This is a genomic window from Agromyces sp. P2_B3, from assembly GCF_056404815.1.
This window is the reverse complement of sequence record NZ_JBFUDH010000006.1, coordinates 1-57,671: the sequence shown is the minus strand read 5'-3', so window position 1 is coordinate 57,671 and position 57,671 is coordinate 1. Positions and strand designations below refer to the sequence as shown.

General features: G+C 70.6%; 49 protein-coding genes and 1 tRNA gene (1 of these 50 running past the window's edge). 35 read left to right on the top strand and 15 right to left on the bottom strand.

Going from position 1 to position 57,671, the window contains the following annotated elements:
• The 6 genes from AC1DZA_RS10895 to pulA all read left to right on the top strand — a co-directional run.
• Positions 1-179 carry the end of a cytochrome c biogenesis CcdA family protein gene (locus AC1DZA_RS10895; protein WP_476772771.1) on the top strand. It extends 577 nt beyond the left edge of the window, so the window shows 179 of its 756 coding nt (coding positions 578-756); its start codon lies off the left edge, out of view; its stop codon occupies positions 177-179.
• Between the two features lie 10 nt (positions 180-189).
• Complete coding sequence (resB, locus tag AC1DZA_RS10890) at positions 190-1,947, top strand: cytochrome c biogenesis protein ResB (protein ID WP_476772864.1); 1,758 nt, start codon at positions 190-192, stop codon at positions 1,945-1,947.
• 51 nt (positions 1,948-1,998) lie between these two features.
• Positions 1,999-3,006, top strand: coding sequence for a c-type cytochrome biogenesis protein CcsB (ccsB, locus tag AC1DZA_RS10885; RefSeq protein WP_476772863.1), 1,008 nt, complete (start codon positions 1,999-2,001; stop codon positions 3,004-3,006).
• Positions 3,007-3,085: 79 nt separating this feature from the next.
• The gene (locus AC1DZA_RS10880) at positions 3,086-5,677 is read left to right on the top strand and encodes an ATP-binding protein (RefSeq protein WP_476772770.1); all 2,592 of its coding nucleotides are present in this window, start codon (positions 3,086-3,088) and stop codon (positions 5,675-5,677) included.
• Between the two features lie 138 nt (positions 5,678-5,815).
• The gene (locus tag AC1DZA_RS10875; protein WP_476772769.1) at positions 5,816-6,052 is read left to right on the top strand and encodes a hypothetical protein; all 237 of its coding nucleotides are present in this window, start codon (positions 5,816-5,818) and stop codon (positions 6,050-6,052) included.
• A 231-nt stretch (positions 6,053-6,283) separates the two neighbouring features.
• Positions 6,284-12,325: a pullulanase-type alpha-1,6-glucosidase gene (pulA, locus tag AC1DZA_RS10870; RefSeq protein WP_476772768.1), complete on the top strand. Its 6,042-nt coding sequence runs from the start codon at positions 6,284-6,286 to the stop codon at positions 12,323-12,325.
• Between the two features lie 193 nt (positions 12,326-12,518).
• On the opposite strand, the gene AC1DZA_RS10865 is transcribed toward pulA, so the two are convergent.
• The gene (locus AC1DZA_RS10865) at positions 12,519-13,535 is read right to left on the bottom strand and encodes an o-succinylbenzoate synthase (RefSeq protein ID WP_476772767.1); all 1,017 of its coding nucleotides are present in this window, start codon (positions 13,533-13,535) and stop codon (positions 12,519-12,521) included.
• A 55-nt stretch (positions 13,536-13,590) separates the two neighbouring features.
• Here AC1DZA_RS10865 and AC1DZA_RS10860 point away from each other — a divergent pair, with 55 nt between their 5' ends.
• The 3 genes from AC1DZA_RS10860 to AC1DZA_RS10850 are packed head-to-tail and all read left to right on the top strand — an operon-like array spanning position 13,591 to position 15,971.
• Positions 13,591-13,794 (top strand): hypothetical protein, encoded by a 204-nt coding sequence (locus AC1DZA_RS10860; RefSeq protein ID WP_309974863.1) that lies wholly within the window; start codon positions 13,591-13,593, stop codon positions 13,792-13,794.
• Between the two features lie 55 nt (positions 13,795-13,849).
• Positions 13,850-14,785, top strand: a complete 936-nt coding sequence (locus tag AC1DZA_RS10855) for a 1,4-dihydroxy-2-naphthoyl-CoA synthase (RefSeq protein ID WP_476763559.1) — start codon at positions 13,850-13,852, stop codon at positions 14,783-14,785.
• Positions 14,786-14,801: 16 nt separating this feature from the next.
• A complete protein-coding gene (locus AC1DZA_RS10850; RefSeq protein ID WP_476772766.1) occupies positions 14,802-15,971 on the top strand; it encodes an AMP-binding protein in 1,170 nt (389 codons plus the stop codon).
• Between the two features lie 4 nt (positions 15,972-15,975).
• Here the strand turns inward: AC1DZA_RS10850 and AC1DZA_RS10845 are convergent, their stop codons facing one another.
• The gene (locus tag AC1DZA_RS10845; RefSeq protein ID WP_476772765.1) at positions 15,976-17,460 is read right to left on the bottom strand and encodes an MFS transporter; all 1,485 of its coding nucleotides are present in this window, start codon (positions 17,458-17,460) and stop codon (positions 15,976-15,978) included.
• A 97-nt stretch (positions 17,461-17,557) separates the two neighbouring features.
• Here AC1DZA_RS10845 and AC1DZA_RS10840 point away from each other — a divergent pair, with 97 nt between their 5' ends.
• Positions 17,558-18,004, top strand: a complete 447-nt coding sequence (locus AC1DZA_RS10840; RefSeq protein WP_476772764.1) for a MarR family winged helix-turn-helix transcriptional regulator — start codon at positions 17,558-17,560, stop codon at positions 18,002-18,004.
• Between the two features lie 123 nt (positions 18,005-18,127).
• Complete coding sequence (locus AC1DZA_RS10835; protein WP_476772862.1) at positions 18,128-19,096, top strand: 1,4-dihydroxy-2-naphthoate polyprenyltransferase; 969 nt, start codon at positions 18,128-18,130, stop codon at positions 19,094-19,096.
• Here the strand turns inward: AC1DZA_RS10835 and AC1DZA_RS10830 are convergent.
• Entirely contained in the window at positions 19,060-19,353 is a 294-nt protein-coding gene (locus tag AC1DZA_RS10830; protein ID WP_476772763.1) for a DUF4229 domain-containing protein, read from the bottom strand. The two genes, AC1DZA_RS10835 and AC1DZA_RS10830, sit on opposite strands and share 37 nt — an antisense overlap.
• 73 nt (positions 19,354-19,426) lie before the next feature.
• On the opposite strand from AC1DZA_RS10830, the gene AC1DZA_RS10825 reads away from it, so the two are divergent.
• The 3 genes from AC1DZA_RS10825 to AC1DZA_RS10815 all read left to right on the top strand — a co-directional run bounded on the left by AC1DZA_RS10825 (position 19,427) and on the right by AC1DZA_RS10815 (position 22,664).
• Complete coding sequence (locus AC1DZA_RS10825; RefSeq protein WP_476772762.1) at positions 19,427-19,888, top strand: PLDc N-terminal domain-containing protein; 462 nt, start codon at positions 19,427-19,429, stop codon at positions 19,886-19,888.
• Entirely contained in the window at positions 19,881-21,680 is a 1,800-nt protein-coding gene (gene menD / locus AC1DZA_RS10820; protein WP_476772761.1) for a 2-succinyl-5-enolpyruvyl-6-hydroxy-3-cyclohexene-1-carboxylic-acid synthase, read from the top strand. Before AC1DZA_RS10825 ends, menD begins: the two co-directional genes overlap by 8 nt.
• A 126-nt stretch (positions 21,681-21,806) precedes the next feature.
• Complete coding sequence (locus AC1DZA_RS10815; protein ID WP_476772760.1) at positions 21,807-22,664, top strand: PPK2 family polyphosphate kinase; 858 nt, start codon at positions 21,807-21,809, stop codon at positions 22,662-22,664.
• Between the two features lie 10 nt (positions 22,665-22,674).
• Here AC1DZA_RS10815 and AC1DZA_RS10810 read toward each other — a convergent pair whose 3' ends face one another.
• Together AC1DZA_RS10810 and AC1DZA_RS10805 are read right to left on the bottom strand one after the other, a co-directional pair.
• Positions 22,675-23,943 carry an isochorismate synthase gene (locus AC1DZA_RS10810; RefSeq protein WP_476772861.1) on the bottom strand — a complete coding sequence of 423 codons (1,269 nt, stop codon included), beginning with the start codon at positions 23,941-23,943 and terminating at the stop codon, positions 22,675-22,677.
• Positions 23,944-24,092: 149 nt separating this feature from the next.
• Positions 24,093-24,377 carry a DUF427 domain-containing protein gene (locus AC1DZA_RS10805; RefSeq protein WP_476760799.1) on the bottom strand — a complete coding sequence of 95 codons (285 nt, stop codon included), beginning with the start codon at positions 24,375-24,377 and terminating at the stop codon, positions 24,093-24,095.
• 154 nt (positions 24,378-24,531) lie between these two features.
• Here AC1DZA_RS10805 and AC1DZA_RS10800 point away from each other — a divergent pair, with 154 nt between their 5' ends.
• The 4 genes from AC1DZA_RS10800 to AC1DZA_RS10785 all read left to right on the top strand — a co-directional run bounded on the left by AC1DZA_RS10800 (position 24,532) and on the right by AC1DZA_RS10785 (position 29,705).
• Positions 24,532-25,239 (top strand): class I SAM-dependent methyltransferase, encoded by a 708-nt coding sequence (locus AC1DZA_RS10800; protein WP_476760798.1) that lies wholly within the window; start codon positions 24,532-24,534, stop codon positions 25,237-25,239.
• Positions 25,240-25,312: 73 nt separating this feature from the next.
• Positions 25,313-26,437, top strand: coding sequence for a polyprenyl synthetase family protein (locus AC1DZA_RS10795; protein ID WP_476772759.1), 1,125 nt, complete (start codon positions 25,313-25,315; stop codon positions 26,435-26,437).
• Between the two features lie 17 nt (positions 26,438-26,454).
• A complete protein-coding gene (locus AC1DZA_RS10790; RefSeq protein ID WP_476772860.1) occupies positions 26,455-27,828 on the top strand; it encodes an FAD-dependent oxidoreductase in 1,374 nt (457 codons plus the stop codon).
• Between the two features lie 83 nt (positions 27,829-27,911).
• Positions 27,912-29,705 (top strand): thiamine pyrophosphate-requiring protein, encoded by a 1,794-nt coding sequence (locus tag AC1DZA_RS10785; RefSeq protein ID WP_476772758.1) that lies wholly within the window; start codon positions 27,912-27,914, stop codon positions 29,703-29,705.
• Between the two features lie 28 nt (positions 29,706-29,733).
• Here the strand turns inward: AC1DZA_RS10785 and AC1DZA_RS10780 are convergent, their stop codons facing one another.
• Complete coding sequence (locus AC1DZA_RS10780; protein WP_476772757.1) at positions 29,734-30,057, bottom strand: hypothetical protein; 324 nt, start codon at positions 30,055-30,057, stop codon at positions 29,734-29,736.
• A gap of 133 nt (positions 30,058-30,190) precedes the next feature.
• Here AC1DZA_RS10780 and AC1DZA_RS10775 point away from each other — a divergent pair, with 133 nt between their 5' ends.
• The 10 genes from AC1DZA_RS10775 (at position 30,191) to AC1DZA_RS10730 (ending at position 39,402) form a co-directional block, all read left to right on the top strand.
• The gene (locus AC1DZA_RS10775) at positions 30,191-30,853 is read left to right on the top strand and encodes a prepilin peptidase (protein WP_476772756.1); all 663 of its coding nucleotides are present in this window, start codon (positions 30,191-30,193) and stop codon (positions 30,851-30,853) included.
• A gap of 236 nt (positions 30,854-31,089) precedes the next feature.
• The gene (locus AC1DZA_RS10770) at positions 31,090-31,275 is read left to right on the top strand and encodes a Flp family type IVb pilin (RefSeq protein WP_476772755.1); all 186 of its coding nucleotides are present in this window, start codon (positions 31,090-31,092) and stop codon (positions 31,273-31,275) included.
• A gap of 72 nt (positions 31,276-31,347) precedes the next feature.
• Positions 31,348-31,746, top strand: coding sequence for a TadE family protein (locus tag AC1DZA_RS10765; protein ID WP_476772754.1), 399 nt, complete (start codon positions 31,348-31,350; stop codon positions 31,744-31,746).
• On the top strand, positions 31,734-32,756 hold the full coding sequence (locus AC1DZA_RS10760; protein ID WP_476772753.1) for a TadE/TadG family type IV pilus assembly protein: 1,023 nt from the start codon (positions 31,734-31,736) through the stop codon (positions 32,754-32,756). Before AC1DZA_RS10765 ends, AC1DZA_RS10760 begins: the two co-directional genes overlap by 13 nt.
• A gap of 29 nt (positions 32,757-32,785) precedes the next feature.
• The gene (gene cpaB, locus AC1DZA_RS10755) at positions 32,786-33,565 is read left to right on the top strand and encodes a Flp pilus assembly protein CpaB (protein WP_476772752.1); all 780 of its coding nucleotides are present in this window, start codon (positions 32,786-32,788) and stop codon (positions 33,563-33,565) included.
• Positions 33,562-34,896, top strand: coding sequence for a CpaE/TadZ family protein (locus AC1DZA_RS10750; protein ID WP_476772751.1), 1,335 nt, complete (start codon positions 33,562-33,564; stop codon positions 34,894-34,896). Before cpaB ends, AC1DZA_RS10750 begins: the two co-directional genes overlap by 4 nt.
• Position 34,897: 1 nt before the next feature.
• Positions 34,898-36,406 carry a CpaF family protein gene (locus AC1DZA_RS10745; RefSeq protein WP_476772750.1) on the top strand — a complete coding sequence of 503 codons (1,509 nt, stop codon included), beginning with the start codon at positions 34,898-34,900 and terminating at the stop codon, positions 36,404-36,406.
• A 5-nt stretch (positions 36,407-36,411) separates the two neighbouring features.
• Positions 36,412-37,362, top strand: coding sequence for a type II secretion system F family protein (locus tag AC1DZA_RS10740; protein WP_476772749.1), 951 nt, complete (start codon positions 36,412-36,414; stop codon positions 37,360-37,362).
• A gap of 14 nt (positions 37,363-37,376) precedes the next feature.
• Entirely contained in the window at positions 37,377-38,243 is an 867-nt protein-coding gene (locus AC1DZA_RS10735) for a type II secretion system F family protein (protein WP_476772748.1), read from the top strand.
• A gap of 106 nt (positions 38,244-38,349) precedes the next feature.
• On the top strand, positions 38,350-39,402 hold the full coding sequence (locus AC1DZA_RS10730) for an alpha/beta hydrolase (RefSeq protein ID WP_476772747.1): 1,053 nt from the start codon (positions 38,350-38,352) through the stop codon (positions 39,400-39,402).
• Between the two features lie 41 nt (positions 39,403-39,443).
• On the opposite strand, the gene AC1DZA_RS10725 is transcribed toward AC1DZA_RS10730, so the two are convergent.
• The 8 genes from AC1DZA_RS10725 to AC1DZA_RS10690 form a co-directional block, all read right to left on the bottom strand.
• Complete coding sequence (locus AC1DZA_RS10725; protein ID WP_476772746.1) at positions 39,444-40,136, bottom strand: NUDIX domain-containing protein; 693 nt, start codon at positions 40,134-40,136, stop codon at positions 39,444-39,446.
• 10 nt (positions 40,137-40,146) lie between these two features.
• Positions 40,147-40,635, bottom strand: a complete 489-nt coding sequence (locus AC1DZA_RS10720; RefSeq protein WP_159600749.1) for a YajQ family cyclic di-GMP-binding protein — start codon at positions 40,633-40,635, stop codon at positions 40,147-40,149.
• A 199-nt stretch (positions 40,636-40,834) separates the two neighbouring features.
• Positions 40,835-42,292 carry a hypothetical protein gene (locus AC1DZA_RS10715; RefSeq protein ID WP_476772745.1) on the bottom strand — a complete coding sequence of 486 codons (1,458 nt, stop codon included), beginning with the start codon at positions 42,290-42,292 and terminating at the stop codon, positions 40,835-40,837.
• A gap of 128 nt (positions 42,293-42,420) precedes the next feature.
• Complete coding sequence (locus tag AC1DZA_RS10710) at positions 42,421-44,118, bottom strand: glycoside hydrolase family 13 protein (protein ID WP_476772744.1); 1,698 nt, start codon at positions 44,116-44,118, stop codon at positions 42,421-42,423.
• 133 nt (positions 44,119-44,251) lie between these two features.
• Positions 44,252-45,178: a carbohydrate ABC transporter permease gene (locus AC1DZA_RS10705; protein WP_476772743.1), complete on the bottom strand. Its 927-nt coding sequence runs from the start codon at positions 45,176-45,178 to the stop codon at positions 44,252-44,254.
• The gene (locus AC1DZA_RS10700; RefSeq protein WP_476772742.1) at positions 45,178-46,116 is read right to left on the bottom strand and encodes a carbohydrate ABC transporter permease; all 939 of its coding nucleotides are present in this window, start codon (positions 46,114-46,116) and stop codon (positions 45,178-45,180) included. Before AC1DZA_RS10700 ends, AC1DZA_RS10705 begins: the two co-directional genes overlap by 1 nt.
• A gap of 1 nt (position 46,117) precedes the next feature.
• Positions 46,118-47,437 (bottom strand): ABC transporter substrate-binding protein, encoded by a 1,320-nt coding sequence (locus AC1DZA_RS10695; RefSeq protein WP_476772741.1) that lies wholly within the window; start codon positions 47,435-47,437, stop codon positions 46,118-46,120.
• A gap of 32 nt (positions 47,438-47,469) precedes the next feature.
• The gene (locus AC1DZA_RS10690; RefSeq protein WP_476772740.1) at positions 47,470-49,632 is read right to left on the bottom strand and encodes an alpha-galactosidase; all 2,163 of its coding nucleotides are present in this window, start codon (positions 49,630-49,632) and stop codon (positions 47,470-47,472) included.
• Between the two features lie 123 nt (positions 49,633-49,755).
• Here AC1DZA_RS10690 and AC1DZA_RS10685 point away from each other — a divergent pair, with 123 nt between their 5' ends.
• Positions 49,756-50,904 carry an ROK family protein gene (locus tag AC1DZA_RS10685; protein ID WP_476772739.1) on the top strand — a complete coding sequence of 383 codons (1,149 nt, stop codon included), beginning with the start codon at positions 49,756-49,758 and terminating at the stop codon, positions 50,902-50,904.
• 16 nt (positions 50,905-50,920) lie between these two features.
• Here the strand turns inward: AC1DZA_RS10685 and AC1DZA_RS10680 are convergent, their stop codons facing one another.
• A complete protein-coding gene (locus AC1DZA_RS10680; RefSeq protein WP_476762824.1) occupies positions 50,921-51,940 on the bottom strand; it encodes a LacI family DNA-binding transcriptional regulator in 1,020 nt (339 codons plus the stop codon).
• A gap of 191 nt (positions 51,941-52,131) precedes the next feature.
• Between AC1DZA_RS10680 and AC1DZA_RS10675 the strand changes: the two genes are divergently transcribed.
• The 6 genes from AC1DZA_RS10675 (at position 52,132) to AC1DZA_RS10650 (ending at position 57,542) form a co-directional block, all read left to right on the top strand.
• A complete protein-coding gene (locus AC1DZA_RS10675) occupies positions 52,132-52,296 on the top strand; it encodes a hypothetical protein (protein WP_309974772.1) in 165 nt (54 codons plus the stop codon).
• 18 nt (positions 52,297-52,314) lie between these two features.
• Complete coding sequence (locus AC1DZA_RS10670) at positions 52,315-52,971, top strand: PH domain-containing protein (protein WP_476772738.1); 657 nt, start codon at positions 52,315-52,317, stop codon at positions 52,969-52,971.
• Between the two features lie 94 nt (positions 52,972-53,065).
• Positions 53,066-53,147 (top strand) — tRNA-Tyr (locus tag AC1DZA_RS10665).
• 101 nt (positions 53,148-53,248) lie between these two features.
• A complete protein-coding gene (locus AC1DZA_RS10660) occupies positions 53,249-54,079 on the top strand; it encodes an inositol monophosphatase family protein (protein ID WP_476772737.1) in 831 nt (276 codons plus the stop codon).
• A gap of 570 nt (positions 54,080-54,649) precedes the next feature.
• Positions 54,650-56,419: a M23 family metallopeptidase gene (locus AC1DZA_RS10655; RefSeq protein ID WP_476772736.1), complete on the top strand. Its 1,770-nt coding sequence runs from the start codon at positions 54,650-54,652 to the stop codon at positions 56,417-56,419.
• 196 nt (positions 56,420-56,615) lie between these two features.
• Positions 56,616-57,542, top strand: a complete 927-nt coding sequence (locus tag AC1DZA_RS10650) for an endonuclease domain-containing protein (RefSeq protein ID WP_476772735.1) — start codon at positions 56,616-56,618, stop codon at positions 57,540-57,542.
• The last annotated feature ends 129 nt before the right edge of the window (positions 57,543-57,671 follow it).

Here is a 57,671-nt window from a genome sequence, read left to right as displayed (position 1 = left end):
CGCTCGGCTTCGGCTGGGTGACGGGCTCGCTCGCGTTCTTCCGCCGCCACATCCGCACCATCAACATCATCGGCGGATCGCTGCTCATCGCGATCGGCCTGCTCATGGTGTCGGGCCTCTGGACCATCTGGATGTACGAACTGCAGGCGGTGATCACCGGCTTTGTCCCCGCGATCTGACCCCGACGCGCTGTCGCGGCCCGACGACCACATCGACGCCCCCCAGCGCGATGCCGAATCGTCGGACGCGGCATCCGTCACCCAGCCGAAACTGGGCTTCGTCGGCTGGCTGCGCTTCGCGTGGCGGCAGCTCACGAGCATGCGCACGGCCCTGCTGCTGCTCCTGCTGCTCGCGATCGCCGCGGTGCCCGGCTCGCTCGTGCCGCAGCGCTCGAGCGACCCGAACGGCGTGACCCAGTACTTCGCCGACAACCCGGGCCTCGCGCCAGTGCTCGACCGGTTCCAGATGTTCGACGTGTACACGTCGGCGTGGTTCTCGGCCGTGTACCTGCTGCTCTTCGTGTCGCTCATCGGCTGCGTCATCCCGCGCACGAAGCACCACTTCGACGCGCTGCGCGCCCGCCCGCCGCGCACGCCCGTGCGACTCTCGCGGCTCGCGGGCTTCACCGAGCGGCCGCTGCCGACGGGTGAGACGCCGGATGCCGCGGTCGACCGCGCGGCGGCCGAGCTGAAGCGCGCCGGCTACCGGGTCGAGCGCTACGACCTGCGCGGCGAGGCATCCGTGTCGGCCGAACGCGGGTACCTGCGCGAGACCGGCAACCTCGTCTTCCACACCGCGCTGCTCGGCGTGCTGGTGGCCGTCGGCATCGGCGGCGGCTTCGGCTTCTCGGGACAGCGCGTGGTCGTCGAAGGCCAGTCGTTCGTGAACACGCTCGCGGCGTACGACTCGTTCAACCCGGGCCGCTTCTTCGACGACGGCACCCTCGACCCGTACAAGCTCTCGCTCGAGGAGCTCGACGCCGTGTACGAGACGCGCAACCAGGACGCGATCGGACAGCCGATCGACTTCACCGCGCACGTGTCGGTGCAGGCCCAGGGCGGCGAGTCGACGCCGGGCGTCGTCAAGGTGAACCAGCCGCTGCGTGTGCACGGCACCGACGTCTACCTGCTCGGCAACGGATATGCCCCCACCATCACGGTGCGCGACCCGCAGGGCGAGGTCGTGTTCACCGACGCGGTGCCGTTCCTGCCGCAGGACGCCAACCTCACGTCGATCGGCGTCGTCAAGGTGCCCGACGGCCTCGAGGAGCAGCTCGGCATGGTCGGCTTCTTCTACCCGACGCAGGAGACGCTCGCCTCTGGGGCGTTCACGTCGAACTACCCCGACCTCATCTACCCGGTGCTGACGCTGAACGTCTACCAGGGCGACCTCGGCATCGACGGCGGCGAGCCGACCTCCGTGTACACGCTCGACCCGTCGAGCATGGAGCAGCTCACGGGCGGCGCGACCGGCGTCGAGTCGATCGAGCTCATGCCGGGCGAGACCGTGGAGCTGCCGAACGGCCTCGGGTCCGTCACCTTCGAGGATGTGTCTGCCGAAGCAGGTGGCGACCCCGATGCCGCCGAGGGCGACTACTCGCACAGCGTCAGCCGGTTCGCGAGCTTCGACATCCACGACGACCCGTCGCAGGGCTGGGTGCTCGTGTTCGCGGTGCTCATCATCGCGGGCCTGCTCGTGTCGCTCTTCGTGCCGCGTCGCCGCATGTGGGTCAAGGCCGTGCGCCGCCGCGACGGCGCGGTGGTGCTCGAGTACGCCGGCCTCGCGCGCGGCGAGGACCCGGGCCTCGAGGAGGCGGTGGCCTCGTTCGCGAACGCGCACGCGGGTGCGACGACGGATGCCGCGGCGGCGACGCCCGTGGTCGAGGCAGGGCCCGAGTCGGCGCCAGACGGCGAATCCGCCGATGACCGCGCCAATCCTTCGACGTAAGGTAGAACAGTGACGCTCGACGAGATCTCCATCATCCTCGTGTACTCGGCCATGGCCGTGTACGCGATCGCGTTCATCGCCTACGCGATCGACCTCGCGCGTCGGTCCGCGGCCGCGACGAAGGCGGCGGATGACGCGAAGGCGGCCGTCGTGGCATCGGCGCCTGTGGCCGAGGCGGCTGCCGAAGCCGGCACCGCCGGCGCGGCAGCGACCGTCGGCACCGCAGCGACCGGCGGAGGCGCGGACACGCTCGTGGCCGCACCGCCCGCGCGCGGGGCATCCGTCGCCTGGGGCCGTTCGCCCGCGCTGCGGGTTGCCGTCGCCATGACGGTGGTGGCATGGCTGCTGCACCTCGCGGCCGACGTGACCCGTGGCCTTGCCGCGGGCCGGGTGCCCTGGGCGAACATGTACGAGTTCGCGCTCACCGGCACGCTCGTCATCACCACGGTCTACCTGCTCGTGCTCGTCGTCGCGAAGCACGACCTGCGCTTCCTCGGCACCTTCGTGACCGGCCTCGTGCTCGTGCTGCTCGGCATCGCGACCGTGAACTTCTACGTCAGCGTCGTGCCCCTGCCGCCGGCACTGCAGTCGGCCTGGCTCGTGATCCACGTGTTCGTGGCGACGTCGGCGGTCGGATTCCTCGCGCTGGGCTTCGCGCTCTCGGTCGTGCAGCTCATGCAGGCGCGACGCGAGTCGTTCGCGGCATCCGCCAAGGCCGTCAAGCAGAACTTCCTCGCGACGCTGCCCGACTCGGCGACCCTCGAGAACCTCGCCTACCGCGTCATCATCATCGGCTTCATCCTGTGGACGTTCACGCTGATGGCCGGCGCGATCTGGGCCGAGGCGGCGTGGGGCCGGTACTGGGGCTGGGACACCAAGGAGGTGTGGACCTTCATCATCTGGGTGGTCTACGCCGGGTACATCCACGCGCGGGCGACCCGCGGCTGGCGTGGCTCGCGATCGGCGTGGCTCGCGATCATCGGCTTCTCGACGGTGCTGTTCAACTTCACCGTGGTGAACCTGTTCTTCAAGGGACTGCACGCATACTCGGGCCTCTGATCCGATCGCGGCGCTGAGTCACGTGCGTCTCAGGGCGCGTCCGGTTGCAGCGCGCGCCCGCGGCGGGCATGCTCGCCCTGTGCGCAGTTCCCTGCTCGAACGCGAGACCGAGCTCGATGAGCTGCGCGCGGCCGTGCGGGAGGCGACGGCCGGGCGCGGCCGCGTCGTGCTGCTCCACGGCGAGGCCGGGATCGGGAAGTCGACGCTCGTGGCCGCGCTTCGGGCCGATCCCCCTGGCGGCGCCCGGGTCCTCGTCGGGTCGTGCGACGCGATGTCCACGCCACGCACGCTCGGTCCGCTGCGGGATCTCGCGCCGTCGGTGGGACCGCGCCTCGGGGAGGCCCTGCGCGCCGGCGACCGCGAGGAGGTCTATGCCGCGCTGCGCGACGAGCTCGCCGCCCCCGGCGGCACGGCGCTCATCGTCGAGGACGTGCACTGGGCCGACGAGGCCACCCTCGACGTGCTGCGGTTCCTCGCCCGCCGCATCGACGACCTGCCGGCGGTGCTCGTGCTCACGTACCGCGACGAGCTCGACCGCGACCACCCCCTGAGCCGCCTCCTCGGCGACCTCGGGCACGGCGACCGCGTCGACCGCATCGCGCTCGCCCACCTGTCGGCCGCCGCCGTGGGCGCGCTCACCGCCGACAGCGGACTCGACGCCCAGCGGGTCTACCGGATGACCGAGGGCAACCCCTACTTCGTGACCGAGCTCATCGCCTCCGCCGACGAGGCGCGCGTGCCCCCGACGGTGGTCGACGCCGTGACGGGCCGCCTGCGGCGCCTCGATGCCGCGACGCAGGACCACGTGGAGCAGCTCGCCGTCGTGCCCTTCGCGGTCGACCGAGACCTGCTCGCGCGGCTCGTGCCGGGGTCCGAGGGGGCGCTCCGGGCCGCCGAGGAGGGCGGACTCCTCGCGGTGAGCGCCGACGGGGTGCGGTTCCGCCACGAGCTGACCCGACGCGCGGTCGTCGACGCGCTGCCGGCCTCACGCCGCATCGAGCTCGAGCGTCGGGTGCTCGCCGCGCTCGTGGCCTCGGGGGTCGCCGACCCCGCCCGGCTCGTGCACCACGCGATGGCCGCGGGCGACGTCGGGGCGGTCGTCGAATGGGCGCCGCGGGCGGCCAGGGACGCCGCCGCGTCGGGCGCGCACCGCCAGGCCACGGCGCACTACCGCGCCGCCCTCGACCACGCCGACCGCTTCGACCCGGCCGAACGCGCCGACCTCTCGGAGGAGTACGCGATCGAGGCGTACACCGTCGGAGCGGCGGACGACGCGATGACAACGCAATCCCAGGTCATCGCGTTGCGACGCCGGCTCGGCGATCCCCGGCGGCTCGGGGCGAGCCTGCGCTGGCTCTCGCGCTTCCAGTGGTTCGCCGGCCGTCGAGCCGACGCCGAGCAGTCGGCTCGCGAGGCATCCGCCGTGCTGGCCGACGCCGGCGACCCGGGCCTGCTCGCCATGGCGCTCAGCAACGAGTCGCAGCTCGCGCTGCTCATGCACGACTCCGAGCGCGCCATGGAGCTCGCCGATCGGGCGATCGCGATCGCTCGCGAGACCGGCGATCGCGCCGTGCTCTCGCACGCGCTGAACAACCACGGCACCGCGCTGATGTTCCGCGCCGACGAGCGGGGCATCGATGAGCTCGTCGAGGCCGCCGATGTCGCGCAGGCGGTCGACGACATGGAGGATGCGGCACGCGCCTACGTGAACCTCGTCTGGGGCCTGCTCGACCACTACCGGCTCGACCTCGCCGAGCTGCACCTCGCGCGTGCGATGGAGCTCACCGAGCGGGCGGAGTTCATCGGCTTCGTCACCTACCAGCGCATGGAGCAGGGGCGGCTCGACCTGGCGCGGGCCCGATGGGATGACGCCCTGGCGTCGGTCGAACCGGTTCCGGATGCCCCGCACGCCCGTTGCGTCGCGCTGACCGTCGCCGGCACGGCCCGCCTGCGGCGCGGCGCCGACGGCGACGAGGGCGCCGACGTGGCACTCGACGAGGCGCGGCGGCTCGCCGACGAACTGGCCGAGCTGCAGCGTCGCGGCCCCGTCGCGGCCGCGCGGGCCGAGGCGGCCCTGCTCCGCGGTGATGCGGCGGCCGCCCGCGCGATCGCCCGTCCCGAGTTCGACGAGGCCGACCGCCGGAACGCCAGCGCGCTCCGGGCCGAGCTGGCGTATCTGCTGCGGCGCGCGGGCGACGAGGTGGAGGTGTCGCCCGACGACGGACACCCGTTCGCCGTGCAGGCACGCGGCGACTGGCGCCGCGCGGCCGACCTGTGGCACGAGGCCGGCGCCCCGTACCACGAGGCCGCGGCGCTCGCCGAGAGCCCCGACGAGGCCGACCTCCTCGACGCGCTCGTGATCCTCGACCGTCTGGGCGCGGCGCCGCTCGCGCGCCGGGTGCGCGCCGACCTCCGAGCCCGCGGCGTGCGGAGCATTCCGCGTGGACCCTCGAGCGTGACCCGGCGCAACCCCGAGGGACTGACCGATCGCCAGGTCGGGGTGCTCGAGCTCCTCGCCGAAGGCCTCACGAACGCGGAGATCGCCGACCGGCTCGTCGTCTCGGTGCGCACGGTGGACAGCCACGTCGCCGCGGTGCTGGCGAAGCTCGGCGTGCAGAGCCGGCAGGACGCCGTGCGCGCGGCCCGCGAACTCGGCCTCCTCTCGGCTTGATCGCAGCACGCGCCGGAAGATCTCGGTAGCCGCCGCAGCCGATCTCGGTAGTCGTCGCCGACGAGCCGGCCCACCTCCTCGCCGTAGAACTGGAATGTGCCCGGGATCGGGCCGCGACCAACGGATCGAGGGGTCATCATGAACACCGCAGTCATCGGCACCGCAGGCATCGTCCGCCCCGCCGGACCCGACACGCTGCTCCGGCGCATCTCGCGTCGCAGTGGCCTCGCGCTCCTCGCGTGGAGCCGCAGCGCCGAGCAGCGCCACGCCGCACCCACCCGCGACGAGCTCGCCGAACTGCACGAGCGGCGGCTCGTGGCTGCCCAGCTGCGCGAGGAGCGGTTCCGGGCAGTGGCGCTCGGGCGCCTGCTGTGACGGCTGCGCTCCACCGGTAGGCCCGCGCCGACGCGTCCCGCGAACGAGGGCCACCGGTTGAGAGCGTTTCCACCGGCAGGCCCGCGAAGACACCTGAGATGGCGGGCGTGCGGCTGCCAGTGACATCCGGCGCCTCGCAATAATGCAAGCGCTTGCATTAACTCGCCTCGCGCTGCTACGGTCGGCTCCAAGTCGGTGGCACGCGGTCGTGCCGGGAATCGGGAGTCAAGGATGACGCAACGGGTGCGCGCCCGCGGTTGGTTCGCTGCAGCAGTCACGGGGGCCCTCGCGGCATCCGCCATCGTCTTCGTACCGGGCCTCGCGGCCGCGGCCGAGGAGCCCCGCACGTTCGCCCTCGTGGGCAGCCTGCAGTCGGAGCTCGGCTGCGCCGACGACTGGAAGCCCGACTGCGCCGAGACGGAGCTCATCCCGACCGGCACGCCCGGGGTGTACGCCGCCGAGTTCACGATCCCGGCCGGCTCCTACGAGTACAAGGTCGCCGTGAACGACGCCTGGGACGAGTCCTACGGCCTGAACGGCGGCAACGACAACATCCCGCTGACGGTCGAGGGCGACACCCCGGTGCGGGTGGTGTTCGACGACACCCTGAAGCGCGTGGGCCTCGAGGCCACCGGCCTGCGCGGCGCCTACGACGAGGCAGCCGACGCCGATCTGGTCGCCGCCCCCGTGCGCCAGCCCGGCAGCGACGAGCAGTTCTACTTCGTCATGACCGACCGCTTCCAGAACGGCGACGCCGCGAACGACCAGGGCGGCCTCACGGGCGACCGGCTCACCACCGGATACGACCCGACCGCGAAGGGCTTCTACAACGGCGGCGATCTCGCCGGCCTGCGGTCGCAGCTCGACTACATCGACGGACTCGGCACGACGGCCCTCTGGCTCACGCCGAGCTTCAAGAACCGCCCGGTGCAGGGCGAGGGCGCCGACGCGAGCGCCGGCTACCACGGCTACTGGGTCACCGACTTCACCCAGATCGACCCGCACCTCGGCACGAACGCCGAGCTCGAGGCGCTCATCGCTGAGGCGCACGCCAAGGGCATCAAGGTCTACTTCGACATCATCACGAACCACACGGCCGACGTCATCGACTACGAGGAGGGCGAGCACTCCTACATCGACCAGGCGACGAGCCCCTACCGCGACGCCGACGGCAACGCCTTCGTCCCGGGCGACTACGCCGGCGCGGGCGATCCGGCCTTCCCGGCCCTCGACGCCGACACGAGCTTCCCGTACACGCCGACGGTCGCCCCCGCAGACGCCGACCTCAAGGTGCCGGCCTGGCTCAACGACCCGACGCTGTACCACAACCGCGGCGACTCCACGTGGGAGGGCGAGTCGGTCACGTTCGGCGACTTCGTCGGCCTCGACGACCTGATGACCGAGCACCCCACCGTCGTCAACGGCTTCGTCGACGTGTACGACGACTGGATCGACCTCGGCATCGACGGCTTCCGCATCGACACCGCCAAGCACGTGAACTTCGAGTTCTGGGAGCAGTGGTCGACGCAGGTGCTCGACTACGCGCACGACCACGGCAAGCCCGACTTCTTCATGTTCGGCGAGGTCTACGACGCCGACCCGCAGAAGCTCAGCCCCTACGTGCGCAAGACCGACATGAACTCGGTGCTCGACTTCACCTTCCAGTCGCAGGCCGTGAGCTTCGCGGCCGGCAACTCGGCCAAGAACCTGCAGTCCCTCTTCGCGGGCGACGACTACTACACGACGCCCGACTCGTCGGCCACGGCCCTGCCGACCTTCCTCGGCAACCACGACATGGGGCGCGTCGGCTACTTCCTGCAGTCGTCGGATGCCCCGCTGCAGCGTGACGAGCTCGCCCACGAGCTGCTCTTCCTCACGCGCGGCCAGCCCGTCGTCTACTACGGGGACGAGCAGGGCTTCGCGGGCACCGGCGGCGACCAGAGCGCACGCCAGACCCTCTTCCCGACCCAGGTCGCCGAGTACCAGAACCAGCCGCTCGTCACGGGCGAGACGTTCGGCGCGGGAGCGCACCTCGCGACCGACGCGCCGATGTACGAGCACATCGCGGCGCTCGCCAACCTGCGCGCGACCAACCCGGCGCTGTCGACCGGCGCCCAGATCGAGCGCTACGTCGACAACGGCGCGGGCGTCTACGCGTTCTCGCGGGTCGACCGCACCGAGAAGGTCGAGTACCTGGTCGCGTCGAACAACTCGAACGTCGCGAAGACGGTCGACGTGCCCACCCTGACGAAGGACGGCGCGTTCGAGGTGCTCTACGGCGACGCCTCGCCCGTCACCGCGAACGCCGACGGCGTGGCATCCGTCACCGTGCCGGCGCTCGGCACCGTGGTGCTGAAGGCCGACCGCACGGTCAGCGCGCCCGACGCGGCATCCGCCATCTCGGTCTCGACCCCCGCTGCGGGCGCCGGGGTCTCGGGCATCGCCCCGGTCGTCGCCGACGTCGACGACGCGACCTGGCAGGAGACGAGCTTCGCCTGGCGCGTGGCCGGCTCCGACGACTGGCACGCGCTCGGCACCGCCGAGGACACGAGCCCCCGCGTCTTCCACGACACGGCCGGCCTCGCGAACGGCACGCTGCTCGAGTACCGCGCGGTGTCGACGGATGCCGCGGGCCACCGCTCGGCGGCGAGCACGTACGCCTCGGTCGGCAACGCCGTCAACCTCGTCGAGGAGGAGCAGCCCGAGCAGCCGATCGACCTGGTCACGGTGCCCGGTTCGCACAACTCGGAGATGGGCTGCCCCGGCGACTGGACCCCCGGCTGCGAGGCCGCGAAGCTCACGCTCCGCGCCGACGGCATCTACGCCGGCACCTTCGACCTGCCCGCGGGCGACTACGAGTACAAGGTCGCGCTCAACGGCAGCTGGGACCTCAACTACGGGGCGAACGGCGAGCCGAACGGCGGCAACGTCACCTACACGCACGCCGGCGGACCGATCACGTTCTTCTGGAACCCCGACACGAAGGTCGTCTCCTCGACGGCCGAAGGCCCTGTCGTGACCCTGCCGGGCAACTTCCAGTCGCAGATCGGATGCCCCGGCGACTGGCAGCCCGACTGCCTCGCCTCGCTCATGCAGGACGGCGACAAGGACGGCGTCTACACCTTCGCGACCGATGACCTCGACGACGGGTCCTACGAGGTGAAGGTCGCGCACAACCGCAGCTGGGACGAGAACTACGGCGTCGGCGGCGCACCGGGCGGCGCGAACTACACGTTCACGGCGACGGCGGGCAAGCTCGTCGAGTTCCGCTACACGCTCGCGACGCACGTGCTCGAGATCGTCGTCACCGACCCGCCGCTCGCGGGAACGGGCGAGTCGCGCGCGCACTGGGTGAGCGAGGACACGCTCGCGTGGCCGGCGGAGTTCCTCGGCGGGGCATCCGCTGCGGACGCGACGTGGACGCTCGAGCACTCGGCCGACGCCGCGCTCGCGGTCGCGGAGGGTGCGGTCACGGGCGGCGGTGAGCCGATCGAGCTCACGGTCGACCCGGCGGGCCTCTCCGACGCGCAGCTGGCGAAGTTCCCAGCGCTCGAGGGCTACGTGGCCCTGCACCCCGAGGGCCTCGACCGCGTCGACGTGCAGCAGCTCCTCACCGAGCAGCTCGCGGTGGCCCAGGTGACGGATGACGCGCTCAGCGCGTTCACCGGCGTGCAGGTGCCCGGCGTGCTCGACGACCTCTACGCTGACGCCCTGGCGTCCACGCCGCTCGGCGCGACCGTCGCGGGCGACGAGGCGGAGCTCACGCTGTGGGCCCCGACCGCACAGTCGGTGTCGGCGCAGGTCTGGGAGTCGGGCGCCACCGGCGACCCGGTGCTCGTGCCGGCCGAGTTCGACCCGGCCGACGGCACGTGGAGCGTCGACGGCGTCGACGTGGGCGACGAGTACCGCTGGTCGGTCGACGTGTACGCGCCGACGACCGGTGCCATCGAGACGAACTCGGTCACCGACCCCTACTCCGTGGCGCTCACCACCAACTCGGCGCGCACGGTGGTCGTCGACCTCGACGACGCCGCGCTGGCGCCGAAGCAGTGGGCCGAGACGCCCGCGCCGGTCGTGGAGCGGCCCGTCGACCGTGCGATCTACGAGCTGCACGTGCGCGACTTCTCCATCACCGACGAGACGGTGCCGGCGGAGGAGCGCGGCACGTACCGCGCCTTCACCCGCGACTCGGCGGGGACCGCGCAGCTCAAGCAGCTCGCTGACGCGGGCATCAACACCGTGCACCTGCTGCCGACGTTCGACATCGCCACGATCGAGGAGAACCGGGCCGCGCAGGCGACCCCCGCGTGCGACCTCGCGTCGTACGGTCCGGCGTCGACCGAGCAGCAGGCGTGCCTCGAGTCGATCCGCGACCTCGACGGCTTCAACTGGGGCTACGACCCGTTCCACTTCCAGGCGCCCGAGGGCTCCTACGCGGTGGACGCGAACGGTGGCGCCCGCGTCGAGGAGTTCCGCGAGATGGTCGGCGCGCTGCACGCCACCGGCCTGCAGGTCGTGCTCGACGAGGTGTACAACCACGCCGCGGCATCCGGCCAAGGCGAGAAGTCGGTGCTCGACAAGATCGTGCCCGGCTACTACCAGCGGCTCAACAAGGTGGGCAACGTCGAGACCTCGACCTGCTGCCAGAACATCGCCACCGAGCACGAGGTCGCCGAGAAGCTCATGGTCGACTCCGTGGTGCTGTGGGCCAAGGAGTACAAGGTCGACGGCTTCCGCTTCGACCTCATGGGTCACCACTCGAAGGAGAACATGCTCGCGATCCGCGCCGCGCTCGACGAGCTCACGCTCGCCGCAGACGGCGTCGACGGCAAGGCGATCTACCTCTACGGCGAGGGCTGGAACTTCGGCGAGGTCGCCAACAACGCGCTGTTCGAGCAGGCCACGCAGGGCCAGCTCGGGGGCACCGGCATCGGCACGTTCAACGACCGGCTGCGCGACGCCGTGCACGGCGGCAGCCCGGTCGACGGCTCGTCGACGTTCATCCAGGGCTACGGCACGGGCCTCGGCACCGACCCGAACGGGCAGCCGGGCACGCCGTCGCAGGCCGACCAGCTCGCCGACCTCGGGCACCAGACCGACCTCGTGAAGCTGGGCCTCGCCGGCAACCTCCGCGGCTACGAGCTGACGGATGCCGCGGGTGAGACCGTGCGCGGTGACGAGCTCGACTACCGGGGTTCGCCGGCCGGCTACGCCGACCAGCCCGACGAGGTCATCAACTACGTCGACGCGCACGACAACGAGACGCTCTACGACCTCTCGGTGTTCAAGCTGCCGACGGACACGTCGATGGCCGACCGAGTGCGCATGAACACCCTCGAGCTCGCCACGGTCACCCTGTCGCAGTCGCCGTCGTTCTGGCACGCCGGCACCGAGCTGCTGCGCTCGAAGTCTCTCGACCGCAACAGCTACAACTCGGGCGACTGGTTCAACCGCATCGACTGGACCGGCCAGGAGTCGACCTTCGGGTCGGGCCTGCCGAACGAGGCCGACAACGGTGAGAAGTGGCCCATCATGGAGCCGCTGCTCGCGAACCCGGCGCTCAAGCCGGCCGCGGCCGACATCGCGACGGCCGAGGCATCCGCCCTCGACCTGCTGCGGGTGCGTGACGAGGTCGACCTGCTGCAGCTCGGCTCGGCGGAGCTCATCGACGAGAAGGTGAGCTTCCCGAACAGCGGCCCCGGCGCCACGCCCGGCCTCATCGTGATGAAGATCGACGACCTGGTGGGCGACGACGTCGACCCCGAGCTCGACGGCGCCCTCGTGGTGTTCAACTCGTCGCCCGAGGCGATCACCGAGCAGGTCGACGGACTCGCAGGCCGCGACTTCGCCCTCACCGAGGCGCAGGCGAACGGCTCCGACGCGGTCGTGAAGAGCACGACGTGGGATGCCGCGAGCGGCGCGGTCACCGTGCCGGCCCGTTCGGTCGCGGTGCTGGTCGACGAGCAGGCTCCGCCCGCGGTCGCCACGTTCACGGTCGGCGCGCCGAACAAGCTGCTCGCGAAGGCGGGCTCGGCGGTGCACTACGTCGGCGCGGTGCTCGCCGCCGACGGGTCGAAGCCCGCGGGCACGGTCACCATCACCGACGGCTCGAAGGTGCTCGCCACCCTGGAGCTCACGGCGAAGGACCGCGGCCGCTTCTCGGTGAAGCTGCCGAAGCTGTCGGCAGGCGTGCACGTCATCCGGGCGTCGTTCGACGGCGGCGAGGGCTTCGCGGACTCGGGCTCGTTCCCGGTGCCGCTGATCCTCTGGTAGCCGGCTGACGCGCCGAGGGGCGTCGCTGCGGATCTCCGCGGCGGCGCCCTTCGCAGTTCGACCCGCCGCCGGCGTGACACGAGTGGTCACGATTCGCGGCCTCCCGGGATGGGATGCGGCGAATCGTGACCGCTCGGCGCCTGGGGGCGGCGTGTCGTGCGCGGCGCGTCGGGCGCGGCGGGGCGCCAGGGCGTCAGCGGGCCGCGGCGGCCGCGTCGGCGAGCACGGCGTGGGCGCGGCCGAGCCGCTCGATCCACCAGTCGGTGCGCTCGGGCCCCGCGTCGTAGCGCTGCAGCAGCGCCGGGTCGGGCAGCACCCGCCGCACCTCGATGGCCCCGTCGACCGGCAGCAGCGGGTCGCGCGTGACGTCGGCGGCGAGCAGCGAGGCGGTGCCGAGACCGCAGTCGTAGTCGAGCGAGGGCACGGATGCCGCGAGCCTGGCGCCCATCGCGAGGCCCACGCTTGTGTCGAGCGCACTCGACACCACCACGGGGAGCCCTGCCGCCTCGATGATGCGCAGCGCCCGCCGGATGCCGCCGAGCGGCTGGGCCTTGATCACGAGCAGGTCGGCCGCGCCGGCCTCGGCCACGGCGAGCGGGTCGTCGGCCCGGCGCACGCTCTCGTCGGCGGCGATGGGGATGCCCATGTACTTCACGCGGACGCCGATCTCGGCGAGTTCCGCGACGGTCGCGCAGGGCTGCTCGACGTACTCGAGGTCGAACGGGGCGAGCGCGTGGATCGCGTGCTCGGCCTCGTCGACGTTCCAGCCGCCGTTCGCGTCGACGCGGATGCGTCCCTCGGGGCCGAGCGCATGCCGCACGGCGCGCACACGCGCGACATCCGCCGACAGTGGCTCGTCGCCGCCCGCGACCTTCACCTTCGCGGTGCGGCAGCCGGGGAACCGCGCGAGCACGGCGCCGACGCTGTCAGGGTCCACCGCGGGCACGGTCGCGTTGACCGGGATGCGGTCCCGCAGGGCGGGCGGCGGCGAGGTCCAGCCGAAGTCGACGGCGGCGGCCAGCCAGGCGGATGCCTCGTCGTCGTCGTACTCGGCGAACGGCGAGAACTCCGTCCACCCCTCGGGCCCCTCGAAGAGCATGGCCTCGCGCACGTCGATGCCGCGGAACCGGGTGACGAGGGGGAGGGCCACCACCCTCGCCGTCGCCAGCAGGTCATCGAGGGTCGGCAGGGGTGCGGCGTCATCGGTCACCGTCCCATCGTGGCACCGATGGGGGTCTGTTAGTGTGGCCGCCTTGGAGGTGCGCATGTCCGACGAACTCGACACCCTCGGCGTGGAAGCCAGTGAGGTGCGACGTGACTCGCCGGGGCGCAACGTCCTGATCGCCGTGATCGGCCTGGTGCTCATGGTCGCGGCGCTCATCCCGCTCACCTGGGGCGCGATCTGGGTCGGCTCGATCGCGTACGCCGGCATCGTGGCGTTCTTCAGCGGGGAGCCCGCGACCCTCTGAGGTCGTCTCGTCGCCCGCCACCGAGCCGATCGCGGCCCGGTCGTAGGCTGGAGGCATGGCGCACGAGGTCTCCGAACTGTTCGACGCGAGCGAGTGGACGGATGCCGCCCCCGCCGCGCCCGCGGCATCCGTCGGATTCACCGACATCACGTACCACCACTCGCACGACGGCCGCATCGCACGCATCGCGTTCCACCGGCCCGAGGTGCGCAACGCGTTCCGGCCGCACACGGTCGACGAGCTGTACCGCGCGCTCGAGGACGCCCGCACCAACCCGCGCATCGGCGTGGTGCTGCTCACGGGCAACGGGCCGAGCGCGAAGGACGGCGGCTGGGCGTTCTGCTCGGGCGGTGACCAGCGCATCCGCGGGCGCGACGGGTACCAGTACTCCGACGCCGAGGCCGAGGTGGTGCGCGATCCGGCGGCCGCGGCGGCGACCGGGCGCCTGCACATCCTCGAGGTGCAGCGGCTCATCCGTTTCATGCCGAAGGTCGTCATCGCGGTCGTGCCGGGCTGGGCGGCCGGTGGCGGGCATTCGCTGCACGTCGTCTGCGACCTCACCATCGCGAGCCGCGAGCACGGCCGGTTCAAGCAGACGGATGCCGACGTCGGCAGCTTCGACGCGGGCTACGGCAGCGCCTACTTCGCCCGTCAGATCGGGCAGAAGTTCGCCCGCGAGGTGTTCTTCCTCGCCGAGGAGTACTCGGCCGACCGCGCCTACGAGATGGGCGCCGTGAACCGGGTCGTGCCGCACGCCGAGCTCGAGCGCGAGGCGATCGCCATGGCCCGCACCATCCTCACGAAATCGCCCACCGCCATCCGCATGCTGAAGTTCGCGTTCAACGCGGTCGACGACGGCATGGTCGGCCAGCAGGTGTTCGCAGGCGAGGCGACCCGGCTCGCGTACGGCACCGACGAGGCCGTCGAGGGTCGCGACGCGTTCCTCGAGAAGCGCGACCCCGACTGGGGCCCCTACCCGTGGCACTACTAGTCGGGCGGATGCCGCGATGAAGCCGCTCGTGCGACTGCCGGCGACCGACGTGGCGGGCCTCACGTTCGCGCTGCGGCGGGCGCTCTCGGGCGGCCCCGCGGTGTGGCCCGTGCCCGGTCCCCGCGACACGGTCGCGCTCGAGGATGCCGGGGAGGTCGACGACGGCATCGCCCTCGTCGTCGAGACGAGCGGGTCGACGGATGCCCCGAAGCGCGTGCTGCTCTCCGCGGCGGCCCTGCGCACGAGCGCCGTCGCGACCGAGGCCGCGCTCGGCGGACCCGGGCAGTGGCTGCTCGCCCTCCCGGGCCACTACATCGCCGGTGCGCAGGTGCTCGTGCGATCGATCGTGGCGGGCACGGAGCCGGTCGTGCTCGAGGGCGACGGGTTCGACCCCGCGGCGTTCGCCGCGGCATCCGCTCGGCTCGACCGGCTGCGACCGCGTTACACGTCGCTCGTGCCGGTGCAGCTGAGCCGGCTGGTCGAGGCGGCCCGCACCGACCGCGCCGTCGCCGACGCGCTCCACCGGTTCGACCGGATCCTCCTCGGCGGCCAGGCGGCGTCGCCCTCGCTGATCGTCGCGGCCGATGCGCTGGGCCTCCGGGTCACCCGCACGTACGGGTCGAGCGAGACGGCGGGCGGCTGCGTCTACGACGGTCGCGCGCTCGACGGCGTGCGTGTGCGCATCGTCGACGGTCGCGTGGAGGTGTCGGGACCCATGCTCGCCGACGGCTATCTCGGCGACCCGGCGCGCACCGCCGACGCCTTCGCGACCGACGCCGACGGCACGAGGTGGTATCGCACGGGCGACCTCGGCGATGTGGCGCACGACGGCATCCTGCGGATCCGGGGCCGGGCCGACGACGTGATCATCTCGGGCGGCGTGAAGGTCGCGCTCGGCGAGATCGAGCGCGCCGTGCGGTCGGTGCCGGGGTTCGGCGACGCGGTCGTGGTGCGGGTGCCCGACGCCGAGTGGGGGGAGCGGGCGGCGGTGGTGACGATGCGCACGGATGCCGCCGCGGCATCCGATGCCCTCGTGACCCTCGTCGCGGCGACCGACGCCGCCGGGCTGACGCCCGCCGCCCGGCCCGTTCGCCTCGAGCTCGTCGACGGGTTGCCGCTGCTCGCCTCGGGCAAGCCCGACCGCCGCGCCCTCGAGGCGAGGATGCGCGGCGGTCGGGAGGGATAGCCCGTCAGGCGCTCGGCGCGCCGGCGCCTGCGGGCACCGGCTCGACGTCGGCCTCCGCGAGCCGCTTGGCCTCGTCGAGGTGCGCCTGCACCTGGGCGCGGCCGGGCAGGAAGAGGCTGGCGAGCGCCGCGATCGCGAACCCGGCCACCGCCACCCAGACCGAGGCCTGCAGGGCGGTGAGCAGGTGCTCCCGGCTCCAGTCCTCGCCGACGACGGTGAAGAACACGGTCGTCGAGACCGCGACGCCGGCCGCCGCGCCGAGCTGCTGGAAGGTGCTGTACGCGCCCGAGGCTGCGCCCGCATCGGCGACCGGCACGGTGGCGAGGGCCACGTCGACGAGCGGGATGACCACGAGCGCGAGGCCCACGCCCGACAGCAGCATCGGCCACACCGCCGCCCAGCCGGTGAAGTCGGCGCCGGTGGCGACGACGACCGCGAACACCCACAGGAGGCCGGCTCCGAGCAGCACGGCGCCCGCGGTGACGAGCACCTTGCCGAGGCGCGCCACGAGCGGGATGACGATGCCCGTGCCGACCAGCGCGCCGAGGCTGAACGCGAGCAGGTTGAGGCCGGCGGTCAGCGCGTCGAAGCCGAGCCCGACCTGCAGGTAGATGATGAACGGCAGCGTGAACGCGTTGAGCGACCCCTGGAACGCCGCCTGGGTGACGATGCCCGCCGAGAAGCCGCGGTCCGCGAAGAGCGGCATCGGCAGCAGCGCCGAGCCGTCGCGGCGCATGCGCCGGCGCGAGTAGGCGATGAACACGACGAGCAGCACCGCGCCGAACGCGACGGGGATCCACAGCCAGGCCGGCCACTCGAGCGACTGGCCCTCGACGAGCGGCACCATGAACGCGAGCACGATGGCGCTGAGCAGCGCCACGCCCACCAGGTCGAGCCGCATGGGTCGCTCGGAGCGCGTGTCGGGCACGAAACGGGCCGCGAGGATGAAGATCGCGATGCCGACCGGGATGTTGATGAGGAACACCGTGCGCCAGCCGAGGCCCCAGAGGTCGGCGTCGATGAGCCAGCCGCCGAGCACCGGGCCGAGCACCGCGGCGAGGCCGCTGACGCCGCCGATGAGCCCGTACATCGGGGCGCGCTCGCGCGGGCTGAACAGTGCCTGCACCGACGCCAGGAGCTGCGGCACCATGAGCGCGGCGAACAGGCCCTGCGCGATGCGCGTGACGACGAGCGCTTCGCCCGACCAGGCCGCCGCGGCGACTCCGGAGGCGATCGTGAACCCGGCGATGCCGATGAGGAAGATCCTGCGGCGCCCGAAGAGGTCGCCGAGGCGCCCGCCCGTGATCAGCCCGACCGCGAAGGCGAGCATGTATCCGCTGACGATCCATTCGAGCTGGGCCTCGGATGCCCCGAGGTCGGCGCCGATCGACGGCAGGGCGACCTGCACGATGGTGACGTCGAGCAGGTCCATGAACGAGGCGAACAGGAGGATGCCGATGGCGAGCCCTCGGCGTGTGGTGGTGGCCATGGCCGTCATCCCTTCGTATGCTGAGATTGGTACCGGATCGGGATTGTCCCGATACGGAATAATCCCACTTCGGGAAGAATAGGAGGCGGACGAGCCGATGTCAAGCAGGGCCGAGGTCACCGCTCGCATCGTCGAACTCGTGCAGCTCGTCATCGCCTCCTCGGTGATGACGAACGAGCGCATCGCCCGATCGCTCGGCATGAACGTGGTCGACATGCAGGCGTTCGGCTTCATCCAGCGCCACGGCGGCCCGATGACCGCGGGCGAGGTGAGCCAGCAGACCGAGCTGCCCACGAGCACCACCACACGCGTGCTCGACCGGCTCGAGAAGCACGGCCTCATCGAGCGCACGACCGACCCCGCTGATCGCCGCCGGGTCGTGGTGCGGGCCCTGCCCGACGCGTTCGCCGAAGCCGGCCGGGGCGGCCCCGACGACCCCTACGGCGACATCCTCGCGGGCATGCTGCGCCTGCACGACCAGTTCACCGTCGAGGAGCTCGAGATCGTCGCCCGCTACCTCGACGCGCTGAAGGACGTGCGCTGACGCGCGATGGCCCATGCGCTGAGGTGCCGTGGCGCCTGCGACGCCGCATGCCCGCCCACGCCGCCAGCGGGTCATAGGGTCGCGAATTAGCATGTCGGTGTGGCACGCCCCAAGCAGCAGCGCATGAACCCCCAAGACGTCCGCAACCGGAGCGCCCGCGGTCGCTCGGGCAACCCGGCCAAGGCCGGCTCCGGCCCGGCCGCGGCACGTGGTCCGGCCACCGCCGCCGACTGGGTGGCCGGCGCCCGGCTGCGCACCCTGCCGCTCGCGGTCGCCCCGGTGGCGCTCGGCACGGGAGCGGGCGTCGTGGCCATCGCCGACGGCCCGTGGCATCCGGCCCGCGCGCTGCTCGCGCTCGTCGTCGCCCTCGCGCTGCAGATCGCCGTGAACTACGCCAACGACTACTCCGACGGCGTGCGCGGCACCGACGACCACCGCGTCGGCCCGGCGCGACTCACCGGGTCGGGTGCGGCGAAGCCCCGGCACGTGCTCGCGGTGGCGCTCAGCTTCTTCGCGCTGGCCGCACTGGCGGGTCTCGCACTCGTCATCGTGACGCAGCAGTGGTGGCTGCTCGCCGTCGGGGCCGTCGCCATCGTGGCGGCCTGGTTCTACACCGGCGGCAAGCGCCCCTACGGGTACTACGGCCTGGGCGAGCTGTTCGTGTTCGTGTTCTTCGGCCTCGTGGCGACGGCCGGATCGGCGTACGTGCAGGCGCTCGACGTGAACCTCGAGGCGTGGCTCGGCGGCGTCGGCGCCGGCCTCATCGCCTGCGCGGTGCTCATGGCCAACAACCTCCGCGACGTCGCGCAGGACAAGGCCGCGGGCAAGCGCACCCTCGCGGTGCTCGTGGGTCCGCTCGCGGGCCGCATCCTGTTCGCCGTGTTCATGCTCGTGCCGTTCGCGATCGTGGTGTTCTTCGCGCTCTTCTACCCCACGGCGTGGCTCGTGCTGTTCGGCCTGCTGCTCGCGCTGCCGGCGTCGGCGATCGTGCTGTGGTCGAAGACGCCGCGCGAGCTGCTCCTCGCACTCCAGCTGGCGAGCTTCACCGCGCTCGTCTACGGGGTGGGCTTGGGTCTCGCGTTCGGGCTCTGACCGTCGATCGCGGCGTCCTCCTCCTCGTCGTCGGCCCGGGCGACCGGCGCCTCGCGGTGCCGCGCGCTGTAGAGGTCGGTCGACATCGACTCCCGGGCCCGGCGCAGGAAGATGAGCGACGCGCTCAGCCCGAACAGGGCGGCGACGGCCGCGGAGATCCACGGGTTCACGCCCACGGCGAGCAGCACGGCGAGCGGCACCGCGAAGAGCAGGATGCGCAGCGCGGTGTACCAGATCCAGACGGGCACGGATTTCACCTTGACAGTGTAGGTCGCCGCCGCTGAGCGCTCTCACAGCCGCAGCGGCCCCGGACGCGCCTACACTGAGGGAATGGCCCGGCTGCTCTTCGGACTCGGCGTCGCCGCCGTGATCTTCACGATCTACGCCGTCGCCGACTGCGCGTTCTTCGATCGCTCGCGCATCCGAGGCCTGCGCCGCGGCTGGTGGATCGTCGTGATCCTCATCGTGCCGATCATCGGCGGGCTGCTGTGGTTCATCATCGGCCGTGGGCGGGCGAACCGCGTCGGCCCGTCGCGAGGCGGTGCGATCGCCCCCGACGACGACGCCGACTTCCTGCGCCGCCTCCGCACCGACGCCGAGCAGGACGAGCGCATCCGCCGCCTCGAGCAGGAACTGGCCGAACTCGACGCCGACGACACCAAGGGCTCCGGGCCGGGTCGCGCCCCCGGCGCCGCCACGCCGCCCGACGGCACGCGCGGCTCAGATCGCAAGCGTCCCGACGCACCCGACGCCCCCGGTGAGGTCGGCCCCTCCGGGCGACCGAATGGCTGATCCGGCGCCCCACCCGGTGCAGGCCGGGCGGAGCCCCGCGAGCGACGCCGCGATGGCGCTCCTCAGCGCCTTCGTGCGCGAGGGCGTGCGCGACGTCGTGGTCGCGCCGGGCTCCCGTTCGCAGGCGCTCGCGCTCGCCGCGGCCGAGCTCGAGCGCGTCGGCGCCATCCGCCTGCACGTGCGCATCGACGAGCGCGGCGCGGCGTTCCTGGCCCTCGGCACGGCGGTCGAGTCGGGGCGTCCGGCACTGATCGTCACCACGTCGGGCACCGCGGTCGCGAACCTGCACCCTGCGGTGCTCGAGGCGCATCACTCGGGCGTCCCGCTGATCGTCTGCTCGGCCGACCGACCGGCCGAGCTCCGCGGCATCCGCTCGAACCAGACGACCATGCAGCCGGGCATCTTCGCCGGCGCGGTGCGACTCGAACGCGACGTGCCGGCACCCGAGGGCGCGCCGGGCGAAGCGGATGCCGCGGCCGCCGTCGCGCGCGAGGCCGTCGCCGCGGCACTCGGCCGCGACGCGTCGGGCGACCCGGTGCCGCACCCCGGACCCGGACCGGTGCACGTGAACCTGCAGTACCGGGAGCCGCTCTCGGCCGTGCTGACCCTCGACGTCGCGCCGCGCGCCGAGGAGCCCTGGACGACACCCGCCGAGGCGCCCCGGCCGGGCGGCGCCGTCATCGAGCACGGCCCCCGCACGATCGTCGTGGCCGGGGCGGGCGCCGGTCCGGCCGCCGAGGAGTTCGCGCGCGATGGCGGCTGGCCGCTCATCGCCGAGGTCACGAGTGGCGCACACTTCGGGCCGAACCTCGTCGTGGCCTATCGCGAACTCCTGCGCGAGCCGGGATTCGGCGACGTCGTCGAGCGGGTCGTCGTCTTCGGGCATCCGACCCTCTCGCGCGAAGTTCCCGCGCTCGTGCAGCGCGACGGGGTCGAGGCCATCGTCGTCGCGCCGACCGGCATCGAGTGGTACGACCCGGGCCGGCGGGTGCGGCGATTCGAGCGAGCGGTGCGCGCGGCCGCGCACGAACCCGACGCCGACGAGCGCGCGTGGACGGGCCGGTGGGTGCGGGCGAGCCGCATGCTGCTCGACGAGGCCGCGGCATCCGTGCGCAGCGGGGTCGACGAGACCGGCCACGTCTCCGACTTCTCGGCGCAGCGCGAGTACATGCGCGCGCAGCTCGCCGCCGTGCGCGCCCCGGTCACGCGGCGGATGCTCGTCGACGCGGTCTGGGCCGCGACCTGGCCGCACGACCGCCTCGTGTTCGGCGCGTCCCGACTCATCCGCGACGCCGACCGCGCGGTGCCCGGCCGACGCATCCCGGTGCACGCGAACCGCGGCCTCGCCGGCATCGACGGCACCGTCGCGACGTCGCTCGGCATCGCGATCGCCAGCCAGGCGCCGGCACCGGGCGAGTCGCAGGCTCCGGATGCCGCGGCGCCGGCCGTCCCCGCCCGCACGGGCGTGACCCGCGCCCTCATCGGCGACCTCACCCTGCTGCACGACGTGGGGTCGCTGCTGCTCGGACAGGGCGAGCCGCGCCCGCGCCTGCAGCTCATCGTGGGCAACGACGGCGGCGGCACGATCTTCGACGCGCTCGAGGTGGCCGGGTCGGCCGCGCCCGAGGCGTTCGACCGGGTGCAGTTCACGCCGCACGCGGTCGACCTCGCGGCGCTCGCGGGCGCCTACGGGTGGGCCTACGCCCGCGCGACGACCCGTGGCGAGCTCGATGAGGCGCTCACCGGCCGGGTCGACGGTCCGCAGGTCGTCGAGGTGCCGCTGCCGCGCTGAGCTCGGGTCGCGCACCGTATCAGACTCCACCGCACATCCGTCGACCCGCGTCGAGCCCTTGCCGCGGCATCCGCTCTGTCGACAGGATGGACCCGGGCGACACGGCGTCGCACGAAGGAGTGTGACATGAGCCACGAGTCGTACTGGCGCGAGGACCCGACCGGACTGCTGCGAGTGGACCCGGGATTCATCCTCCTCGAGTCGCCGACCGACGCGACCCCGGGGTTCGACGGCAACAAGAAGGCAGGGCGCGCCGCCCTGAAGGAGGGCGCACTGGTGCTCACCGACCTGCAGGAGAAGCTGTTCGCGCACCACCAGACCGGCGACGACGGCCGGCGCATCCTGCTCGTGCTCCAGGCCATGGACACCGCCGGCAAGGGCGGCATCGTGAAGCACGTCATCGGCAACGTCGACCCGCAGGGCGTGCAGCTCGCCTCCTTCAAGGCCCCCTCCGAGGAGGAGCAGAAGCACGACTTCCTCTGGCGCATCCGCAAGCAGGTGCCCGAGGCCGGCATGATCGGCGTGTTCGACCGGTCGCACTACGAGGACGTGCTCATCGCGCTCGTGCGCGAGCTCGCGTCACCCGAGGAGATCGAGCGCCGCTACGGCGCCATCAACGAGTTCGAGGCCGAGCTGGTGGCCGAGGGCACGACGATCATCAAGGTCATGCTGCACATCTCGCCCGACGAGCAGAAGAGGCGCCTGATGGACCGACTCGAGCGGCCCGAGAAGCAGTGGAAGTACAGCCCCAACGACGTCGAGGAGCGGATGCTCGGGCCGAAGTACCAGGAGGCCTACCAGGCGGCATTCGATCGCACCGCGACGCCGATCGCGCCCTGGTACGTCGTGCCGGCCGACCACAAGTGGTACGCGCGCCTGGCGGTGCAGCACCTGCTCATCCAGGCGCTCGAGGCGCTCGAGCTCGAGTGGCCGCTCCCCGACTACGACGTCGAGACCGAGAAGCTGCGGCTGCTCGCGAGCTGAGCGCGGTGCGTCAGCCGCCGAACGCCTCGACGATCGGCCGGAACTTCATGACGGTCTCGGCGAGCTCGTCGGCGGGCCGGGAGTCGTGGACGATGCCGCAACCGGCATATGCTGCCACGGTGCCGTCGGGCTCCACCTGTGCACAGCGGAGCGCGATGGCCCATTCGCCGTCGCCGTCGCCGTCGATCCAGCCGACCGGACCGGCGTAGCGGCCCCGGTCGAAGCCCTCGAGCTCGGCGAGTACGCGTAGCGCGACCCGGCGTGGGGTGCCGGCGACCGCTGCGGTCGGATGCACGGCCTGCACGAGGTCGAGCGAGCTCGAGCCGTCGCCGAGCGTGCCCTTGAGGTCGGTCGCGAGGTGCCAGAGGTTCGGCAGCTGCAGGGTGAACGGCTCGGGGCTCGCGTCGAGCCGGGCGGTGTGCGGGGCGAGCCGCTTCACCGCGCTCGCCACGGCGAGGGCGTGCTCGGCGAGGTCCTTGGGCGAGGCGGCGAGGGCGGTGGCGCGTTCGCGGTCGGATGCCTCGCCGGCGCCCCGCGACGTCGTGCCGGCGAGGACGCGTGCCGAGACCGTGCCGTGGTCGACGCGCACGAGCGTCTCGGGGCTCGCCCCGATGAGCCCGTCGACGGCGTAGACCCAGGTGTCGGGGTAGTCCTCGGCGAGGCGGGTGATGGTGGCGCGGAGGCCATCCTCCTCGTGCAGCTCGCCGAGCAGCTGCCGGGCGAGCACCACCTTCTCGAGCTCGCCGGCGTCGATGCGGCGCACGGCCTCGGCGACGGCGGACTCGTATGCCTCGGGCGGCACGGCTCCGGGGGCGAATGCCACGCGCGGCACGCGGCGCTTGGGCGCCGGCTCGGGGATGGCGAGCGGCACGGTGGCCGCGGCATCCGCACCGCCGTCGTCGCCCCGGTCGCCCGAGGTGCCAGCAGCACCCGACGTGAGCGTGATGCGGGTGACCCACGCGCGGCAGTCGCGGCGGCCGAGCACCAGCTCGGGCACGACGAGCACGCTCGACGAGGCGGACTCGTCGGCGAACGCGAACGCGCCGAACGCCACGAGCCCCGTGCCGGGCAGCCCCACGCGGTCGTCGACGTCGGCGTCGGCGGCGAGCTCGGTCCAGGCCGCCGCGGCGTCCTTCACGCGGGAGGGCCCGCTCGTCTCGACGCGCAGGGTCTCGCCGAGGCCCACGATGCCCTCACCGCGACGCATCCAGAGCAACGGATGCCGCGGGTCGGCGCGCGGGATGAGCGGCGCGAGCTCCTCGACCGGCTCGGTGCGCACGACGAGTCGGGGCCGCGCGGCCGTCGACGTGGGTCGTGCGGCGGCCGCGCGGGCGGCCGGCTCGACAGGACCGGGGCGGGTGTCGACGAGCCCCGTGGCATCCGGGTGAATCACCGCACCAGCCTACGTCCAGGGGGTGTGGCCGGCGCTCAGGCGGCGACGACCTCGACGCCGTGCCAGAACGCGACGTGCTCGGCGATCTCGGCGGCGTCGGGGGAGGGGGTCGGGTAGGTCCAGGCGGCGTTCGGGTTGCGCTTGCCGTCGACCTCGACGTGGAAGTAGTCGGCGGTGCCCTTCCAGTGGCACACGCTGTGGTTGTCGCTCGGCGCGAAGTAGCGCGGGTCGAGCGCCTCGCGCGGGAAGTAATGGTTGCCCTCGACCACGACCGTGTCGTCGGACTCCGCGATCACTGCACCGTTCCAGATGGCCTTCATGGATCTCCTCCTCGCGGGCGACGCCCGCATCGTTGCCTACCAGTGATACGGAACGCGGCGGGATCCGGATGCATTCCAATGCATGGAGGCATCCAGCGATCTCGCAGCCTCGGCTCCCGGTTCGCCCCTCGGGGCCGCGCCGTAGAATCGAGGGATGACGCGCGCAGACCTCGGCAAGGACCCCTCAGAGGTATCGGCGATGTTCGACCGCGTCGCCGCCCGCTACGACCGCACCAACACCGTGCTCTCGGTGGGCAACGCTCCGCTGTGGCGCGTCGCCACGACGCGCGCGGTCGCTCCCCAGCGAGGCGAGCGGGTGCTCGACGTCGCGGCGGGCACCGGCACCTCGAGCGCCAGCCTTGCGAAGTCCGGGGCATCCGTCGTCGCCGCCGACTTCTCGCCCGGCATGATCGAGGTCGGCCGCCGTCGTCAGGCCGGCGTTCCGAACCTCGTCTTCGTCGAGGCGGATGCCACGAAGCTGCCGTTCGGCGACGACGAGTTCGATGCCGTCACGATCTCCTTCGGCCTGCGCAACGTGAACGAGCCGAAGCTCGCGCTCGCCGAGTTCTTCCGCGTCGCCAAGCCCGGTGGTCGTCTGGTGATCTGTGAGTTCTCGCACCCGCCGGTCGCCTTCGTGCGCGCCGGCTATCACGCCTACCAGCGCTACGTCATGCCGCCGCTCGTGCGCGCGTCGAGCTCGAACGACACCGCCTACGAGTACCTCAACGAGTCGATCAACGCCTGGCCCGACCAGCCCACGCTCGCCGGCTGGATCCGCGAGGCCGGCTGGGTCGACGTGCAGTGGCGCAACCTCACCATGGGCGTCGTCGCGCTGCACCGGGCCCGCAAGCCGCTCGCCTGAACGGCGAATCCGCACCTCCCGGTTCGCCGTCATCGACACGGCTCACAGGAACCGCACCGGTAGGCTGGACACCGTGAATCCGAGCCATCCGGTCGCACGTCGCGGCTCCGCGCTCGCCGCCAACCTCGGGCTGAGCGAACGCGTCTTCGCGTCATCCGCCGACCGAGCGATGGCCAGGGCGATCGACGCGGGCATCGAGCGCGTCGAGGCCGGCCTCGTGCGCGAGGTCAGCTTCGCCGATTCGATCGCGGATGTCTCGACGCGCTACCTGCTCGAAGCCGGCGGCAAGCGCGTGCGGCCCATGCTCACCCTCCTCACCGCGCAGCTCGGCGCCGGCATCACCGACGACGTGGTGACCGCGGCCGAGGCCATCGAGATCACGCACCTCGGGTCGCTCTACCACGACGACGTCATGGACGACTCCGAGCGCCGCCGGGGCGTGCCCAGTGCGCATGCCGTGTGGGGCAACTCCGTCGCGATCCTCACCGGCGACCTGCTGTTCGCCCGCGCCAGCCAGCTCATGGCGAGCCTCGGCGAGCGGGCCATCCGCATGCAGGCCGACACGTTCGAGCGGCTCGTGCTCGGCCAGCTGCACGAGACGGTCGGCCCGGCCACCGGCGAAGACCCCATCGCGCACTACATCCAGGTGCTCGCCGACAAGACGGGGTCGCTCATCGCGGCCGCCGCGCAGTCGGGCATCATCTTCTCGGGCGCCGACCCCGCCCTCGAGAAGCCGATCGTCGAGTTCGGCGAGAAGATCGGCGTGGCGTTCCAGCTCATCGACGACGTGATCGACCTCTCGCCGCAGCCCGAGGAGACCGGCAAGGTGCCCGGCACCGACCTGCGCGCGGGCGTCGTGACGCTGCCGCTGCTGCGGCTCGCCGAGCTCGCACGCGGCGATGCGGCATCCGCCGACCTGCTGGAGCGCATCGAGCGCGACGTCATCGTCGTGCCGCAGACCGGCGGCGGCTTCGACCCCCACGACACCAACACGCTGGCGTCGCGCATCGTGCCATCGAAGGAGACCGTCGACGCGATCGTCGCCGAGCTGCGCGAGCACGAGGCCACCCGCGCTACGCTCGCTGAGGCCCACCGGTGGGCGCGCGAGGCCGTTGCGGCGCTCGCGCCGCTGCCCGAGGGCAGCGTGAAGAAGGCGCTCACGCGATTCGCCGAGACGATCGTGGAGCGACAGAGCTGATGGAGAGACCCAGGCACGTGAACAAGCTGCGACTCGCGATCGTCGGCGCAGGGCCGGCGGGCATCTACGCCGCCGACATCCTGCTGAAGTCCGAGCGGAACTTCGATGTCTCGATCGACCTGTTCGATCACCTGCCCGCGCCCTACGGGCTCGTCCGCTACGGCGTCGCCCCCGACCACCCCCGCATCAAGGGCATCATCACCGCCCTGCGCGAGGTGCTCGACCGTGGCGACATCCGCATCTTCGGCAACGTGCGCTTCGGCGAGGACATCACGCTCGACGACCTGAAGAAGCACTACAACGCGGTGATCTTCGCCACCGGCGCCGTGCGCGACGCCTCGCTGAACCTGCCCGGCATCGACCTCGAGGGCTCCTACGGCGCCGCCGAGTTCGTGAGCTGGTTCGACGGACATCCCGACTTCCCGCGCACCTGGCCGCTCGAAGCCCGCGAGGTCGCGGTCATCGGCAACGGCAACGTGGCGCTCGACGTGTCGCGCATCCTCGCCAAGCACGTCGAAGACCTGATGCCGACCGAGATCCCGGCGAACGTCGCGGCCGGCCTCGCCGCGTCGCCCGTGACCGACGTGCACGTCTTCGGCCGCCGGGGCCCCACCTCGGTGAAGTTCACGCCGCTCGAGCTGCGCGAGCTGGGCGAGCTGCGCGACGTCGACATGATCGTCTACGACGAGGACTTCGACTACGACGACGCGGCCCGTGCCGCCGTCGCCGGCAACAAGCAGGTCTTCGTCATCGACAAGGTGCTGAACCAGTGGCGCCAGCGCGAGGTCGGCCAGGCCTCCCGCCGCCTGCACCTGCACTTCTTCGCCAAGCCGCTCGAGATCCTCGACGACGGCACCGGCCGCGTCGGCGGCATCCGCTGGGAGCGCACCGCGCCCGACGGCGAGGGCGGCGTCGTCGGCACCGGCGAGATCCGCGAGCTGCCCATCCAGGCCGTCTACCGCGCCGTCGGCTACTTCGGGTCGCCGCTGCCCGGCATCCCGTTCGACAAGAAGTTCGGCGTCATCCCGAACCACGAGGGCCAGGTGCTCATCCGCGACAAGGAGACCGGCGAGCCCCGCCAGATGTACGGCGTCTACGCCACCGGCTGGATCAAGCGCGGCCCCGTCGGCCTCATCGGGCACACCAAGTCCGACGCGATGGAGACGATCAAGCACGTCATCAACGACCTCGGGAACTGGTGGCGGCCCGAGTCGCCCTCCGAGGCGTCGGTGATCGAACTGCTCGAGTCGCGCGGCATCGCGTGGACCGACCTCGACGGCTGGCACCGCCTCGACGAGCACGAGCAGTCCCTCGGGGCCGCCGAGGGTCGCGTGCGCGTCAAGGTCGTGCCCCGCGACGAGATGGTCGGCATCTCCCGCGACGAGGCGTAAGGGCGCTCGGCTCCGTTCGCCCGCCGCCGGCCGGCGCTGTCAAGGCCCTGCCTCGGTGCAGTGACCGCACCTAGCGTGGCGGCATGGGGGATTCACCGGGTGAGGACCAGCCGACCGTCGCCGACGTGATCGTGGCGCGCCTGCGCGACTGGGGCGTCGACCGAATCTTCGGCTACAGCGGCGACGGCATCAACGGCGTGATGGACGCGCTGCGGCGCTCGGACGACGGCCCCGCCTTCGTGCAGGCGCGGCATGAGGAGAACGCGGCGTTCATGGCGACCGCGCACGCGAAGTACACCGGCAGGGTCGGCGTGGTCGCCGCGACGCAGGGTCCAGGTGCCATCCACCTCCTGAACGGGCTCTACGACGCGAAGCTCGACGGGGCGCCCGTCGTCGCGCTCGTCGGCCAGCAGCTGCGCTCGGTGCTGGGCTCGGAGTACCAGCAGGAGGTCAACCTCGAGCGACTGTTCGCCGACGTCGCCGCGCAGTACGCCACCACCGTCGTCGCGCCCGAGCAGGTGCCCGCCGCGATCGACCAGGCGTTCCGCACCGCGCTGGCCACCCGCACGCCGACCGTCGTCATCGTCCCGCACGACGTGCAGACCTCGCCCGCCGTGGAGCCGAGCGCCGAGCACGGCCACGTCACCACCGCGGCGGAGTACCGGCCGCCGCGTGTGGTCCCGGCATCCGATGACGTGCATGCCGCGGCATCCGTGCTCTCGGGCGGGGCGAAGCCCGTGGTGCTGCTCGGCCAGGGCGCCCGCGCGTGCGCCGAGGACGTGGTGACGTTCGCCGACCGGATCGGCGCCGCCGTGGTCACGAGCCTGCTCGGCAAGCCCTACGTCGACGAGTCGTTGCCGTTCGTCGCCGGCACCATGGGCCACCTCGGCACCACCGCGAGTGCGCGGGTCATGGCCGAGTGCGACACGCTGCTCATCGTCGGGTCGAGCGACCCCTGGACGGAGTTCTATCCGGCGCCGGGGCAGGCACGGGCGGTGCAGATCGACCTCGACGGGCGGGCGGTCGGGCGACGGTACCCGATCGAGGTCGGCCTCGTCGGCGACGCCGGCGAGACGGTGAAGCTGCTGGCCGAGCGGATGCCGCGAGCCGACGTCGAGCCGTGGCGCACCCGCGTGCGCGAGCTCGTGTCGGAGTGGCGGCGCATCAGCGATGCCCGGGCCGACGTGGCTGCCGACCCGGTCAACCCCGAGTTCGCGATCCGCGCCCTGAACGCGCACCTGCCCGACAACGCCCTCGTGGCGCTCGACGTCGGCAGCGTCGTGTACTGGTACGCGCGGCAGCTGCGCGTGCCGGCCGGGGTCGACGTGCACTTCTCGAGCACCCTCGCGAGCATGGGCTGCGGCGTGCCGTACGGGCTCGCCGCCAAGCTCGCGTCGCCCGATCGCCCCGTCGTGGTGCTCGCCGGCGACGGCGGCATGCAGATGGCCGGGATCGCCGAGCTCATTACCGTCGCCGACCGCTGGCCGTCGTGGACCGACCCGCGCTTCGTCGTGCTCGTGCTCGACAACGGCGACCTCGCCGAGGTCAGCTGGGAGCAGCGCGAGGTCGAGGGCGCGCCGCGGTTCGAGACGAGCCAGGCGCTGCCGGGCTTCCCGTTCGCGCGCTACGCCGAGCTGCTCGGCATGCGCGGCATCATCGTCGACACCCCTGACGACATCGACGACGCCTGGTCGCGGGCGCTCGCCGCCGACCGCCCGACGGTCATCCAGCTCATCAGCGACCGCGACGTGCCGTTGCTGCCGCCGCTGCCGCAGGGCGAGGGGGCGCTGAAGGAGATGCGGTCGGCGCTTTCGGCCGAGGGTGCGTCGCATGCGCAGGAGCTCCTCGAGGCGTACGCGCGGCTCGAGGAGGGGTGAGCCGGGGCGTTCTGCGCCCGACTCGGTCCTACGACTGGCGCCCGACGGGCGGCTCGCCGACGAACGTGTGGGCCTCGCGGGCGAGCTCCGACCACAGCTCGCGGTCGGCCACGCGCACCCAGTTGCGGCTCGGACCGCCGTGCGTGCCGGTGAAGGGTGACGCGATGCCGCGCTCGCGAAGGTCGCCCGAACGCGCCTCGGGCAGCTCGACGACGAGGTCGTCGCCGTCGAGGAACGCGAACAGCAAGCCGTGCACGAGCAGCCCGTCGGGCGTGAAGTCCACGTCGTAGTCCTCGTCGACCAGCATCTCGCGCGTCACCGCATCGTACGTGCGCTCGGCCTCAACGCCCATGGTTCCCCCTCGTTCGTCGTGCGTCCAGCCTGTCAGGCGAGCGGCGCCATGTCGATGCGCGCGACGCGCTCGATGCCCGCCTCGTTGTGGAGTTCGAGCAGCGGATGCCGCGCCTGCCGCTACGCTGCACATCATGCCGCTCGCCACCCTGCTCACCGCCGTGGGTGCGTTCCTGGTCGGCGGCGCGCTCGGCTGGTGGCCACTGGCGGCGTGGACGCAGCGCTCGATGACGGGTGAGCGGTCGAGTGAGCGGATGCCGCTGCGCACCGTCCGCATTACGGCCGCCACGATCACCGCCGTCACGTTCGCGGCCCTCGCGTTGAGGTTCGGGCTCACGTGGATCCTGCCCGCGCTGCTCGTGTTCGCGGCATCCGCCACCGTGCTGACGCTCGTCGACCTCGCCGAGAAGCGCCTGCCGAACGCCGTCATCTTCCCCACGCTCGGCGTGGTCGCGGTGCTGCTCGTGCCGGCCTCGTGGGCCACTGGGGCGTGGATGGCGCTGCTGTGGGCCGTGATCGGCTCGGCGGCGATGTTCGCGGTCTACTTCCTGCTCGCGCTGATCTCCCCGTCGTCGATGGGCATGGGGGACGTCAAGCTCGCCCTGGTCATCGGCCTGCTGCTCGGCTGGTTCGGCCTGACCGCGTGGTTGTTCGCCCTGCTCGCCGCATTTCTGGTCGGCGGACTCATCGCGATCGTCGCCCTGCTGCTCCGCCGAGTGACGCTTCGGGGTTCGATCCCGTTCGGCCCGTCGATGCTCGCCGGGGCATTCATCGCCCTGCTCGTCGTCGGTTCATAGTCCATTCGGGGTACACGACCGTACCCCCAGAGCGGGGGACCGGCGCTCCGAAGTTGCGCGGATTTCCGCGGTTCTCGCCGTTCTGCTGCGCTGCAAACGCTGACATCCCCCGAAGGGGGGCGTATTCGCGGGGCGGATGCACGGTTACTTTCGATCATCCGCTGGTACCCGCCAGTGACATGAACCGCTCGGTACCCGCCAGCGGGAGCACCATCCCTAACCCGAAGGATCCTGCAATGCTCAAGGCATATTCGCGCGCCGTTGCGCGCATCAACTCCCTGCGTGACGAAGAAGAGGGCGCGGCGGCGGTTGAGTACGCGCTCATCGTCGGCCTCATCTCGATCGTTGTCGTGGTCGCTCTCACCGGCCTGTTCGGTGGCTTCCAGGGCTGGATCGAGGGCCTCGACGCTCCCTGGGAGTAACAAATCACCAGGTCGAGTCGGTCGCGCTCGATTCGGGCGCGGCCGACTTCGCACTCCCGTGTGCTGTGTCACATGAAACGTCGACGCGCGGAAGACTCAGAGACCGGAGCGGCAGCTGTCGAGTTCGCACTTATCGTGCCGCTTCTCCTCATGATGCTGTTCGCGATCATGGACATTGGCTTCGTCTTCAATCAGCAGCTCAGTGTCACGGCCGCGGCTCGTGAAGGTGCTCGATACATCGCGATCAACTATGCCGAACCGGGTGCCGTTGGTGTGGCCGAAGGTCGTATGTCCGACATGGTCGCCGGGACACCCTCGTTTGACTATGGTCCCGCCTGCTCCGACGCCGTCGAGGATGAGGATTTCCGAGTCACGGTGTCGATGCCACTCACAGATCTGACCGGATGGTTGACGGCACTGCTCGGGGAGCGCGAGCTCGAAGGAGTTGGGAGGATGCGATGCGGTGGCTAACTCGACGGCGGGATGACGATAGTGGCGCGGCAGCTGTCTGGGTCGCCCTGACGATCGTTCCGATCATCGGCTTCCTCGCCGTCGTTGCCGATGTCGGAATGCTCTATTGGGAGCGTGGTCAGCTCCAGAACGGCGCGGACTCTGCGGCACTATCGGTTGCGATGGAGTGCGCGCAGAAGCCTACGACGTGCACTGGCGGTTCGGCAGCATTGGCGACGAACGTCGCCTCCATGAACGCAAACGACGGTGCGGCAAACGCCACGATCGAGAATTTGGACATCGACGGCCGGAGCGGTGAAGTGACAATCGCTGCGTCCACCCTGACGGGCAGCGGAGACACGGAGCTGGCCCATCCCCTGGCGTCGTTCGTGGTAGGCGACGACGTCGCGCAAACAGTGGACGCACACGCCACAGTTGAATGGGGAACTCCGATCGCCGGCTCCACGCTGGCCTTGGCATTTGGCCTCTGCGAGTTCATGGAACACATGCCATCCGGTGGCTCAGTCGACGGCACACCGATCACTGTTCGGTACGACACCACAGAACGCCGCAACTGCGGAGGAGTTTTCGCGCGGGGAGGGTTCGGATGGCTCGACTCCACAGATTGCCAAGCGGATATTGCCTTGGATCATCCGTGGGTGGAGGGCGACCCGGGAGCAAGTTCTACGGGCTCCGGATGCTCGAATGCCTACATGCGCAGTCTCGCAATGAACAAGACAACGGTCCTCGTTCCACTGTATGAGGACTGCCGCACCGGAAGTTCCGGTTCTGCAACTGGTAAGTGCACCGGCACCAACACTCAGTACCAGATCGTGCGATTCGCCGCATTCAAGGTGACCGGTATCAAGATCCCAGGCGCGAGCAGCGTCGATCCCACGGCGGTCCCCTCTTGCGGCGGAGGTTGTTTCGGCATCCAGGGCTACTTCCTCGACTATGTCGAACTCGGCGAAGACTATGAGCTCGGTGACGCCCCCTATGGCGGAGTTCAGATCGTCCGGATGATCGATTAGCCAAATCCCTACGTGAATCGAAGGCAGTAATGAAGACCCGAATTATTGGTGCGATCCTCGCGCTCGTACTTGCCGTTGTCGGCGCGTTCCTCCTGGTTACGTATGTCCGTGGCGCCGACGCGCGTGCCGCCGAGGGCGCTGAGCTGACGGACGTGTACGTTGCGCAGGAGCTAATTCCCGAAGGAACGCCCGGCGACGATCTCAAGGACCTTGTTGAGGTGGACTCCGTGCCGCAACGCAACGTTCCCGCCGACGCCGTGACCGACCTGGACGACTTGGTTGGCCTCGTCGCCGACGCCGATATCCTCCCGGGAGAGCAGCTCCTCGCCGCCCGGTTCGTAGATCCTGTCTCGCGCGCGGCAGGTGGGGTCGTCGACGTTCCAGCCGGAATGCAGGAAATGAGTTTCGCGCTTCCCGTGCAGCGAATGGTGGGCGGCTCCATCCGTCCCGGCGACACGATCGGCCTCGTCATCACCAAGTACGTGCCGGGCGTGGACATCGCGACAGGTGGGGCGACACCCGTACCCGAGACGCAGTTCGCCTTCAACGGAGTGCTCGTCACGGATACGAAGATCGGCGAGAACGTCAGTGATGGCGATGCCTCGGCCGAAGATCCCCAAACCGGCGACACGATCATGCTCACCGTCGCCCTCTCGACTCATGACGCCGAGCGACTTGCATGGGCGGCGGAGGGGTACGAACAACCGGCTGACTACATCCCATACGTCGGCATCTGGGCGACACTGCAGAACGAGGCAACCGATACTTCCGGGTCCGCGCCGGTCTACGAAAGCAACGTCCGGCAGTGACCCCCTTCCTCCTGGTCAGCCGTTCTGCCGAATACGAATCCCGTCTTCGTGAACTCCTCGGCGGGCGACTCACCGTGGTGCCGGGCGAGTTCCTGACGTTCGGTCCGGAGGCGGTGGCGACTCGAGCGCAAGGCCTCCCTCGCATTGCGATGCTCGGCCCCGTTCTGAACTACGAGGAGACTCGCGGTCTCGTCGAGGAACTGACCGCGCGGCATCCAGGACTCGGCCTCATCGTCGTGAGAGAACAACGCTCGGACCTCGAAGATTGGGTGGATGAACTCGCCATCCATGCGGTGCTCAGCCCGACGGCGACGGACGACACCACATTGGAACTCCTCGACCGCTTGTCGGGATGGCTGGTCTCGAATGGGCGGGCGGAGTCTGACGACTTCACAATCCAGCCGGCTGACGATTTCGACGACCTGACGAGCATCGAGCAGGCTACGACATCCCAGGTTTCGGCAATCGAACTCGAGGATGGAGATCCACCGGAAGGGACTCTCTACGATCAGCTGACGCAGGCACCGCCACCATTCTCTTGGGAATTCCCACCGCTCGAGGCTGGCGTCAGGACGGATGCGATCGCGGTCGTTGCTCCAAAGGGCGGGCAGGGCAAGACGACCATCGCCATCAACCTCGCGACTGGGTTGGCCGAGGTCGCCCCGAACTCGGTTGTCCTGATCGATGCCGACCTGCAATTCGGTGACATCACAGCCGCACTCGGTCTCACGCCTGAGCGCACCATCGTCGACGCAGTGGCAGATGCTGCGTCCGACGAACTTGTCCTCAAGACCGCGCTTACCCACCACCCCGATGGATTCTTCGTGGTGGCGAGCGCGCCGTCCCCAGAACTCGGAGATTCGATTCCCTCCGCTTCGTTGGCATTGCTTATCGAGCGGCTGAGAGCGACGTTCCGCTATGTCGTTATCGACACAACGCCAGGTCTGGGCGAACACACGCTGGTGACGTTGGAGCACGTCACGGACGCCATTTTCGTGACGAACATGGGCGTCCCCAGCCTTCGTGCCACTCGGAGCGAATTCGAGCTTCTCCGCACGATCGGGCTCTTCCCCAGCAACCGACACATCGTTCTCAACCAGACCGACCGCCTGAGTGGCCTGACAATTCGAGACGTTGAGAACATCATTGGCGCTCCGGTGGATGTTGAGATACCCAAGTCGTCGGCCGTTCTCCTCGCGAGCAACCGGGGCGTCCCCTTGATCCACGACGATGTCCGTGACCCGGCCGCTAAGGCCATCCGATCCATTGTCCTCCGCATAGCACCGGAGGCGTTCCCAAAGCGCGCGAAGATCCAAAGAAGGCGGCGATGAAGTGAACCTCAATGATCGACTGAACAAGGTGCGTGGCCCGCAGCTTGCCAACGAGGGGAATACGCCGTCAGTGGCGGAGACGGCGCTCACTAACGAGGGCGTCCGCGACGTGGCTGGCCTCCAGATCCCATCCGTGAGAGGTGTGGACCCCACGCCGGAGCAGTTGACGCAGGCGCTGGCACCGGACCGCGCTGCATTCTCGGACAGCAATGTGAAAGTCGTCGCGTCTCCGGATCCTCTCGGGGCAGTGAAGGAAAAGGCAGCACAGGAGCTCTTCGTCCGCATCGGGGCACGATTGAATGATGTGGACCTAACGGAGCAACAACTTCACCAGATCGCCCGCGCCGAGCTGGCGGAGATCGTGGCGGCGGAACAGATTGCCCTGACCACCACCGAACGCAACCGCCTAATTGATGACATTGGGGCTGACGTCCTCGGCTACGGCCCGCTCGAGCCGCTCCTGAACGATGCATCTGTCAGCGAAATCATGGTCAATCGATTTGATCAGATCTACGTCGAGCGGTACGGCCGTCTCATGCCGACATCGCACGGATTCACCGGTGAGGCGCAACTTCGCCGAGTCATCGAACGCATCGTCGCCCGCGTGGGTCGTCGGATTGACGAGTCGTCGCCGCTCGTCGATGCGCGACTCGAGGATGGCTCCCGAGTCAACGCCGTCATCCCTCCGCTCGCCGTCAACGGCGCTACGCTCACGATCCGAAAGTTCGCAGGGACGCCGTACACGGTGAATGACTTGATCTCATTCGGGACGATGACGCGCGAGGTCACGACGGTGCTCGATGCGGCCGTGCGGGCGAAGCTGAACATACTCGTTTCGGGTGGTACCGGCACCGGTAAGACGACATTGCTCAACGTTCTCTCGGCTTTTATCCCGAACGACGAGCGCATCATCACGATTGAGGACGCCGTCGAGCTGCAGCTGCAGCAGGAGCATGTAGTCCGACTCGAGTCGCGACCGCCGAATGTGGAGGGCCGCGGAGAGGTGTCGATTCGAGAACTAGTGCGTAATTCGCTTCGAATGCGGCCGGATCGGATCGTGGTCGGAGAAGTACGTGGCGCAGAAACACTCGACATGCTCCAGGCCATGAACACTGGCCACGAGGGATCGATTTCGACGGTGCACGCGAATTCGCCTCGAGACGCCCTCAGCCGCCTGGAAACGCTGGTCCTCATGGCTGGGATGGATCTTCCACTGCGTGCCGTACGAGAACAGATCGCATCGGCCATCGACGTCGTCGTACAGATCACGCGCCACAAGGACGGCGTACGTCGGATCACCAGTGTGACGGAGGTGCAGGGCATGGAGGGCGAGATCGTCACCATGCAGGACGCCTTCGTCTTCGAGCACGGCGGGTACGACACTGACGGGCATTCGCTGGGTCGTCTCGTGCCCACCGGGATCCGACCCGGTTTCACGGAGCGCATGGCCGACCATGGGATTGCAATCCCGCTCACCCTGTTCCAGCCGGTTGGCGGTACCATCCGATGACTCCATTGCTTCAGCTCACCTTGGGGGTCGCGACCGCACTGCTCGCGATGGTGGCGCTCGTGATGCTTGTTATCGCGCCGCCGATGCCCCGCGTCGCTGCCGATCGTCGGCGCGCTCCGGGTGTGGCACACGTATCGTCGATGGAGCGCGTCACTGCCCAAGCCACGACTGCCGTGGACAAGGTCCTCCGGCGCCCCACGCGCCGGCTGTTCGGGGCCGAGGAACTGGAATTGGCGGGGGTGCGATCGCAGCCGTCCGAGTTCGTGATCCTCGTGCTCTCCGCGACGGCGGTGCTCGCACTCTTCGGATTCCTCGTCGGCATCATCCGCGGCGTCCCCATCCTGTTTGCCATTGTCTTTGCCATTCTCGGCCCGTTGGGTGCGAAGGTGCTCCTCAACATCAGAGCGTCGCGACGTCGAGCCAAGTTTGCCGACCAATTGGACGACACGCTTCAGCTGCTGGCGAGCTCGCTGCGTGCCGGGCATGGGTTGCAGCGTTCGATCGACGCAATCGCTACGGAGTTGGACGCTCCAATGTCCGAGGAACTGACGCGCGTCGTCAATGAGACCCGACTCGGCCGGGACACGTCCGACTCGTTGCTCAATGTGGCCGAGCGAATGCAGAGTGAAGACTTTCTCTGGACTGCTCAAGCTATCGCCGTCAATCGTGAGACGGGCGGGAATCTGTCAGAGATCCTTTCGCAAATCGCGGCGACCATCCGCGAGCGAAATCAGATCCAGCGCCAGGTGCGCACTTTGAGCGCTGAGGGCAAGATGTCCGGCTGGATTCTGATCGCGCTGCCGATTGCACTATTCATCTTCTTCGTTGCCTTCCAGCCGGCATACGCGACCGTGTTCTTCACCACGGTCATCGGCTGGATCGCGATGGCGGTCGGAGTCCTCCTGCTCATCGTCGGCACCGTGTGGATGCTGCTGGCCGTACGAGTAAAGGTCTGACTGTGTCTCCCATTGTGTACATCGCCGCAGTTCTCGTCGCCGTAGGTTTCGGCGCGCTGGTCTTTCTGCTCTTCTGGGGGCGGGAAGCGACGGTAGCCGACGCTGGTGCGATCGAATTGGATGCGCCGCCGACTGCGGTCTCGCCATCCCCGACCCAGCGCCCGACCTTCGCGCAGGCTGTGGTCCAACGCCTTCCCGGTGGATACGTCGGCTGGTTGCAACGCCAGATCACGCTTGCGGGCCGTCCCGGCGGATGGACGGTCGATGGCATCGTCGCCTGGAAGCTCCTCCTGGTCGGTGTCGGCGGCGGCGTCGCGCTGCTCGTCATCCTCGCCAATCCGAATCCGCTCAACATCCTGCTGTGCACGCTCGGGGTGGTGATGCTCTTCGTTCTGCCCGACGTACTGATCAACTCCCGCTCTCATGATCGTCAGAAGGCAATTCAGACGGCACTACCGGACACTCTCGACCAGATGACAATCGCCGTGGAGGCCGGCCTCGGCTTCGACGCGGCGATGGAAAAGGCCGCGCGCAACAGCAACGGGCCGCTCTCCGACGAACTCATTCGCACGCTCCAGGACATGAGCGTGGGTCGGACGCGTCGAGAGGCGTTTCATGAGCTGCAGTCACGCACATCGTCAGACGATCTGCACCGATTCGCACGAGCGATCATCCAGGCGGACTCCTACGGCGTAGCCATCGGCGGCGTACTCCGAATCCAGGCGAGCGAGATGCGCACGAAGCGACGTCAACGGGCTGAGGAACAGGCGCAGAAGGTTCAGATCAAGGTGCTCTTCCCGCTCATCTTCTGCTTGATGCCGGTGATCTTCATCGTCGTCCTGACGCCGGTGGTCGTGAACATCATGAAGCAGTTCGGCTGACCGGAGTGACTGACCCGACCCGCAGCGACTCCGTGGGCGTGGCGCCGGAGCATGATCCGGTCGATCCCCTCGATAGGCTCGACCCAAGACGCCTGGGGGAGGTGCCGTGGCCGAGGGGGAGCGCGACGAGGGGTGGCGCCCCGACGTGCTCGGCGAGGGGTTCGAGCAGCTCGAGCTTCCGCTGGGGAGCGACGACGAGGGTGAGGTCGTCGCCACGCTCGTGCGGTACCGGCCGCGGACGGCGGGGCGGTTCACGTGGCCGTGGGAGCAGCGCCGCGGCGCGGCATCCGGAGCCGACGTGCTGTACGTGCACGGGTGGAGCGACTACTTCTTCAACCCCGAGCTCGCGCAGTTCTGGGCGGGGGCCGGCGCGCGCTTCTTCGCGCTCGACCTGCGCAAGTACGGGCGCAGCCTGCGGCCGTGGCAGACGCCGGGCTACATCACCAACCTCGCCGACTACGACGCCGACCTCGAGGCGGCGCTCGCCGCGATGGGGCACGGGGCGCCCGGGTACGGCGCGACGGATGACGCGGGCGAGGCGGCATCCGCTCGGCCCCTCATCCTGCTGGGCCACTCCACGGGCGGCCTGACGTTGAGCCTCTGGGCGGCGCGCAACCCGGGCCGTGCGGCGGTGCTGGTGCTCAACAGCCCGTGGCTCGAGTTCCAGCTCAGCAGGGTCGGGCGTGAGGCGCTCGCGCCGGTCATCACGTTCGGTGCACGCATCCGCCCGACCGGCCCGCTGCCGAACGTCGACCTCGGCTTCTACACGCGGACGGTGTCGAAGGAGCAGGGCGGCGAGTGGGAGTACTCGCACGAGTGGCGTCCCGACCGTGGGTTCACGACGCATCCCGCCTGGCTCACGGCCATCCTCGCCGGTCACGCGACGGTCGCGGCCGGAATCGACGTGGGCGCGCCGGTGCTGACGATCCTGTCGGCGCGGTCGACGATCCAGCCGCAGTGGACCGAGGCGATGCGCTCGAGCGACATCGTGCTCGTCGTCGACGAGATCGCCGAACGCGCGGTGCGACTCGGCCCGAACGTCACGGTCGCCCGCATCGATGGGGCCATGCACGACGTGTTCCTGTCGCGCGAGCCGGCGCGCGCCGCGGCCTACGCGTCGATCACGCGCTGGCTGCGCGGGTACGAGCCCGGTCGCTGAAGCGAAGGAGCGAGCGGATGCCGCGAGTGAATGCCGCGGCGCTACGCCCGAGCCGCCGCCGCGAACGGCCCCTTCAGCGCCGCCCACTGCAGGAGCATGATCGTCTTCGCGTCGATGAGGTCGCGGCCGATGCGGTCGAGCGCGTCGTCGAAGTCGAGCTCGAGCACCTCGATGTCCTCGCCCTCGTCGGCGAGGCCGGCGCGCGAGCCGTGCGCGACCGTGCCACGCAGGTAGGGCGCTGCGAAGAAGTGCAGCCGCTCAGTCACCGAACCGGGGCTCATGTAGACCTCGAACACCCGCTCGACGTCACCCACGACGACGCCGGTCTCCTCCTCGGCCTCACGACGGATCGCGACCTCGGCCGCGTCCTCGTCGAGCAGGCCGCCGACCACCTCGGTGAGCATCCCGTCGGGGTGCTCGTTGACGTAGGCGGGATACCGGAACTGCCGGGTGAGCAGCACGGTGCGCGCGGCCACGTCGTACAGCAGGATGCAGGCGCCGTCGCCGCGGTCGTACGTCTCGCGCTCCTCGGTGGTCCAGCGACCGTCGGCGTGCTGGAAGTCGAAGGACGTGACGCGCGTCACGTACCAGTTCGAGGTGAGCACGCGCACGTCGCGCACGCGCACTCGGGGGTTGCCATCGAGGTCGCGGCCCACCCGGTCGAGGCCGGTGCGGCCACGGCGATCGGGCACGTCCACGCCGGGCTGCGGCATCCGATCGGCGTCGTCGTTCACTCGCGGGCGCTCAGCGGAAGTTCGTGAACTGGAGCGCGACGTCGAGGTCTTTTCCCTTGAGCAGCGCCATGGTCGCCTGCAGGTCGTCGCGGCTCTTGGAGGAGACACGCAGCTCGTCGCCCTGGATCTGGCTCTTCACGGTCTTCGGCGCCTCGTCGCGGATGATCTTCGAGATCTTCTTCGCGTTCTCGCTGTCGATGCCGTTCTTCAGGCCGATCTCGATGCGGAACTCCTTGCCCGACGGGTAGGGCTCGCCCTCGTCGAGCGAGCGCAGCGTGATGCCGCGCTTGATGAACTTCGACTCGACGACCTCGAGCACCGCCTTCACGCGCTCCTCGGTCTGCGCCTTGAGCAGGACCTTCTCGCCGCTCCACTCGACCGAGGCGCCGACGTTCTTGAAGTCGTAGCGCTGCTCGACCTCCTTGCGCGCCTGGTTGACGGCGTTCTCGGCCTCCATCTTGTCGACCTTGCTCACGATGTCGAACGTTGAATCTGCCATGCCCGCCAGTCTATCGAGGGGTCGGATGCGGCGTGCGGATGCCGCCGGCGGCCCCTCCGTTGCGCGTAACGGAGGAGTTCGTCGCCGACACGGCGGGTTGCGGGCCCGGCCTGCGGCGTGTCGCACAGGATCTCCGCCGTTGCGCACAGCGGATGCAGCGGGCCCGCGTGCGGATGCCGCGGGCGGGCGAGCGGATGCCTCACCCAAGCGCCCCGGCGCGACGCAGCCACAGTCGCACGGTGGACTCGGGCACCCCGAACTCGCGCGCGATCACGCGGACCGCGCGGTCGGAATACTCGATCGTGCGCGCGAGCTGCGCGAACCGGGCGATCACCCGCTCGCGCAGGGTCGGCGTCGCGCTGGTGAAGTCGAGGAACACGGCAGAGGTGCCGTCGGGCGCGACGTCGACGGGGAAGACGCGGCCCTGCGAGCCGACGGTCGCGGCGAGCTTCGCCGGTCCCGGTGGGAGCCAGAGCGTGGCGGTGCCGCTCGGCGTCAGGGTCTCGTAGGCGCTCGGCGTGCCGCCCGCCGCAGGCACCGACACGAGCGGTCCGGGCGATGGGACGGCGCCGTCCACGCGCACCGTCGCGCTGATGGGGGAGAGCTCGCGACTGCCGTCGGTCGGTCGCGGCTCGACGGCCGCGAATCCGTCGATGACCTCGACTGAGCCGCCGGTGATGTCGATCCCGCCGCTGCGGATGGACTGCACGAGCACCTCGGAGTGACCGCCGATCGCCACGTGACCGGTTCCGTCGACGTCGCCGAAGCCGACGCCCGTGGCCGCCGGGTCGGGATAGACGGAGGCCTGGATGCGACCGCCCGCGAGATCGAGGAGGCCGGTCCCGCCGATGCCCCCGCCGATGCCCGCACCGGCGAAGCTCAGGCCGAACACGTTGTGCTGGTCGGGCGCCGGAACGGCGGCGTCGGGGATGGTCACCGTGACGTCGCCGTCGCCGTGCGTGCCGCCGCCGATGCCGGCCGCGGTCCAGGCGACCCCGGTCGTGATCCCGCCGGTGATCTCGACGACGCCCGTGCCGGTGCGGCCGCCGCCGATCCCGGCTCCCGTTTCGTCGTCGCGGGCGGCGATGGCCACCTGCCCGCGGACCAGGCCGCCCCGGATCGTGACGTGCGCATCGCCGTCAGCACCGCCGATGCCGGCGGCGCCGAAGCTGACGCCCTCCACGGCGCCGCCCTCGATGACGATGGGCCCGCTGGGGCCGGAGCCCGGCTCGGCGCCGATCCCCGCGCCGGTGCCGCCGCCCGCGACGATGCGCCCGGATGCGAGGCCCGATCCGAATGGGTGGTATTCGCCGCGGATCACGAGCCTCGAGTCCGACGGCACGAACACGCCTGCACCGTCGATCGGCTCGACGGTGTCGCCGACGTAGATCTCGTGGTCCTGCAGGTCGAGGATGATGTCGACGCCGGCGGCGAGGTCGACGGGCGGGCATTCGACCTCGAACCCGCCGATCGAATCGCCGAGCACGACCGTGCCGCTCGCCTGCATGGCCGCGGCGAACCCCACGCAGTCGGTCACGACGGTGACGTCGTCTTCTGCGATGGCCGGCGACACAGGCGACGATGCCGCGATGACCGCGGCGGCGGACGACGCGACGGCGGCCAGCCCGAACCCCTGACGACGGATGGGTGGGTGCATGCCCTTGCCTCTCGTGCGGCGGGGGCCGGGCGACTGCGGCCGCGAGCGCCTCGACCCCCATCGTCGACGCTCGCGGCTCGCAGACTACGTGGCTCGTCGCACCGCCGGCAACGGCGGGAGCGAAGAGTTCACACCCCGGTAACGCGCAGCCAGGCCGTGGTCGCGCCGGGGAGCCGGCCGCCCTCGAGTGGCGCGCTCGTGATGAGCACCTCACCGTCGGGGAGGTCGACGGGCGACGAGCCGAAGTTCGTGACCGACTGCCACCCGCCCGGACGCTCGAACCAGAGCACGTCGCCGGAGCCCGACGGGTGCTGCCGCCACGTCAGCTCCTCGGCTCCCTGCAGCTCGTGGCGCAGCGCGAGGGCACGGCGGTAGAGGTTCAGGGTCGAGTCGGCATCGGCGCCCTCGGCCTCCACCGAGAACGCGCCGAACCACGAGGGCTGCGGCAGGTGCGAGCCGTCGGCGCCGAACCCGAACGACGAGCCCGCCGTCGTCCAGGGCAGCGGCACGCGGCATCCGTCGCGCCCCACCTCGACGCCCGGGCTGCGGAAGAACGTGGGGTCCTGCCGCTCGGCATCGGGGATGTCGGCGACCTCGGGAAGGCCGAGCTCCTCGCCCTGGTAGAGGTAGGCGCTGCCGGGCAGGGCGAGCATGAGCAGGGTGGCTGCGCGCGCCCGACGAAGCCCCAGGGCGGCGTCGAGTTCGGAGGCCGGCCCGCCGTGCAGCAGCCACTGCTTGCCGACGTCGCCCTCCTGGCCAGGGTCGTCGGCGAGGCCGTAGCGGGTGGCGTGGCGCACGACGTCGTGGTTCGAGAACACCCACGTGTTCGACGACCCCGTGACGGCGACCGACTGGATGTTGTGGTCGACGATCGCGCGGAACTCGTCGGCGTCGAAGTTCGCACGCAGCAGGTCGAAGTTGAACGCCTGCCCGAGGCTCGTCGGCAGCGCGTAGCGGTAGCGGCGGCTCGGCTCGACCCACGCCTCGGCCACGGCGATGCGCGGCGGGTCGTACTCGTCGAACACGGCGCGCCACTCAGCGTAGATCTCGTCGAGCTCCTCGCGATCCCACAGGGGGTGCGAGCCGTCGGTGACGAGCTTCATCTCCTCGAGCTCGGCGTGCGAGCGCAGCGGATAGGTGAGGTCCTTCGCGAGCGCGTGCGCCACGTCGACCCGGAACCCGTCGACGCCCCGGTCGGCCCAGAACCGCAGCGTCGTGAGGAAGTCGTCGCGCACCTCGCGGTTCGCCCAGTTGAGGTCGGGCTGCTCGGGCGCGAACAGGTGCAGGTAGAACTGTCCGTCGCCCACCGGCTCCCACGCCGACCCGCCGAACATCGATTTCCAGTCGCTCGGCGGCTCGGTGCCGTCGGGCCCGGCGCCGTCATGGAAGAGGTAGCGGTCGCGGGCGGCCGAGCCCTTCGGCGAAGCCAGTGCCTCCCGGAACCACCGATGCCGGTTCGACGAGTGGTTCGGCACGATGTCGACGATGAGGCGGATGCCGCTGGCATGGAGTGCCGCGACCATCTCGTCGAAGTCGGCGAGGGTGCCGAGCTTCGGGTCGACGTCGCGGTAGTCGTCGACGTCGTAGCCGCCGTCGGCGAGGGCGGACGGGTAGAACGGCGACAGCCAGACCGCGTCGACCCCGAGCTCCGCGAGGTACGAGATGCGGCTCGTGATGCCCGGCAGGTCGCCGATGCCGTCGCCGTTCGCGTCCGCGAAGCTGCGCGGGTAGATCTGGTACACGGCGGCCTGGCGCCACCAGTTCGGGTCACTCGCGAGGACCACGGATGCCTCGTGTGCCAGCGTCGTGGGTCGGGTCTCGGTCATCTTCGGGGTCGTCCTTTCCGTTCGGATGCCTCGGCGGCACGATACGCCGATCGCGCGGTCGAGGCATCCGTCGCCTGTTCTGCCGTTCTTCGCCGGTTACCGCCAACCGGCCATGGGAGTTACCGCATCGCCCTCACTTGATCGAGCCCCTCGTCACGCCCGAGATCACCCAGCGCTGCGAGAAGATGTAGACGATCAGTAGCGGCGCCATCGCCATGAGATAGGAGGCGAAGGCCACGGTGTAGTCGGTGTTGAACTGTCCCTGGAACACGTACTGCGCCAGGGGCAGGGTGCGGGCGGCCGGGTCGGTCAACACGACGAGCGGCATGATGAAGTCGTTCCACGCCCACACGCACGTGAGGATGCCCACCGTCGCGTTCATCGGCATGAGCAACGGGAAGATCACCGATCGGAACACCCGCCAGGTCGAGGCGCCATCGACCCGCGCCGCCTCCTCGAGTTCGATCGGGATCGACCGGATGTAGGCCGTGTAGATGAAGACGTTCAGCGACAGCCCGTAGATCGTATAGAGCACGATCATGCCCGCCTGGTTGTCGAGCCCGAGCAGTGCGGTCTGCTTCACCAGCGGCAGCATGATGATCGGGAACGGGATGAACAGGGCCGCCAGCAGGTAGAAGAAGACGCCCTTGAAGAACGGCCGATGGATGTTGCGGGCCAGGGCGTAGGCGACGACCGAGCTCGTCAGCAGGGTGAACACGACCGATCCCACGGTGATGATCGCCGTGTTCGCGAGCGCCTGCGGGAAGTTCGTGCGTTCCCACGCCTCGGGGAAGTTCTCCCAGCGCACGGGATTCGGCCACTCGAAGCCGGTGCCGGCGGCGAGCTGCTCGGGCGTCTTCAGCGCGACGACGACCGCGAGGTAGAGCGGGATGAGCACCGTCAGCGAACAGACCGCGATGAGTGCGGTCGCCCACCAGTTGGTGCGACGGGTGTCGTCGTCGTCGGAGCCGCGTCGGCGCCGCGTCGGCGCGCCGGCACCGGTCGCGCCTCCGGGCAGCACCTCTTCGGCCTGGGCCAGGGTGGTGGTGGTCGTGGTCATCAGAAATCGGCCTCTCTGCGCTGAAGGACCCGGAATTGGAAGAGCGAGACGATCGTGATCACGATGAAGAAGACCACCGCGTTGGCCGTCTGGTAGGCGAACTCGCCGCCCGTGAACCCGCCGCGGAAGATCAGCAGGGTGACCGACTCGGTCGAGGTGCCCGGCCCGCCGTTCGTGAGCGAGACGATCGGGTCGAACACCTGCAGGAAGCCCTTCAGGCTCAGCACGACGTTGATCGTGAAGAACGCGCTGATCAGCGGGAAGGTGATCGACGTGAACTGGCGCCAGGGCTTCGCGCCGTCGAGTGCGGCCGCCTCGTACAGCTCGCCCGGAATCGTCTGCAGCCCCGAGAGGTAGATGATGATCGCGAAGGCGCAGGCCTGCCACACCGCCAGCGCCACGATCGCCGTCCACGCCCAGTCGGGGTTGGTGAGGATGTTGTCGGCGAAGAGGGGGATGCCGGCGAGGATCTTCGGCAGCGAGTTCGAGAAGAAGAACTGGAACACGTAGCCGATCACCAGGATCGCCAGCACGTAGGGCACGAAGTAGACCCCGCGCCAGAAGTTGCGCGCCTTGATCTTGGCGTTCAGGCCCAGGGCGATCGCGAGCGAGAGCACGTTCGTGAGGATCGTCGCGACGATGGCGAACAGGAACGAGAACCCGTAGGCGGCGAGCACCCGGTCGTCCTTGAAGAGGTTCAGGTAGTTCGAGAACCCGACGAAGTTCCATTCCCCGTAGCCGGCGTAGTTGGTGAAGCTGAAGAAGATGCCGACGAGCACCGGGACGGTGTGGAACGCGGCGAACGCGATGACGGCCGGCCAGACCATCCAGTAGTAGGCGGGCAGCGCGCGCCGGGATTCGAGCTTGACGCGCTTGGCGCGGGCGGGCTTCTCGCCGGTCGTGGCCGAGCTGCGCACCGCCTGGGTGAGTGTCGTCATGTCATTCTCCCGTCAGGGGAATCGTGCGGGCGGCGACCTTGCGCCACTCGCTGTCGAGGGTGGCGAGCGCGGCATCCACGTCGCCATCGAACAGGAACTGCTGGTCGATCGCGGCGAGCGGGATGCTCGGCGGGATCTGGTGGTCGATGAATCCGGTGATCTTCCCCTCGTCGAACCAGGGCTTCACGGACTGGATCGACGGGTCGTCGCTGAGTTCCGCCCCCTCGACCGACGGCACCATGTTCTGCGACGCGGCGAAGTCCTCGATCACGTCCTTCTCGAAGAGGTAGTCGATGAAGCGCATCGCCTCCTCCCGGTGCGGCGTGTTCTTGCCCATCGTGACCACGACGTCGACGCCCGAGACGAGCAGCCGGTCGTCGGGGTCGTCGCTCGTGGGGTAGGGGAAGATCGCGGCGTCGATGTCGGGGTTGACCGCCTTGACCGGGCTGATCGCCCAGATGCCCTGCAGGAGCATCGCGACCTCGCCGTTCGCGAACGCGGCGGTGCCGTCGTCGTAGGTCTTGCCGCGGTAGCCCTTCTGGGAGTATCCGAAGAGCTCGTACTGCTGTTCGAGCGCCTCTCGGAAGTCCTTCTCGAACGAGACGGACGAGTCGGGTCCCACGTTCTCGCCCTCTTCGCGCATCTGGTCGAAGAAGTCGCCCTGCGCGGGGTACGCGCCGATGGCGTTGAACGAGGGGAGCGCCGTCCACGAGTCCGCGAGCGTGCCGTAGAAGGGCGTGATGCCGGCGGCCTGCAGCTGGTCGCAGACGGCGATGAACTCGTCCCAGGTCTCGGGCACCTCGAGCCCCTGCTCCGCGAAGATCGCCTCGTTGTAGATGACGCCGTTCGCGTTGTTCACGTAGCCGAGCCCGTTGATCTCTCCCTCTTTATTGCCGAGGTCGGCGAGGATCTCCTGCACGGCGGGGTTGATGGTGTCGAGCACGGGCTCGTCCGAGAAGTCGGCGAAGACTCCGGCCTGCGCGAGCTTGCCGAAGCCCCCGTTCGCGTTGAGGGTGATGACGTCGGGCGCCTTGTCCTTGACGAGCAGCGTGCGGATGATCGTGTCGGCATCGGCGACCTGGTTCTGCACCACCTTGATGTCGGGGTTCTCGGCCTCGAAGTCGGCGATGATCTTCGTGAAGTCCTCGAGCGCCTCGCCCTTGAACTGGAAGAAGTCGAGCGTCACGACGTCGCCGTCGCCGGGGGTCGAGCAGCCCGCCAGGAGCACGGCGCCCAGGGCGACGGATGCCGCGAGGGCGACCCCTCGCCGACGTCCACGTCTCCGTCGATGCGGGGCCGGGCGGATGGTCTGGTCCGTCATGGTGCGCCTCCTTGCGCTGGTGCGTGCGGTGGTCAGTCCGCGGAGCCGTCGGGCGTCGCGGGGTCGGTGGCGGCCAGCTCGAGGAGCACGAGCTGGGCGGGGAACAGCACGGGAGCCTGCAGGCCCGCGGTGCCGAGTTGACGGCCGGTGAGCGTGATCGGCCGCTCGGCCCAGGGGAGCGGGGACTGGCCGGGTCCATCGGCCACGTTCCCCGCGGCGATCCGCACGGTGTACCTGCGGTCGGCGTCGAGGCCCGGCAGCGTGAAGCGGCCGGGCGGATAGGTCACGCTGGTGGTGACCTGCGTGAAGGTGAAGAGGGCGGATGCCCCGTCGCGGGCGACGACGCCGCGCACGTCGGTCGTGGCATCCGGAGTGTCGCCGTGCACCAGCACGCCCGAGTGGATGAGCGCGCGGTGCCGCTTGTGCAGGTCGACCCAGCGGGCGATCGACGCGAGGCCCTCGTCGTCGAGCGAGGTGAGGTCCCACTCGATGCCGAGGTGGCCGAGCATCGCGACGCCCGCGCTGAGGTCGAGTGACACGCGCCGGGCCGTCGAGTGCACGGTGGGGCTGGTGAGGTGCGCGCCCATCATCTCGGGTGGCACCACCAGGCTGGTGTAGCGCTGGATCTGCAGCCGCTCGACAGGGTCGAGGGTGTCGCTCGTCCAGATGCGGTCGGTGTGCTCGAGGATGCCGAGGTCGACGCGGGCGCCGCCCGACGCGCAGGATTCGATCTCGAGTCCCGGATGCCGCTGCTTCAGTGCTGCGAGCAGGCGATACAGCGCCTCGACGTTGTCGTGCACCCGCGCCCGGCCGGTGTCGGCGGCGCCGGCCTCGAGCAGGTCGCGGTTGTGATCCCACTTGAGGTAGGCGATGTCGTGCTCGGCGAGCAGGGCGTCGAGGCGCTCGAGCAGGTACCGCCAGGCGCCCTCGTTGGCGAGGTCGAGCACGTACTGCTGACGAGCGGGCACCGGCAGCTCGTCGCGGCCCCGGAGGATCCAGTCGGGGTGGGCGCGGGCGAGGTCGCTGTCGAGGTTGACCATCTCGGGCTCGACCCACAGGCCGAACTCCATGCCGAGGGCCTGCACCCGCTCGATCAGCGGGCCGAGCCCCTCGGGCCAGACGTCGGCGTCGACCTCCCAGTCGCCGAGGCCGGCCGTGTCGTCGCGCCTCCCGCGGAACCAGCCGTCGTCGAGCACGAAGCGCTCGACGCCCACGGCCGCCGCGCGTTCGGCCAGGGCCGAGAGGGTGTCGAGGTCGTGGTCGAAGTAGACGGCCTCCCACGTGTTCAGCGTCACGGGTCGTGGGCGCGACGGATGCTGCGGGCGGGCCCGCAGGTCGTCGTGGAAGCGCTGCGACAGCCGATTGAGCCCGTCGCCCCACGATCCGATCGCCCATGGCGTGGTGTAGGCCTCGCCCTCGGCGAGCACGATCTCGCCGGGGCTCAGGAGCTCGCCTGCCATGAGGAACGACTCGGCCGTGGGCGTGCGCTCGGCCGCGAGGCGGTGATTGCCGCTCCACGCGACGTGCACCGCGTGCACGAGGCCGCGCTCGAAGCCGAAGCCCCGGCGGCCGGCGGCCAGCACGAGGCTGGCGTCGGCGCCGGGCCGGCCGCGGCGGCTCTCGCGCACGTGCGTGCCGATGGTGAACGCGTGGCGCTGCGGGGAGCGTTCGCGCAGGTGCCGTCCGGTGGTGTCGAGCAGCTCGTCGAGGTCGCCCGGCACGGGGAACGTCGGCGCGAGCGCGAGGAGCGAGTAGGGCTCGGCGGCGGTGTTCTCGAGGGTGATGCGCTGGCGGAGGAGGCCCGATGCGGTGACCTCGACGGTGATCGTGGCCGTGAGGCCGGCCGCGGCATCCGCTGCCCTGATGACGGCGGTGCCGGAGGCCGCGTCGACGTCGACGGACGCGGTGACGAGCTTGGTCGAGAAGTTGCGGCCGTCGTGGTGGCCGATGAGGCCGGGGGTGCCGAGCCAGCCCGAGGACTCCTGCGGGATGAGCGTGAGCGGCGCCGGCTGGTCGAGGCCGCCCGACACCCGCTGCGGCAGGGCCGCCGTGCCGACCGCCGCGAGTTCGCCCTCGGAGAGCTCGCCCTGGTCCTCGCCCCAGAAGACGATCGCGGGAAGCGCGGTGTGGCGGGCGTCGAGGATGACGCTGGTCCCTCCGTTGCGGAGGTGGACGAGACCGGGGCGGCGTTGCATGAGTTCTTTCTACGATAGAAAGAACTACGTTGTCAACCGGGTCGATCCAGTTGTTCAGTGGCTGGTCGAAGGGCCGATGGTCGCTGCTTCATGCCACAATGAAACGAACACGGGAGGATACCGATGGCGGAGCAGCCGATCGAGGTGAGCGCCTCGGCCCGCGACCTCGCGCGGGAGGTGCTGATCCACGGGCCGATCTCGCGGGCGGAACTCGGCCGACGGCTCGGGCTCTCGCCGGCGAGCCTCACCCGGCTCAGCAAGCCGTTCCTCGATCGCGGACTCCTGGTCGAGGCATCCGAGACCGTGCAGGGGTCGATCGGGCGACCGGCGCGCCCGCTCGACGTCGCCGTCGACACCAGTCGCTTCGTCGGCATGAAGGTCACCGGCGACCACGTGTTCGGCGCCGTCACCGACCTGCGGGCCGGCGAGGTGGCGACCGCGGAGCGATCACTCGAGGGCCACGACGTCGACGGCGTCGTGCGGGTGCTCGCCGACGTCGTCGCCGAGCTCCGCGACGCCGGCGGAGGCGACCTCGGCGGCGTCGGAGTGAGCATCGGGGGCAACGTCGCCGGCGAGCGCATCGTGACGCGGGCGCCGTTCCTCGGATGGCGCGACGTGGCACTCGCCGACCTGCTCGAAGCACGCGTCGGCGTGCCCGTCACCGTCGAGAACGACGTGACCGCGCTCACCACCGCCGAGCAGTGGTTCGGCGCCGTGCGCGGACGCGACTCCTTCGCCGTCGTGACGATCGGCGCCGGCGTCGGGTACGGGCTCGTGGTGCACGACCGGGTCATCGCCACGCCCGACTCGGGCCTCGGCCTCGGGGGCCACCTGCCGCTCGACCCCAACGGCCCGATGTGCCCCGAGGGGCATCGCGGATGCTCCGGCGCCATGCTCTCCATCCCGAGCATCACCGCGCAGCTCGGCATCGCGCTCGGGCACGAGGTGGACTACGACGAGGTGCTGCGGCTGGCCGCGGACGGGCATCCGCTCGCCGTCTCGATCACGACCGCCGCGGGCCGTGCCCTCGGACGCATGATGGCGCTCATCGCCAACCTGGCCATGGTCGACACGATCGTGCTCTCGGGCGAGGGCATGGCGCTGTGGAACGTCGCAGGCGACGACGCGCTCGCCGCGCTCGCCGCCGACCGCGACCCCGAGGCGACACCTGTCGAGGTGTCCGTCGACGACGCCGGCTTCGTGTCCTGGGCGCGGGGCGCCGCGGCCGTCGCGATCCAGGCCGCGCTCGGGCGGTTGCGGCTGCCGGCCTGAGTCGTCGTCGGGCGGCTCAGCGCTCGGGCGGCCGGGCCGTGGAGGAACGGACGCGCAGCTCGTAGGGGAGGGGCGTCGCGGCCGGCGCCGGGGCATCCGCCTCGGGCTCGAGCTGCTCCATGAGGATCTCGACCGCCTTCTCGCCCTGCAGGCGCGGGAACTGCGCGACCGTCGAGAGGCCGAAGAAGTCGGCGAGGTCGTGGTCGTCGATGCCGATGATCGACACGTCGCGCGGCACGGAGAGTCCGAGGTCGCGCGCGGCGAGGATCGACCCGATCGCCATCTCGTCGGATGCCGCGAAGATCGCCGTGGGCCGATCGTGCGGCACCCCCAGCAGTTGCTTGGCCGCGTGGTAGCCGCCGCGGATGGTGAAGTCGGCCGGGGCGAACAGGCGCGGATCGAGCTCGATGCCCGCGTCGGCGAGCGCGCCCTCGTAGCCGATGCGGCGGTTGGTGGGCAGGTGGAAGTCGAGGTCGAACTCGAGGTCGCCGCCGATGTGGGCGATGCGTGAGTGCCCGAGCGCGATGAGGTGCTCGGTCGCGAGTCGGGCGACCGCGGCGTCGTCGATCGTGAGCGTGCGCACCCCGGGGATCGGCCCGCCGACGCCGACGAGGGGCTTGCCGAGCTCGTGCAGCCGTGCCACCTCGGGTTCGGTGAGCTCGAGCGACACGGCGATCACCGCGTCGACCCGCTGTCGCAGCAGGAAGTGCTCGAACACGCTCGCCCGCTCGCGGCCGTCGCCCGACAGGTTGTAGAGGGTGAGGTCGTAGCCGCTGCGCAGCAGCTCCTGCTGGGCGCCCTCGAGCACCGACGAGAAGAACCAGCGGTTGAGGAACGGGATCACCACGCCGATGTTGCGGGTGCGGCCCGAGGCGAGGCTCGAGGCGTTCGACGAGACGACGTAGCCGAGCCGCGCGGCGGCCTCGACGACCTTCGCCTTCGAGGCGGGCGAGACGTGGCCCCGGCCGCTGAGCGCACGTGAGACGGTCGCGGTGGAGACCCCCGCGAGCTTCGCGACCTCTTCGATGCCGGCCATGGCTCCCATTCCCGGCGATGCCGAGTCCTCCCGGCCAGGCCGATCGGGGAAATCCTACCGTTCGGACGCGCCGCGCCGAGCGGAGGACTCCCGCCGAGCGCCGTCGTGCGATAGACAAGAGCCTGTCTTTGTCTTGGGTCGGCCCACCGGGGGGCGGCTTGCCCACTGTGCTCGTCGAAGGGAACGAACGCGTGAAGTGGGTCAAGCGAATCGTGATCGCGCTCGTCGTGGTCTTCGCCTTCTTCTACCTGATCACCAGGCCCGAGGATGCCGCGACCGCCGTCGAGGGTGCCGTCGGCGCCGTCTGGACCGGCGTCGAGGCCGTCGGCACGTTCTTCACCAAGCTCGCCACCTGACCCGATGAGCGTGATCCCGTGAGCGTGCTGTTCCTCGATCCGCGCGTCGAGCGCTACCTGATCGCCGACGAGGGCGAGGTCATCGTCGACGAGGTCACCAAGCACTGGGCGGCGATCTTCGGCCCCATCCTCGAGCTGCTCGCGATCATCCCGGTGATGGCGCTGCTGCTGTGGCTCCCGGCGGGCGGCTACTGGCTGCCGCTGCTCGGCGGCCTCGCGCTGCTGCTGCACGCCATGTGGCGCATCATCGGCGCGCGCATGGACCGCTTCGTCGTCACGAACATGCGCGTGTTCCGCGTGCACGGCATCCTGTCGCAGCACGTGGCGACCATGCCGATCTCGCGAATCCTCGACATCTCGGTGCACACGCCGATCCTCGGCCGCATCTTCAACTACGGGCACTTCGTGTTCGAGTCCGCCGCGCAGGAGCAGGGCCTCCGCGAGATCCGGTTCGTCGGCTCGCCCACGCAGCGCGGGCTCACGATCCAGCGCGTCATCCAGCGCTCGGGCCTGCGTGGCAGCGGCGGGCGACCGCTGAATCGGACGGTGGATCAGCCGACCGCCTCGGGTGAACCGCGCTACGAGCCGTACCGCGATCCGTACGCTGATACGCAGGACGTGACGTCGACGCAGACGGCACCGATCGACCTGCCGTGGTGGCGGTCGGAGGGCTGATCAGCCGGGCGCCGGCGCCGATTTCACGACACGCCACCTCGCGGGTATCCTTGACAGGCCCCCGGTTGTGTGCAGAACGCGGTCGGGTGCGAATGGCGAGTTACCCAAGCGGCCAAAGGGATCTGACTGTAAATCAGCTGTCTACGACTTCGGGGGTTCGAATCCCTCACTCGCCACGTTCGAAGCCCCGGTGATCCGGGGCTTTCGTCGTTCCGGGGGCTCACCGATCGACGTCATGCCCGCGACCACGCCGGGCGGGTGTCGTAGCGTGATGGACATGAGCCAGCACGACGCATCCGGAGCCAACACCGCCCTGCTCGACCTCGCCCGCGACATCGCCGTACGGGCCGCGGAGTTCGCGCTCACCGCCCGTCGCGCCGGGGTCAGCGTCGCGGCCACGAAGTCGAGCCCGACCGACATCGTGACCGCGGTCGACCGGGACACCGAGGCGCTCATCCGCTCGCTCATCCTCGATGCGCGACCCGACGACGGCATCGTCGGCGAGGAGGACGCCACCCATGTCGGCACGAGCGGCCTCGACTGGGTCGTCGACCCGATCGACGGCACCGTCAACTTCCTCTACGGCATCCCCGCCTGGGCGGTCAGCATCGCCGTCGTCGAGGGCGCGGCCGGCAGTGACGTCAGCGGCACCACGCTCGCGGGCGTCGTCGTGAACCCCGTGTCGGGCGAGACGTTCGAGGCCACGGCCGGCGGGGGAGCCCGCCTCGCCGGACGCGAGCTCGCGGTCAACGCGGGGGTCGCGCTGCCGGCCGCCCTCGTCGCCACCGGCTTCTCGTATTCGGCCGAACGTCGCCGCGCGCAGGCGGCGGTGGTCAACGAGCTGCTGCCCCAGGTGCGGGACATCCGCCGCATCGGGGCCGCCTCCCTCGACCTCTGCTCGCTCGCCGCCGGGCGCATCGACGCCTACTACGAGCGCGGCCTCAACGCGTGGGATCACGCCGCGGGCGCCCTCATCGCGCGCGAGGCCGGGGCCCATGTCGCGGGACCCAGGGGTGGCCGGGAGAGCACCGAGCTGCTCGTCGCCGCCGCTCCCGGCCTCTACGAGGAGCTCACCGCGGCCCTTCGCGCCGCGGGTCTCGACGCGTAAGCCCGGTCATTCCGCGGATGCCGCGGTGAAGACCCCGATGGCCCGACGGATCGCTCGGTCCCGCGTGGCGATCGCCGCTGAGAACGGTTAGTCTTTACCAACCCGTTATCTCGCCGACGTCCGGTCGGGATGCTCACCTCCCTGTCCATCTCCGCCCCTACGCCGAAGGTCATCCTCCACGTGCTCGAGTCCCCCCTCGTGCCCGACGGTTCCACGCCAGGCACTCAGGTCCCCCTGCGTGCCGAGCGACCCCTGACCCGCCGGGAGCTGCGCGAACGGGAGACCGCCGAGGCCCTTCGTCTCGAGTCGGCCGCGACGGCCGCGCAGTGGGCGAGCGGTGCCAGTGGCGCCGGTGGTGCCGGTGATGCCGGGACAGCGCCGGCTTCGGCGTCCGATGCGTCCGCGCACCACGCGGGTTGGCCTCAGCAGGCCGCACCGGCGGCCTGGGCTCCGGCCGCCGCCTTCGGGCAGCAGGTTGCGGTTGTCCCCGCCGCCCCCTCGGCCGTGCATGTCGGCCCTCCGCAGCATCCGGTGGCTCCTGTGGCCCCTGCGGCTGCGGCGCAGCATCACGTGGCTCCCGTTGCGCCGGCCGCTGCCGCTGCCGGGCAGCATCCGGTCGCTCCGCAGGCCGAGCGGCCAGGCTTCGACGCCATCTTCGGCCTCTCGGATGCCGCGGCGACGCCGGCGGCCCAGCCCGCCGTCGCTCATCCGACCCCGACACCCCGACGTTCCGCTCCCACGATCGACACCCGCACCACCGAGGCCGAGCAGGCCGACCGCCCCGGCGGTCCGAGCTCGGCCTTCGCCGTTTCCGGCGCCGACACCGATCGCGCCCCCTCCCGTCGTGGCGGAGCCGGGTTCGACGACCTCTTCGCGGGGCTCGGCGATGAGGAGGCCGGGGCTTCGGATGAGGCCTCGGACGGTGGCCGTTCCCGCCGCGCCGCGTCGTCGCCGCGGGAGTCCCGGACCGACCGCAAGTCGGCGAAGGCCGCCAAGTCGGCGAAGGCCGCCAAGGGCAAGTCGAAGGCCGCACGCCGTTCGAGCGCGGAGCCGCCGATGCCGGTCGGCCCGCGCCGAACGGGCAGCACGCCCGCACCGACCGAGCCCATCGACGACCTCGCCTTCCTGATTTCGGGTGGACCCGCGAGCGCCGCCGCCGCGGTGCGCCCGGGTTCCCCAGCGGGCGCTGCTTCAGCCCTCGGAGCCGGTTCGGGCGCCGTCGCGGGCGCGGCCTCCGGCTTCGCCGCCGCCATCTCGGCCGCGGCCGGGGCACGGCCCACCGACGAGCCCCGCCCGGCCGCGGCATCCGTCGTTCCCGCATCGCTCGCCTTCGACCTGGCCGCACCGTCCGCCGCCACCCCGTCGTCCCGCCGCGCATCGCGTGGCCTGCCCGCCGAGGTGACGCCCGCGTCCGACCTGCTCGGGTTCGCTCCGAGCGCCCCGCCGCGAGTCGACCCCGGTGCAGCCTCCGCGCCCGACCGGAGTGCTCCCGGCACGTCGCCGGCACCGGCGGGCCCGGTCTCGCGTCGTGATCTCGTGAGCGCGGCCGCCCCGACCCGGCGGTCGGCACCGCAGGCGTCGGGCCCCGGCACGGCGCGCGCCGCGGCATCCGGCCCTGCATCGTCGCCGAAGCGGCGCGGCGGCCGTCGCATCGCGAGCGTGGTGGCGATGAGCTTCGTGGCGATGCTCGCCGTCGCGACGACGATCCCGTCGCTCTCGCTGCTCTCGCCCGCCGACGTGCAGGCGATGGCCATGGCGAGCGCGAACGGCGGCGACCGTGGTGGGCAGAGCGTGACGATCGACGGCAACGTGGTCGCACAGACCGTCGAGCGCGAGGGCTACGAGCACCAGACCATCCAGGAGTACGCGCAGGCCGCCGGCATCCGCGCCGAGGCGGACTTCACCAACAATCCGGCCGGCACGATCCAGTGGCCGTTCGCGGTCGGCGTGCACATCGGCGACCACTTCGGCTACCGCAACTGCGCGGGCTGCTCGGAGGACCACGGCGGCCAGGACTTCAACCCCGGCTACGGCGCCGAGATCCAGGCGATCGCCGACGGCACCGTCGCGGTCTCGACCGACTCGGGCGGGTCGCTGGGCGTCGTCATGATGATCGACCACATCATCGACGGCGAGCTCGTGACGAGCGTCTACGCCCACATGATCGAGGGATCGCGGCGCTTCGAGGCCGGCGACACCGTGCACGTCGCCGACGTCATCGGCAAGACCGGCAACACCGGCATGTCGACGGGTCCGCACCTGCACTTCGAGATCCGCCTCGGCGGCGTCGACGGCACCAAGGTCGACCCGCTCGAGTGGCTCTACGCCAACACGAACTGACGCGTCCGCCCCGCCGCCGCAGGCAGCGGCGTCGTCATCCTCAGCAAACGCATGAGGATCCGTTCGTTGCGCTGCTGAGGCGTGGCGTCCGCGCGATCCTCATGCGTCGTGCCCCATCGTCCCCACGCCGTCGCGGTTCTCCACAGATCACAGTCCGGGTCCCCACCCGAGCCGTGGAGGCGGCACACTCGGCTCCGTGGAATCGGTGACCCGGGTGATACGCGAGCAGGGCGGCGTTGTCGCACGAGCCGCCTTGGATGCTGCCGGATGCAGCTCTGTCGACGTCGACCGCGCACTCCGACGCGGTGGAGTGGTTCGCGTCCGGAGCGGCTGGTTCGCGACGCCCGACGCGCCATCAGATGTCGTGCGGGCGGTTCGGGTCGGCGGAGTGGCGACCGCAGCGACAGTCGCACGCGTGCGCGGCCTGTGGGTGGCCGACGATCCACGTCTTCACGTGCGAGTCCGGTACTCGACCGGTCGACTCTTCGCGCCGCACGACCGTAGCCAGCCGCTCGATCGAGTCCGCGACGGCGTCTGCGTCCACTACAGTCGCCGAGGCCCGTTCGATCGTGCAGTCGATCCACTCACGGTCGCGCTGGCCGAGATGTTCGCGTGCACGGACGTCGGGAGGGCCATCGCTTCGGTGGATTCCGCGTTGGACACGGGAACCCTGACGTTGCAGCATCTCGATCTCATCCGCGACTGGATGCCGCCGTCGAGGCGCCGGCTGCTCGATCGGGCGGATCCCGACGCTCAGTCGGGTATCGAAACCGCTGTCCGGCTCTTTCTTCGTTCACGCAGGATCCGGCACCGGGCGCAGGTCACTATCGACGGCGTGGGCCGGGTGGACGTTCTCGTCGGCGACCGGCTCGTCATCGAGGTCGACGGGAGAGCGTTCCACACCGGCACCGCGTTCGACGAGGATCGGCGACGTGACTTCGAACTCGTGACGCGCGGATACCTGGTCCTCCGACTCAGCTACCGGCAGGTCGTGCACGAGTGGGAGCGGACACGTGCGGGCATCCTCGCCTTGGTGGGGCGGAACGAGCATCTCTGGTCGGGACGCGGTCCGTACGCCGCGATTCCGGCGTCCTCGGCGGTGCGGGTTGCAGCAAACGCATGAGATTCCGACTGATGTGCCGCCGCGGGCGGTCGAATGGTGGATTCTCATGCATTTCCGCGCGGCGAGCGGGCGTGGTGGCGCGGCGCGGCGAGCGGCGAGCGGGCGGGGTGGCGCGGCGCGGCGAGCGGG

Coding starts and splice junctions, on each gene's coding strand:
- ccsB (WP_476772863.1), top strand. CDS start 1,999: ATGGCCGTGTACGCGATCGCGTTCATCGCCTACGCGATCGACCTCGCG.
- AC1DZA_RS10875 (WP_476772769.1), top strand. CDS start 5,816: ATGAACACCGCAGTCATCGGCACCGCAGGCATCGTCCGCCCCGCCGGA.
- pulA (WP_476772768.1), top strand. CDS start 6,284: ATGACGCAACGGGTGCGCGCCCGCGGTTGGTTCGCTGCAGCAGTCACG.
- AC1DZA_RS10860 (WP_309974863.1), top strand. CDS start 13,591: ATGTCCGACGAACTCGACACCCTCGGCGTGGAAGCCAGTGAGGTGCGA.
- AC1DZA_RS10855 (WP_476763559.1), top strand. CDS start 13,850: ATGGCGCACGAGGTCTCCGAACTGTTCGACGCGAGCGAGTGGACGGAT.
- AC1DZA_RS10850 (WP_476772766.1), top strand. CDS start 14,802: ATGAAGCCGCTCGTGCGACTGCCGGCGACCGACGTGGCGGGCCTCACG.
- AC1DZA_RS10845 (WP_476772765.1), bottom strand. CDS start 17,460: ATGGCCACCACCACACGCCGAGGGCTCGCCATCGGCATCCTCCTGTTC.
- AC1DZA_RS10840 (WP_476772764.1), top strand. CDS start 17,558: ATGTCAAGCAGGGCCGAGGTCACCGCTCGCATCGTCGAACTCGTGCAG.
- AC1DZA_RS10835 (WP_476772862.1), top strand. CDS start 18,128: ATGAACCCCCAAGACGTCCGCAACCGGAGCGCCCGCGGTCGCTCGGGC.
- AC1DZA_RS10825 (WP_476772762.1), top strand. CDS start 19,427: ATGGCCCGGCTGCTCTTCGGACTCGGCGTCGCCGCCGTGATCTTCACG.
- menD (WP_476772761.1), top strand. CDS start 19,881: ATGGCTGATCCGGCGCCCCACCCGGTGCAGGCCGGGCGGAGCCCCGCG.
- AC1DZA_RS10815 (WP_476772760.1), top strand. CDS start 21,807: ATGAGCCACGAGTCGTACTGGCGCGAGGACCCGACCGGACTGCTGCGA.
- AC1DZA_RS10805 (WP_476760799.1), bottom strand. CDS start 24,377: ATGAAGGCCATCTGGAACGGTGCAGTGATCGCGGAGTCCGACGACACG.
- AC1DZA_RS10800 (WP_476760798.1), top strand. CDS start 24,532: ATGACGCGCGCAGACCTCGGCAAGGACCCCTCAGAGGTATCGGCGATG.
- AC1DZA_RS10785 (WP_476772758.1), top strand. CDS start 27,912: ATGGGGGATTCACCGGGTGAGGACCAGCCGACCGTCGCCGACGTGATC.
- AC1DZA_RS10780 (WP_476772757.1), bottom strand. CDS start 30,057: ATGGGCGTTGAGGCCGAGCGCACGTACGATGCGGTGACGCGCGAGATG.
- AC1DZA_RS10775 (WP_476772756.1), top strand. CDS start 30,191: ATGCCGCTCGCCACCCTGCTCACCGCCGTGGGTGCGTTCCTGGTCGGC.
- AC1DZA_RS10770 (WP_476772755.1), top strand. CDS start 31,090: ATGCTCAAGGCATATTCGCGCGCCGTTGCGCGCATCAACTCCCTGCGT.
- AC1DZA_RS10765 (WP_476772754.1), top strand. CDS start 31,348: ATGAAACGTCGACGCGCGGAAGACTCAGAGACCGGAGCGGCAGCTGTC.
- AC1DZA_RS10760 (WP_476772753.1), top strand. CDS start 31,734: ATGCGGTGGCTAACTCGACGGCGGGATGACGATAGTGGCGCGGCAGCT.
- cpaB (WP_476772752.1), top strand. CDS start 32,786: ATGAAGACCCGAATTATTGGTGCGATCCTCGCGCTCGTACTTGCCGTT.
- AC1DZA_RS10720 (WP_159600749.1), bottom strand. CDS start 40,635: ATGGCAGATTCAACGTTCGACATCGTGAGCAAGGTCGACAAGATGGAG.
- AC1DZA_RS10715 (WP_476772745.1), bottom strand. CDS start 42,292: ATGCACCCACCCATCCGTCGTCAGGGGTTCGGGCTGGCCGCCGTCGCG.
- AC1DZA_RS10710 (WP_476772744.1), bottom strand. CDS start 44,118: ATGACCGAGACCCGACCCACGACGCTGGCACACGAGGCATCCGTGGTC.
- AC1DZA_RS10705 (WP_476772743.1), bottom strand. CDS start 45,178: ATGACCACGACCACCACCACCCTGGCCCAGGCCGAAGAGGTGCTGCCC.
- AC1DZA_RS10700 (WP_476772742.1), bottom strand. CDS start 46,116: ATGACGACACTCACCCAGGCGGTGCGCAGCTCGGCCACGACCGGCGAG.
- AC1DZA_RS10695 (WP_476772741.1), bottom strand. CDS start 47,437: ATGACGGACCAGACCATCCGCCCGGCCCCGCATCGACGGAGACGTGGA.
- AC1DZA_RS10690 (WP_476772740.1), bottom strand. CDS start 49,632: ATGCAACGCCGCCCCGGTCTCGTCCACCTCCGCAACGGAGGGACCAGC.
- AC1DZA_RS10685 (WP_476772739.1), top strand. CDS start 49,756: ATGGCGGAGCAGCCGATCGAGGTGAGCGCCTCGGCCCGCGACCTCGCG.
- AC1DZA_RS10680 (WP_476762824.1), bottom strand. CDS start 51,940: ATGGCCGGCATCGAAGAGGTCGCGAAGCTCGCGGGGGTCTCCACCGCG.
- AC1DZA_RS10660 (WP_476772737.1), top strand. CDS start 53,249: ATGAGCCAGCACGACGCATCCGGAGCCAACACCGCCCTGCTCGACCTC.